Below are 56,964 nucleotides of genomic sequence, written 5' to 3'. Positions count from 1 at the left end.
CCGGTGGCTCCGCCCCCTGGCCGCCCCCGCCGCCCCCGCCGTGGGGTCGGGCCGCCGGGGAGGCGGCCTGGTCTTCCGCGTCAGCGGTGTCGGCTTCGCCGTGGGGCGGGGCCGTCGGGGTTGGGGGTGCGTCCGAGTCGGTCTGGGTGTCGTCCTGGTCTTCCGGGTCAGCGGTGTCGGCTTCGCCGTGGGGCGGGGCCGTCGGGGTTCCGGGTGCGTCCGAGTCGGCCTGCGCCCCGGCCGGTTCCTCCGCGGCAGCGGTAGCGGTCTCGGCCTGAGGGTCCGTACTCACAGCGTGCTCCAGTCCTGATCGGGATAGCGGTGCTCCGGCGCCGACACATCGTCCAGCGCCCGGCAGATCTCCTCCGGAAGACTAAGCTCCTCCACCGACAAAGCCGCCGCGAGCTGCGCCGACGTCCGCGCCCCGACGATCGGCGCGACCACTCCCGGCCGGTCCCGGATCCAGGCCAGGGCCACCTGGAGCGGGGTCACGGCCAGCCCCTGCGCCGCCGTCACCACCGCGTCCACGATCCGGCCGGCCGCCTCGTCCAGGTACGGCTCCACCAGCGCGGCCAGGGACGGCGAGGCGCCCCGGGAGTCGGCCGGCGTGCCCTCCCGGTACTTGCCCGTCAGCACTCCGCGGCCCAGCGGAGAGGAAGGCAGCAGGCCGACCCCAAGGTCCAGCGCGGCCGGCAGCACCTCCCGCTCGACGCCGCGCTGCAGCAGGGAGTACTCCATCTGCGTCGAGGCGATCCGGGTGCGCACCCCGGGAACCGCGAGCTGCCAGGTCGCCGCCTTCGCCAACTGCCAGCCGCAGAAGCCGGCCACCCCCGCGTACCGGGCCCGGCCGCTGCTCACCGCCAGGTCCAGGGCCTGCAGGGTCTCCTCCACCGGCGTCGCCGGATCGAAGGCGTGCACCTGCCACAGGTCGACGTAGTCGGTGCCCAGCCGGTCCAGCGAGTCGTCCAGGGCGGCGAGCAGATGGCCGCGCGAGCCGTCGAAGCGCCGGTCCGGGTCGGGCACGCTGCCCGCCTTGGTCGCGATCACCAGGTCGCGGCGCGGGACGAGCCCGCCCACCAGCCGCCCCAGGAGGTACTCCGCCTCCCCGTCGCCGTACACGTCGGCGGTGTCGACGAGGGTGCCACCCGCCTCCCAGAACGCCTTCACCTGTTCGGCGGCGGCTTCCTCGCCGGTGTCGCGGCCCCAGGTGAGGGTGCCGAGGCCGATCCGGGAGACGCGCAGTCCGGTGCGGCCGAGATGCCTCTGCTCCATGAGCGCTGAGACTACTGGGGCGCTGACGTGGAGCACCCGGGCGCGCTACAGTCCCCGCACACCAACGTTACTGATCGGTACACCGGTAAGGGGACGACACATGCGGCTCGGCATCAATCTCGGTTACTGGGGCGCGGGCATGGACGCCGACAACCTCGCCGTCGCCCAGGAGGCCGACCGCCTCGGCTACGACGTCTGCTGGGCGGCGGAGGCCTACGGCTCGGATGCCCCGACCGTCCTCGCCTGGGTCGCCGCCCAGACCGAGCGCATCGACGTCGGCTCCGCGATCCTCCAGATCCCGGCCCGTCAGCCCGCCATGACCGCGATGACCGCGGCCACCCTCGACTCGCTCACCAAGGGCCGCTTCCGGCTCGGCCTCGGCGTCTCCGGCCCGCAGGTCTCCGAGGGCTGGTACGGCGTCAAGTTCGACAAGCCGCTCGCCCGCACCCGCGAGTACGTGGAGATCGTCCGCAAGGCCATGTCCCGTGAGCGGCTGAGCTACGAGGGCGAGCACTGGACCCTGCCGCTGCCCGGCGGCCCGGGCAAGCCGATCAAGCTGACCGTGCACCCGGAGCGCGAGCACATCCCGCTCTACATCGCCGCGATCGGGCCCAAGAACCTGGAGCAGACCGGCGAGATCGCCGACGGCGCCCTGCTGATCTTCCCGGCCGCCGAGCATCTCGAGGCCACCGCGCTCACCCACATCCGGGCGGGCCGCGAGAAGGCCGGGCTGACGATGGACGGGTTCGACGTCTGCCCGACCGTGCCGCTGGCCCTCGGCGAGGACGTGACCGCCCTCGCCGACATGTTCCGCCCGTACACCGCCCTGTACGTGGGCGGCATGGGCAGCCGGAAGCAGAACTTCTACAACCAGCTGGCCCAGCGCATGGGCTACGAGAAGGAAGCCGCCGAGATCCAGGACAAGTACCTTGCCGGCGACAAGGCCGGTGCGGCCGAGGCCGTCCCGCACTCGCTGATCGACTCCACGACGCTGCTCGGCCCCGTCGAGCGGATCGCCGACGGGATGCGGGCCTACGCGGAGGCCGGGGTCACCACCCTCACGCTGGCGCCGGCCGGCTTCACCCTCGACGAGCGGATCGCCGCCCTGCGCGCCGGCACCGAGGCCATGGAGCGCGCGGGCCTCGCCTGAGCCGGCCGAGCGCGACTGAGTCCTGCGGCCGTGGTGGGGGCTCGGGGGGTCTTCCCCGCCACGGCCGACACAGCCAACAACGCGTCGGGCACGCGCGGGGTTACGCGTACGGGCCCGGCCCGGGGTTCGTTCATTCGGACGAGTACTGCCACCTCTCGGTTGCCCGCCCCGCGGACCGGCGTTTGACTCGTTGCATGCTCTCTGCCCGCAGCCTGTTCCAGGAGATCGTCGACAACGACGACTCCTTCCAGCTGTTCTGCTCCATCGCCGCCAGCGGGGAAGCCCAGGGCGGCTGGGAGAACGCCCGCATCGCGGCGCTGGTGCCGGACGCCATGCGCGACCTCGCGCCCAAGATCACCCGGCACGGCGCCGACGAGGACAAGCACGGCCGGATCTTCCACGCCCTGCTCCGCAAACGCGGCCTGCAGGCCGTTCCCGTACCGCCCGAGACGGACTACACGATGCTGCTGGAGCGCCGCGGCATCGGCCTCGCCCACGACAAGCTGCGCCGCCAGCAGGCGCTGAGCGAGGAGGACATCGTCGTCTACCTCGCGCACAGCCGCGTGACCGAACAGCGCGCCGCCGACCAGATGGACATGCTGGTCAAGTACTTCGGCGATCACCCCGTGGTGGGCAAGGCCATCCACATGATCAGCAACGACGAGGCCAACCACCTCGCCTACTGCCACGAGGAACTGCTGCGCCTCGCCCGCGCCGGCCACGCCCGGACCATCCAGCGAGTGCTCCGGGAGAGCGCGCTCGCCGAGATCTCCGTCTACCGCGACGTCAGCCTCGCCGTGATGGACCACATGGGGCGGCTGCTGCACTGGTCCGCGCCGAAGGCCGCCCTGCTGGCCGCGGGCATCCGCGCGACGTACGCGTACGAGCGCTTCAGCGGCTGGCACCGGATGGTCGGCCTGCGGATGCCCCAGCGGCGCAACGCCCTCGGCGGTGCACCCGCCACCACCCCCGAGTACGCCTAGCGTCCCGCCGCGCCACGCCGTGGCCCGCCGCGGTCCACCCGGCCTAGAGCCAGCCCCGGCGCTTGAACATCCGGTGCAGGCCCACGCAGGCGCCCGCCATGAGCGCCACCACCGCCGGATAGCCCCACCACTGGTGGAGCTCCGGCATGTGGGCGAAGTTCATCCCGTAGATCCCCGCCACCATGGTCGGGACGGCCGCGATCGCCGCCCAGGCCGAGATCTTCCGCACGTCGTCGTTCTGCCGCAGACCCGTCTGCGCGAGGTGCGCGGCCAGCGCGTCCGACAGCAGCCGGTCCAGGCCCTCGATGTACTCGCTCGCCCTGGTCAGATGGTCGGCGACGTCGCGGAAGAACGGCTGGGCATGCTCGTGGACGAAGGGCACATCCCCGAAGGCGAGCCGGTCCATCGGCGCCAGCAGCGGGTTCGTCGCCCGCCGGAACTCCAGCACCTGCCGCTTGAAGCCGTAGATCCGGGCAGCGGTGTTCTTCGTGTCCGAGGCGTTCGGGGCGAAGACCTCCGCCTCCAGCTCCTCCAGATCCGACTGGAGTTCGGCCGCCACCTCGATGTAGTGGTCCACCACCGCGTCGGACACCGCGTACAGCACCGCCGTCGGGCCGTGCCGCAGCACGTCCGGCTCCTGCTCCAGCCGGTGGCGCACGGCGGCCAGCGGGGCGCCCTCGCCGTGCCGGACCGTGACGACGAAGCAATCGCCGATGAACAGCATCAGCTCACCGGCGGACACCGTGTCCGTGGCCTCGTCGTAGAGCACCGGCTTCAGCACGACGAACAGCGAGTCGTCGTACACTTCCAGCTTGGGGCGCTGGTGGGCGTTGAGCGCGTCCTCCACCGCCAGCGGGTGCAGGCCGAACTCCCGTCGGACGTGATCGAACTCCGCCTCCGTCGGCTCGTACGTGCCGATCCACAGAAAGGCGTCACCGCTCGCCCGGGCCTCGTCCAGGGCGTCCGAGAAGTCCTCCGGACCCTCGGCGCGGCGACCGTCCCGGTAAATCGCGCAGTCGACAATCACGCCGAACATTCTCCCCCGCCGCCGACGGGCCCGCACCCGTCCGGCACCGCCTACGCTGGCCCCCATGGCCACGCTGATCCTCGTACGACACGGGCGGTCCACCGCCAACACCGCAGGGCTGCTCGCCGGATGGACCCCCGGCGTGGCCCTCGACGAACGCGGCGCCGAGCAGGCTGCCGCGCTCCCCGGCCGGCTGGCGGGCGTACCGCTCGCCGCCGCCGTCACCAGCCCGCTGCAACGCTGCCGGGAGACCCTCGCACCCCTGCTGGCGGCGCGGCCCGAGCTGGAACTCCACACCGACGAGCGCATCGGCGAATGCCACTACGGTGATTGGTCCGGCCGCAAACTCGCCGAACTGTCCGAAGAACCGCTGATGAAGATCGTGCAACAGCACCCGTCGGCGGCCGCCTTCCCCGGCGGCGAGTCCATGCGGGCCATGCAGGCACGCGCCGTGGACGCCGTACGCGACTGGAACGCGCGGATCGAGGAGAGCGACGGCAGCGACGCCACCTTCCTGATGTGCTCGCACGGCGACATCATCAAGTCCCTCGTCGCCGACGCCCTCGGCATGCACCTGGACCTCTTCCAGCGCATCCACGTCGACCCCTGCTCGGTGACGGCGATCCGCTACACGCCGACGCGCCCGTTCGTGTTCCGGCTCGGCGACACCGGGGACTTCGGCTCCCTCGTGCGGCGCCCGGCCGCACCGGAGCCCGTCGCCTCCGACAAGGACGCCGAGGACTGCGGGAACGCGGTCGTGGGGGGCGGCGCGGGCGCGGCGTGATCGCGCGGCGCAGTAGGGTGGACGGGCCCGCACAAGGGCGCAGACCCGCCCCCGCCGCCGAGACTTGGAGACTGGACGTGCCCCGTCAGGTGTTCCTCTACGACCCCCCGGACCGCTTCGTGGCCGGCACGGTCGGCTTGCCGGGACGCCGTACGTTCTTCCTGCAGGCCTCCTCCGGCCCCCGCGTCACCAGCGTCTCCCTGGAGAAGACCCAGGTCGCCGCGCTGGCCGAGCGGATGGACGAGCTGCTGGACGAGGTCGTACGGCGCACCGGCGGAAACGCCCCGGTCCCGGCCGTGGCCCCCGCGGAGGCCGCCGACACCGCCCCGCTGGACGTCCCCGTCGAGGAGGAGTTCCGCGTCGGCACCATGGCCCTGGCCTGGGACGGCGAGGAGCAGCGGATGATCGTCGAGGCCCAGGCCCTGGTGGAGCTCGACGCCGAGTCCGACGAGGACCTCGCCGAGGCGGAGGAGCGGCTGCTCCAGGACGAGGAGAACGGCCCGCCGATGCTGCGGGTCCGCCTCACCGGCGCCCAGGCCCGCGCCTTCGCCAAGCGCGCCCTGGACGTGGTCAACGCCGGCCGCCCGCCGTGTCCGCTGTGCAGTCTGCCGCTGGACCCGGAGGGGCACGTGTGCCCGCGCCAGAACGGCTACCGGCGCCAGGCGTGACGGGCCAGGGGGACATGCAGGCGCCCATGGAGGAACTGCTCGCCAAGGGCGAGCTGACCGTCGTCGGCCGGATCCGCGAGGCGTCCAACGCCGTCCTGCTGTGCACCGTCACCTACGACGGCGCGAGCGCCGACTGCGTCTACAAGCCGGTCAAGGGGGAGCGGCCGCTGTGGGACTTCCCCGACGGCAGCCTCGCCCAGCGGGAGGTCGCCGCCTACCTGGTCTCCGAGGCCACCGGCTGGGGCCTGGTGCCCGCCACCGTGCTGCGCGACGGACCCTACGGCGAGGGCATGGTCCAGCAGTGGATCGAATCCCGGCAGCCGCAGGAGGACTCCCCGCAGGAAGAGCTCCTCGCACTCGTCGAGGGCGAGGAGGCCGGTGAGGGCTGGAAGCCCGTGGCCTTCGCCGAGGTCGGCGAGGGCCGCACGGCCCTGCTCGTCCACGCCGACGACCCCAGGCTGCGCCGACTGTCCGTCCTCGACGCCGTCATCAACAACGGCGACCGCAAGGGCGGGCACCTGCTGCCCGCGCCCGACGGGCGGATCTACGGCATCGACCACGGCGTGACCTTCCACACCGAGGACAAACTGCGCACCCTGCTGTGGGGCTGGGCGGGGGAGCCGCTGACGGACGAGGCCCGCGGGGCGCTCGCCGCACTGGACGCGGAACTGGCCGAGGGAGCCCCCCTCGCCACCCGCCTGGCCGAACTGATCACGGCGGCCGAGCTGGCCGCCGTGCGGGCGCGGGTGGCGCACATGCTGCGCACCGGAAAGCACCCGCAGCCGTCCGGGCAGTGGCCGGCGATCCCCTGGCCACCGGTCTGAACCGGCCATCGGCCGTACGCACAGAACCGGCCAGACCGCAAGAGTGCCGATCAAGACAACAGTGCAGGTCCAGTTCGTTTCCGGAACATGCGTCCGGTTAGGCTCGAGACATGCATGCCTGGCCCGCTTCTGAGGTCCCCGCCCTTCCCGGCAAGGGCCGCGACCTCCAGATCCACGACACCGCGACCCAGGGGACGATCACCCTCGCCCCCGGTCCCGTCGCCCGCATCTACGTCTGCGGCATCACCCCGTACGACGCGACCCACATCGGTCACGCGGCGACCTACAACGCGTTCGACCTCGTGCAGCGCGTGTGGCTCGACACCAAGCGGCAGGTCCACTACGTCCAGAACGTCACGGACGTGGACGATCCGCTCCTGGAGCGGGCGCTGCGCGACGGCCACGACTGGACCGAGCTGGCCGAGCGCGAGACCGCGCTCTTCCGCGAGGACATGACGGCCCTGCGGATGCTGCCGCCGCAGCACTACATCGGAGCCGTCGAGGCCATACCCGGCATCGTGCCGCTGGTCGAGCGGCTGCGGGACGCGGGCGCCGCGTACGAGCTCGAGGGCGACACCTACTTCTCGGTGGAGTCCGACCCGCACTTCGGCGGGGTCTCCCACCTCGACGCCGAGGCGATGCGGCTGCTCTCGGCGGAACGGGGCGGCGACCCCGACCGCGCGGGGAAGAAGAACCCGCTGGACCCGATGCTGTGGATGGCGGCGCGTCCGGGCGAGCCGAGCTGGGACGGCGGCTCGCTGGGCCGCGGCCGGCCGGGCTGGCACATCGAATGCGTCGCGATCGCCCTGGACCACCTGGGCATGGGCTTCGACATCCAGGGCGGCGGCTCCGACCTCGCCTTCCCGCACCACGAGATGGGCGCCTCGCACGCCCAGGCGCTGACGGGCGAGTTCCCCATGGCCAAGGCGTACGTCCACGCCGGCATGGTCGCCCTGCACGGCGAGAAGATGTCGAAGTCGAAGGGCAACCTCGTCTTCGTGTCGGCGCTGCGCCGCGCCGGGGTGGACCCGGCGGCGATCCGCCTGGCCCTGCTCTCGCACCACTACCGGGCGGACTGGGAGTGGACGGACGCCGTCCTCGACGAGGCCGTGGCCCGGCTGGAGCGGTGGCGCGCTGCCGTGTCCCGACCGGACGGCATCCCGGCCGACGCGGTGCTCGAAGAGGTCCGCGAGGCGCTGGCGAACGACCTGGACGCCCCTGCGGCGCTGGCGGCCGTGGACCGCTGGGTGGAGCTCCAGAACGCCACCGACGGCGACGACGAGTCGGCCCCCGGCCTGATCTCCCGGACCGTGGACGCTCTCCTGGGCGTGGCCCTGTAGCCGACCCCGGAGGAGAACGCGGGAGCGGGGGGGGGGGGGGGGGGGGGGGGGGGGGGGGGGGGGTGGGGGGGGTGGGGGGGGGGGGGAGGGAGGAGGGGGGGGGGGAAAAAACCCCCCCCCCCCCCCCCCCCCCCCCCCCCCCCCCCCCCGCTCCGCCGTTTCACGGCCTCATCGCGTCACTGCACCACGGTGACCGGCAGGTGCCGGGGATCGGCGGGGCAGCCGTAGATCTGGAGGGTGTAGCCGCGGCCCACCGTGATGTCCGTGGGGGCCGCGGACGACCCCGGCGGCTCCTCGACGGGACGCCAGCCGGAGGTCTCACCGTGCCACTCTGTGTGGTCGAGGGTGAGCAGCGGCTCGCCGACGGCCGCGCACTGCGGGCAGCGCAGCTCCTCCGGGCCGCCCGAGTCGCGGAAGGTGAACGGGGCGGCCCAGCCGCCGGCCTTCCACCCCGCCGCGACGGACAGGGCGTCCCGGTAGTCCGCGGCCACGTCCTCCTCCCAGCGGGCGATCCGGTCGGCCAGCTCGGGGTCCAGATCGTGCGGGGCCGGGTACTCGCGGACCTGCTCCGGATGCAGCACGCACGGGACCGGCACCAGTTCGTACGTGCCCACGTACGCGGGCTCCGGAGCGGCCGCCAGGACCCCCGCCTCCGCCACGTCTGCAGCCCGCCGCCAGCGCAGCTGGACGGCCTCGGAGCCCACCCGGTACTCGATGTCGATGAAGGGGCACCACAGCACCTGGAGCAGATCCGTGCCCTCGGGGAAGGGCAGGCCGGGGACGTCCCGGGCGTACAGCTGCGCCACCGGTATCAGCGGGTGCGGGCCCTCGGACAGCAGCGACGGGTCATGACCGGCGTGGATCCGGGCAACCTCGGCGTGGTCCTCATCCGTCCAGACGTCGAGGGCGCGGATCCGCCGGAGCGTGCGCACCTCCTCGGGCGTGTTCAGCCCGAAAGGGGCGTCGTGCTCCAGCGAGCACGACGCCCAGGGCTCGTCGGCCGGCCATACGGCCTCGGGGAACAGCGGTACAGCCGTTAACGCTAAGCCGATGATCAAGGGGTCGGTGCAGGTCGGGAGCGGGTCTACCTCAGCTCGGCGTTCGGGTGGGGCTGGGCCTGGAGCCGTTCGCGCAGCTCGATCTCCTCGGCGGTGAGCGGCTCTCCCGGTCGGCGCAGGCGGACGGGCTTGGGCCGCATCGGCACGCCGTCGTCTGGCGCGGTGGCCTCGGCTTCCGCGAGGGCCCGGTACAACGAGGCGACGGAGGGGTGCTTGCCCGCGTTCCTCCCTGCCTTGATGGTCAGCTTCTTGGCGATCTCGGGGACGGGGACGCCCTTGTCCTTGAGCGCGACGGCGAAGGTGAGCATGTCGTCGTCGATGACCTTCGGGCGTCCGCCGTGGTTGCCCTTGGACGCGGCGATGACCTGGCCTTCGAGGGTCTTCTCCCGGATGTAGTTGCGCTCGATCTGCCCGGCCACGGCGAGGACGGCGAAGAACATGGCGCCCATGCCCGCGGTCCGGAGGGGACCGATCCGCGGGGCTGAAGGCAGCGCGCCTCTGCGCTCCGACGCCCTGTCGGTCTCGGTCTTCTGGACCGGCAGGGCGGTTCGTTGTCGGTCAGTCCCGGCGGGCACCCTGGACGATCCGGTCGATGACGGCTGCGGCCCGCTCCGGGTCCTCCTTCAGCCACCTGCCGAGGTGGTCCTGGACGGCCTGTCCGACGCAGTCGCGTACTTCGGTGTTCTCCAGCACGCCCCTCGTGGAGCCCGAAAACTCGGGACAGTCCAGCTTCACTGACACGACCGCCGTCAGGCCCTCGCCGATCCGATCGGCACCGAATCCGGGGTCCGTAGCTGTCAGCAGCCCGTGCTCCCGCGCGTACGCGGTGATCGCGGCCGTCATCCCGTTGCGAAAGCCCACCGCGTGGGTGCCGTTGATGGTGGGCCGGGCTGTTGGCGTAGCTCCGGACCCGCTCCTCAGGACGGCTGCACCAGCGGAAGGCGACCTCCATCACCCCCGCCATCCGAGGGTCCTCGTGCTCGAAGGCGATGGTGTCCATGGGGGCGGACACCGCCGCGTGCCCGTCGAGGAAGGCGACGAAGTCTCTTGCCCCTCCCGGGAACCGGAACCGCTCCGAACGGGACTCATCTGGGCGGCGCAGGTCGGTCAGGGAGATCTCCAGGCCCTGGTTCAGGAAGGCCAGTTCCCTGAATCGCTCTTCCAGCCCGTCGAACGAGAATTCCGCGGCTCCGAAGATGTCGGTGTCGGGCCAGAAGACAATGGTGGTCCCGCTTTCCGTCGCCGTCCCCGCTGAGGTGAGTGGGGTGGCGGCCACTCCGCGCACGTACTCCTGGACCCATCGGACTCCCTCGCGTCGCACCTCGGCCGTCATCCGTTGCGACAAAGCATTGACGACGGCGGGCCCGACGCCGCAGAAGCCGAGCGTGATGTCGTGGCGGCCTGCGGCTCCCGTCCCGGTCTGCATTTGGGTGAGCAGGGCTTCGATCCCTGGACCGCCGGCGGTCCCCGTCTCGTCGATGGGAACGCCCGGTCCGTCGTCGGCGACACGCACACCGCCGTCGGGCGTGAGGGTGACGTCGACGGAGGCGGCACGGCCGTCCAGAACCTCGTTCACCGCCCGGTCCGCGACCTCGAACACCATGTGTCGCAGGCCGCGTTCACTTGTCGAGCCGATGTACATTCCGGGCCGCTTTCGAACGGCTTCCCACCCCTCCAATATCTGGATGTTGCTGGCGTCGTAACTGGTGGATTCCTCGCTCACGATGTCCCCTCCGATGGTGTCCAGCAGAACCTCCCAGGCTAGGAGAATCCCAGGAAAACACCAGGTCAGAGCAATTTCACCGATGTCACGGGCGGGCGTAAGGGCGGCTGTCCGGAGGTAGTCGGCCCAGGGGCCGCAGGTCATCGCCGGAGCGCGGCCGCGGCGCCAATGAGGGCGTGAACGGGACCCTTTCCATCGGCCCCGAGGCCTCAGTTTCAACTTCTGTAAGGTCCTCCCCTGTCCGGCGCCTTTCCCGGGCAACAGTCCGGCTCCCGGGGAGAGGCCGAGGTCCCTCTACTACTCGTCGTCCTCATCCAGCCCGAGCCCGGCCGCGTCCGGGTCGCGCAGCGGGCGCAGGGCGCCGGCGGCCGGGGTGGAGGCGGTGAAGCTGTAGCGGCCGAGCACGTTGAGGTTCGCGTGCTTGAGCGGGGAAAGGCGGGCGATGTCCTCGTCCCGGATCTCGTGGCCCTCGGCGCGGAGCTGGGCGACGGCGGCATCGATGTACTTCGTCGTCCAGAGCACGATGGCGTTGAGGACCAGGCCGAGGGCGCCGAGCTGGTCCTCCATGCCGTCGCGGTACGCCTGGTGGATGGTGCCGCGCTTGCCGTGGCACACGTCGCGGGCCAGCTTGTGGCGGGACTCCTGCACGGTGAGCTGGCGGTTCATCTGCCGGCGGTAGGTGTCATCGACCGGGTCGACCATCCGCATCAGGTGCTCGGTCTTGCCGATCCGCCCGTACTCCGCGAACGCCTGCCCCAGCGGGGTGGGGTGGCCCTCGCGGCCGAACATCCGCAGCAGGTCGTAGGCACGGACCTGGTTGGTGACCAGGGAACCCGCGACCCGGAGCATGTCCGGCCACCACGTCTCGATCTTCTTCAGGTTGACCCGGTTCCGGGCCAGCGGCTCCAGCACCCCGTACGTCCCCGTCTCGACCCCGGCATCGTGGCCCGCCAGAACCGCTGGTCGTCCAGGTCCTTGAAGCGGGGGCTGAAGTTGTAGCCCAGGATCTTGAAGATCCCGAACACGATGTCGGAGTACGAGGCATTGTCGGTGGCCACCATCTCCGGCTTCACCCCGCCGTCGAGGTTCAGCAGGGCGTCCAGGATGTGCAGGGAGTCGCGCGGGGTGCCCGGAACGACCATCTGCCCGATGCCCGCAACCTGGTCGTTGACGGCGTTGAGCCAGGTGATGCCCCGCTTGAACCCGAAGTACTTCGGCGAGGGCGCCGCGCTGATCGTGCGGACCGGGACCACGAACCGCAACCCGTCGACCGAGGCCAGCAGGCCGTCGCCCCAGTAGGCCACGATCGGCACCTCGGACTGCGCCTTGATGAGCATCGCGTTCGCCGCGGCGATCGTGTCGGCGCGCAGGTAGAACTGGTCGACGTGGACCAGGCGGGAGCGCGTGAGGGCCTCGTGGCCGGGGTTGGTGACCGGGATCATGCCGATGTTGCACGCCTCCGAGACCAGCAGCGCAACCAGCGAGGTGGGCAGGTCATTCATGCGGGTGGTGCCGTCACCCAGGTGCACGAAGGCGTCGAGGAACCCGGTCCAGGAGTGGACCTCGAAAAGCAGGTCCGGCAGGTCGATCTTCGGGAGCATCTTCTCGACCCGCTTGCGCAGCAAGGCCAGCGACTTCGGCTCGCCAAGCGCGCCGAGCTTCTCCACGTTCAGCTTCACCCGGCCGTTGGGCTGGACGTCGAGCGACACCTTCGCGTCAGTGCCCGCCGACTCCAGCCGCTCGGCCATCTGCTTCCAGCCGGCGTCCAGGGCCTGCACCAGCTCCTCCAAGTGCTCCTGCACGGGCATGTCCAGGCTCAGCCCGGCCAGCACGTCCTCGCGCACTGCCTCCCACGCCGGCCCGTCCAGGAGCCGGGCGCGGGGGTCGGACCAGCGGTGCGAGGGGGAGGCGAACACGTCCCGGCGCTGGAGGGCGCGGTGCAGCTGCTCCAGCACGCACACCACGTACGCGTCCCGGTCCACCGACCCCTGCGGCAGGTCGGAGTTGGCGTAGACCGCCTTGCGCCAGGCAGCCGGCACCAGCTTGTCGTCGACCTCGCGCGGCAGGAGCGGCTTGTCCTTGACCCGTCGGCGAGCCAGCGCGGGCAGCCGCCGCACTCCGGCCAGCACTCGCGCACCGCCGGTCGCCGCGTCGAGCGCCTTCGACTCGCCCAGCAGCGCGAGGAACGGGCGCACGGTGTTGTAGCGGGTGGTCAGGGCCGCCCGCATCGCGACGTCGGCCGAATCCGCGCCCTCGGGAACTAGCGACACCACGAGCGCGGCCGCGGTCATCACCGCCTCGCGGGGCGCGACCTCCTCGACCGCCGCCCACAGCGCCGCCGTATCCAGGTCCGCGCCGTGCTCCCCGACCAGCTCCAGCTCCTCGAACAGCACCTTCGCCGCCCGCGCGAGCGTCCGTGACGCCTTCTCCAGCTGCGGCAGCGTCGACAGGCGCTCCTTCTCCGTGGCCCGCTTCGCCGTGCTGATCAGCCGGGTCGCCATCAAGACCTGGAAGAGGTCCAGGGCCTCGTCGATGGCCTTCGCCTCCAGGTGGCGCATCACCGCGGTGAGCATCGCGGTCCGCTTGGGCTCCTCGGCCCGCTCCAGGTTCGCCGCCTTCGACCCCAGCCCGTACCGGGCCAGCGCCGCCAGCCGGTTCGGCGGGACCTGCGACAGCCGCACCCGGCCCAGCCCGAACGCCCCGATCTCATCGACCCGCTCCAGCGCCCGGGCGAACGCCGTAGCCGTCGTACGCGTCGGCGGCCGGCGCAACCGCTCCAGCTCCGAGAACCGCGCGCCCTCCGGCGTCACCAGCATGGCCACCAGGTCCCCGGGCAGCGCCGCATCCGCCCGGTGCGCGGCCCTGGCCACTGTGGTGTGCAGCCGCTTCTCCGCGACCGCCCGGACCTCCGACACCTTCCGGGCCAGCACCGACACCCCCCGGCAGCAGCACCCGGTGACGGCGCAGCCAGCCCACCGCCTGGTTGAACAGCGCCACCGGCCCCTCGGCGTGCGTCCACGCCCGCCCGTGTAAGAACGTACGGAACTTCCGCCCCCACTCCGCATCGTCGTACTCGTGGTACTCGTACGCGTCCCGGATCTCCCACGCGTGCTCGTATGCCGTCGGCTTGCGCTCGGTGTACTGCTTCACGCAACTGACGTCCTCGATGCCGAGCTGCTCTCCGAGGTACTCCACCACGGCCCACGGAACGTCCAGCGCGTCGTTAGGGAGGAACCGGCCGATGTAGCGCACAGTGCACATCTGGAGGGCGAACCCGAGCCGGTTGTGATCGCCGCGCCGCTTCGCGATCAGCTTGCGGTCCTCGTCGTCGAGGAAGAAGAACCGCTCCAGCTGCGGCCGGGTCGGCTCCTCGTTGAACTTCCCGTACGAAGCCGCCTGCTCGTCAGTCAGAAACTCCACTGGCATGGACCTGACGCTAACGACGCCCGCAGCCGCCCAACGATCTTCCACCGAACCCCGGCGCCAGACCGATCGCCTGTGCTAGCAGCCTATGATCATCGGCTTAGCGTTAACGGCTGTACCGCTGTTCCCCGAGGCCGAGGGAGTCAGGTGACCGGTGGGTGCGGCTCTGCCACGCTCGATCACCCCCAGTCTTCCGTCGCCGCGGCGCGCGGACCGTACGGGGGCGGGTTCGGCGACGGCTGCACCCCGGGTACAGCAGGCCCCGAAAGCCCCTGCGGGGCCGTCACCAGCCGGTGACGGCCCCGCTTCGCGGTGTCCTGAGGTCCCATTAACTGCGGTTCTGCGCCCACAGGACGAGGAGAGTGACGATTGCGCCTCCCACCCCGGTGGCGGCTCCTCGGACGAGGGCGAACGTCGCCGTCCGAGCCAGCCGCTTGGCGTTCCCGTTCTTGCGTTCCTGCTTCTTCACTGGGGGCTCCCGAGTGGTCGTGGCCCGCTTGGTGCGGGCCGCTTCAACCACCGTGAGCGGTACAGAAGAGGAGGTAGTCACTGTCTGACACCCTCTGACACTCTGGCACCGGTCGATCTAGGACAGGGGGATGTACACATGTCGCAGCAGCGCCGGGGGACGAGAGGCATCGACATGCCGACGGAGGACGTCCTGCCGCCGGGCGGGGAGCGGGAGCTCCTGTTGGCCCTTCACGTGCTGTACATCGACGCGGACCGCCCTGGCGTACGGGACATCGAGAGCGGCATGAAGGAGGACGACGATCTGCCGGGAACGATGAACAGACAGGCCGTCAGCGACGTCCTCGCCGGCCGCGCGTTCCCGCGCCTGAAGCAGGCCGAGGCGCTCGGCATGTTCCTCGCCAAGTGCGCCCGGGCGGACCCTGAGCCGGTCAGGGAGTGGGTGGGGCGCTTGTGGAAGGAGGCCGACCTGGAGCGCCGCGGCTCCCTCGGCCAGCAGCCGGCCGAAGGCGACGGCGGCACGGAGGGCGCCGACTCTCCACAGCCCGGCAGCCTCCTGCACGCGCTGCACCACCTTGAGGACGAACTGTTCCCGCACGAGATCGAATCCGACATCGCGCTGATGGTCACCGGGCCGAAGGACAACCGCTGGGACGACTTCGCAGGACTGTTCCGGTCCGCAGGCTCGATCCTGGTCGTCGGCCGGCTCACGCACTGGCAGCCTGGCCCCGACGAACCGGTGGCCCCGTTGATGGGCCCCGAGCTTGCGCGCTACGAGAGCGCCAAGGACCCGGCTGAGCGCCGACGTCTCCTGAGCACGCGGGTTTTGATCCGGCACACCGTTGCCGCGGCGACTGACCTTGAGCCGCACCAGGTCGTGCTGAGGAGCGGACCCGGAGGCCGCCTGTACGTGCGGGGCATGGACACGATCGACATCAGCCTCACGCTGGACGGGGACCTGGCCGTCGTGGGCCTGACCCAGGTCGGACTCATCGGCGTGGGCATCGCCACCGCCGAGAGCGTCGCAGACCGGCCCGCCGGAGAGCTGCTGGATGTCCTGGCACCCCACGAAGTCGAGTTCCTGCGCTCGATCCCGCCCGAAGAGCGGATGTCGCGCCTGATGAACCTCTGGGTCCTGAAAGACGCCTACACCAAGTGCATCGGCCAGGGCCGCCAGCTCCGGTACACGGCCTTCGGGTTCACCACCGACGAGCCGACTACCCCCGCGTTTTTGTCGCCCGACATCTCCTCTCCCCACGATGACGCCTGGTCGTTCGCCATCTACTCCACCGGCCGGGGACACCGCATCGGCGCAGCCGTGCACGACGCCGGCTTCTCCGACACGCCATCCCTGCTTGGCAGAGACCTGAAAGCCAAGCTGCGCCACTTCCTGACCGGCTGACGCTGGCCGAGATTTCGGCCCCGCGGCTGTGAGCCATGGTGCTCACGGCTGTCGAGAACCTGGAGGAGATACGTGATAACCGCCGAGTCGACGTTCGTCTACGTGATGACTCATCCGGCGTACGACGCGGGGAAGGTCGGCCTGGGCGCTTCCGGGCGCATGGACCGGTTGCGCCGCTAACCCCTGTCTCCCGCACTGTCCTGTCTGTCCCGCCGCCGGCTGTGCAGGCAGTACGGCGGTGGCGTGCAGTGCCTCGTCTGCGGAGGGTCCGCAGACGTCTCGGGAGGGAACCTCATGTCCACCGCTACCGACCCGCAGCCCCAGACCCCGCAGCAGCAGTCCCCGCGGCCGCCGCAGCAGCCGGCCACGGATCCGCTCGTGACGCTGTGCCTGGTCATCGTTGGCGCACTGGTCCTCGCAATGGCCGGCTATGTGTGCGTCGCCCACCCGTCGCTGACCGGGCCGATCGCGACGGTGGCGACGGTGGCCGGGGCACTGGTCGCGGCGGTCGGCGTCGCGGTCGCCGTCCGCCGGCGCTGACCCACGGCCCCACACGGGGCCCCACGTGAACGACAAACGCCCCGCCCGGATCTCCGGGCGGGGCGTACGGGTATGCAGGTCAGGGCCTGTCCTCGGCGTCGAGGATGTCGAGTGCGCGCGGGACGCCGTCCCCGCTGCTCCAACTGGGGTGCGGGAAGGCGGGAGGGGCTTCTTCCGTCCACGCGCCGGGGCTGGGTACGGCTGCGGGCTCCCGGCCGCCGGCGAGCGCGTCGAGCTGCGCGGTGATGGTGTCGAGGTCGAGGAGGCCAGCGGCGTAGGCCTCGAGGAACAAGCCGACGGCGTGGGAGATCGATACCTCGTTCTGACCAGCGCGTTCCTTGCCCGCCTCCCACACGGTCCCGGCCACGTTCACCGTGCGGACCACCTTCTCGTCGGTGAGTTTCCGCTCGGTGGGCCGGCCGGTACCGGCGGGATAGACCTTGGGGACCTGGCGGGGTGCGGTGGCCATGCGGGCGTCGCCTCTCATCTCGGGCGCGGACCGTATCAGGTCCGCGCCCCCACCCTACCCGTTAACTTATATAACTTCTCGCTTTCGACGTCCTTCGGGAATTCGGGTCAAGGCCGGGCGGCCGGGGCCGGCTCCAGGGCGGCGGCACGCCTCCCTCCGTCGAGGTGCCCGGCGAGGGCGAACACGGGGCGAACGCACTTGTATAACTTCTCGGTCTTTTGGGGACCGGCCGCAGGAGCGGGGGCGTGGCCAGTGCCTCGGTCTCGGCGGCGGCATGCTCGCACGCGTCCGCCAGGACGGCGGCCCGGTGGGCGAGTTCCGCCGCGCGGCGGGCCGGAAGGGCCCCGTCGGCCTCCGCGGCGTCGCTCGCTCCCATCCGATGCGCATCCACAGCTCCTGAAAGCCTGTTTCTCATCCCCAAAAAGGCCAGGTCAGAGTCTTCCCGTCCCGGCTTCAGCTGTACGGGCGCGTTCGCTGAACGGTTGCGGTGACCTTGATCAAAGCCTCCCCTGCCGCCAGCCTCCCAGGTGGGCACAGAACACTGCGGGCCGCCACCCTGGGGGTGGCGGCCTTGGCCGTGCTCAGGCCATCCGGGAAGCAGGTGGGGCATGCGGCGTCGGGGTTGTTGTCAGAGGTAGTTCTGGGGGGTGCGGTTGGACGCACTGCCGAACATCTCGTACATCCATTCCGTCGTGCCCAGATTCGAGGTGGTGTCGTACATGCCGCCGTCACCGCCGCGGAGGTCCCAAGACCCCGCCGCCGCCGTCCGCTGTGATGCCGGCGGGCTGTACTGCCGGGGTGGCGGCGAATGCCGAGCCGGCGGTGAGGGAGAGGCCTCCGGCGGCGATGGTGCTGGCGATCAGGAGGGGAACGAGGCGTCGGGCCCTGGTGATGGCCATGAGGGAGAGTCCTTAAAGAGGGAGGTCGAGGGTGGGGGTCCGGACCCCGGCGGGCGGTTCGTCGGTGTTCCTGCCGTGTCCGTGTCTCCATTGGGCCTCAGACCCGGGGGTGTGGTCATGGCCCGGAAAGTCGGGGCTTGACAGGGCCCGCTTGAACCGGGATGCCCTGCTGGCTGCGGGACGGGGCTGGGGTGCAGGTCCCTGCGGGATAGGTCGTGCTGGACTTGCCGCCAACCGAGCTACGGGTCGGGGACCAGGTCCGCGTCGGCGGCCGCCTGGTGGCCATCGCCGATCTGCGCTACCGGTACGGCGGGACCCGCACGATGAGAACCCGCGTCATGCAGGGCGATCGAGTGAAGTCGGGATTTGCCAACCGGACGGCGACATCCCGGCTATCCCTAGCCGCTACATTCGCCCTGGTCAGGTTTCCCCGCTCCCGGGGACGACCCCTACGAATCCGCTTGGTCAGGAGTTGATCTGCGATGATCGCGCACGGGTTTAAGCGTCGGATGTCTGCTTTCGCGACAGTGCTAGGGCTTGGCGTCGCGATGCCGTTCGGAGTACTCATCACACCCGCCCACGCAGCCTCGATCTTGAGCGTCAACAAGTTTCACGAAGGTACTTTCGTGCGGGGCGGGCAAGGGATCTACACCATCCAGGTGTCCAACACCGGCGATGAAAATACTGGCTCGCTGGTCATCACAGACAACCTCCCCGCAGGTCTCACCGTCGTCTCCGTCAGTGGCGGTTTCGCAGGCCCCGAGAATTGCGAGGTCACGAACAACGGGAGGAATATCCGCTGCGCTGTCCCCTACTTCCCCCCCTCCTTGGTCTCCAACCTGAACGTCCGCGTGAACATCGCCGACAATGCACCCTGCTCCGTCGAAAACACCGTCACAATCGTCGAGACTGGCGGTCAAAACGCCACCCTCTCGGACACTGACCCGACCACCATCACCGGCGGCGACTGCAACGGGGGCGGCGGCGGGGGTGGCGGCGGGGGTGGCGGCTCCATCCTGCCGATCAACCTGAACGGCGTCCTCCCACTCTTCAACAACATCAACACCGGCAACAACATCAACAGCCCGAACGGCAGCAACAGCAACAACCAGGCCTTCGGATTGAACGCGCCCTGAGGGGGGTGGACCAACGGTGAGGTGGCTGGCCGGCCTTCGAGGTGAGGATGTTGGCGCTGGGCAGTTCAGCGACGAGCTCTTAGCGGTAAGCCCTTGATGGTCAGGTCGCGTCCGTGATGCGGGTGGCGTAGACCCGGTGGGCCTTGCGCTCGGCGGAGCTGGCGGTGTCGGTGGCGAGGGCGGCGGCCTGCTGCAGCGCGGTGCGGTGGAGTTTGAGGGGTGCGGTGATCCGGAGGGAGTGGCCCTGGCCGCGGCGGATGGTCCGGCCGGAGGCGAGCGTGGTGCGGACGGTCTCGTCGCCGCCTGCGAGCAGGCGGTCGGCGAGCAGGCCGGGCAGGTCGAGGGTGATCTCCGGGTCCGGCTCCGGCTGGGGGCCTGAGGAACATCGGTGTCAGATCGTGCGCTAAGCCTCCGTCGCCCCTGGTGGGCGGCTGACGGCGCGTCGGCGACGGGACCGGTCTGAAGTCGTTCCCCAGATAACACCCCAATATCTGCGGTAGCTTGATCCGTCACCTGCGGTGACGTTCTCCGGCCGCTACGTAAAAGCGTCACTGTTATCTGCGGTAAGGGGGAAGTGGTGCCCAGCGTCGTGCAGCTGGCGACCGGGAAGGCGTTGACCGTCCGGGCGGCGGCCGACGTGTTCCTCGACTCGCTCGGCAACCCGAACACGGTCCGGAACTACGGGATCGGTGTCGGCAAGACCGCCGAACGGATCGGCGTTGGTCGGCCGCTGGCGTCGGTCGCGGACGACGAGATCGGCGAGGCCCTCGAACTGCTCTGGGGCGCCGCGGCGGTCAACACGTGGAACTCCCGCCGGGCCGGGGTGCTGTCCTGGCTCGGCTGGTGCCGCGAGCGCGGCCACGAGGGTCCGGCGGTCCCGGCCTGGGTGAAGCGGCTGGCGGTGCCGGACTCCGAGACCCCGGCCCGCTCGAAGATGGCGATCGACCGGCTGATCGCCCGGCGCGAAGTCCACCTTCGGGAGAAGACGATGTGGCGGATGCTCTACGAGACCTCCGGGCGGGCGGAGGAGATCCTCGGCGTGAACATCGAGGACCTGGACCTCGCCGGGCGCCGCTGCCGGGTGAAGGCGAAGGGCGCCCGGACCAAGGCACGCCGTCGCGGCCGGGCCCGCGAGGACTACGTGCTGGAGACCGTGTACTGGGACGCCGGCACCGCCCGGCTCCTGCCCCGCCTGCTGAAGGGCCGCACCCGCGGACCGGTGTTCGTCACCCACTGCAAGCCCGGCCCCGGCAAGGTCGTCAGCGCGCGCGACGTGTGCCCGGATACCGGATTCGCCCGGCTCTCATACGGGCAGGCCCGCGCCCTGCTGGACGAGCGCACCGCCGTACGCGGACCCGGGACGGGCTGGGACCTGCACGAGTACCGTCACTCCTCCCTGACCCACCTCGGCGAGCAGGACGCCTCCTTGCTGATGCTGATGGCGAAGTCCCGGCACAAGAAGCCGGAGAACGTCCGGCGCTACTTCAAGCCGTCCCCGGACGCGATTGCCGAACTCACCAGCTTGCTCGCCCCGGGCGACAGCCGTCGCTGAGCGATGCAGGAACGGGGACCGCAGTGCCCGCTTTCGACCATCATTGCCCCGGGCACTCTCCGCGACTCAGAGACGCCGCTGCGAAGGGAAGGTTGCGGATGGTCTCCCCCGGCATAACCAGCTGCTGCTGGCCCTCGAAGCCCGGCGATGAGAAGACGCACCAGAAGTAGCGGGTCTGGTTCTGCACGGTGCGGAACCACGGGTCAGCCAGCGGATTGTCCCCGCGGTAGAGCCTGAGCTCGCCATAGCCCTCGGGCTCGGAGTACGTACACACGCCCGTGACATACGGGCACTCCACCGGGTCATCGGCCGGCGCGGCGGACGCGGTCGGCAGCACCGCGGTTCCCAGGAGCGCGACGGTGGCCCCGAGCACTGCCATGGCGTGGCGACGGAAACGCTTCATGTGATCTCTCTTCTCTTGTCGGCTGCGCAGAGCGGATACCTTGTGTGGTCAAGATCAGAGTTCCCGGTACACATGGTGTGCAGCGCGGTGGGCCAGGCCGGTTCACCCCTGCAGCCGAGCGCACTGGAAGCACCGTCCCCGCGCACCGCGTGCCCGAGCGCCCCGTCGCGCAGGGGGCGCAGGCCGCCGGGGAGGTCGGGGAGCTGGAAGGAGTACCGGCCGAGCATGTTGACGTGGTGCCGGACGAACGGGGAAAGCCGGGCGATGTCCTCGTCCCGGACGTCGAAGCCGTCGGCGCGAAGCTGGGTGACGGCCGCGTCCATGTACGGGGTGTTGCGAAGTCCCCGGACCCCGCCCGCTCTCCCTGACCGAGCGTCATTCTGATTACAGAGAGCTACCTGTCACTTCGCCGTAGCTTCGGGAGAACAGGGCCGTGAAGCCCACGGAGCCGATCACAGCGGGGCCCGGCACGTGCACGGTATCTCCGACGAGGACGTAGCGGACGCCAGGCCCTTCGAGAAGGTCCTGCCGCGTCTGCGGAAGGTCACCAAGGACCGGATCATCTGCGCCTACACCAGCCCCGGTGTGGACGACCTTGACCTATTGATGAAAGAGCCGGGCGACCGGCTGCGCTCTCAACAACGGCGCCTTGGCGGCCGGGAACACCCACCACGGCACTGGCAGGGTGGGCGGAAACATCATGGGTCTCCCTACCGGCAGCGCACTGAATCAATGCGGCGGGGCGGACCTCCCTACGCTGGAGGATGTCGTCTCCAAGCTAGGGAAGCGCTCAACCCGGTGATGGCTTCCGCGAAGGCCGACCGGCTGTTTGGGGCAAACCCCGGTGGTGCCCTGTACCTGGTCCGACTGCGGCCGCGACAACCCGTCGGTTTCGGGAAGGTGAGGTCCTGGAAAGAGGGTGCCCACCGCTGTACGCCGTTCAGACGACTCCGAGTTCCGTGAGCACCGCAACGCGGTCCGCGGGGGAGCGTCGCGCGGGTTGGACAGCCATACGCCGAGCTTCACCGCGTGCTCCTGGCCGTGGTGTTCAACGCGTTCGACGTGAGCCCTTGAAACGCCTGTGAGGGTGCCCTCACGGGCCAGGTAAGCACGCGCAGCCGCTACGCCCCGCTCCCACGCGTCCGCCCGGCCTGCCGCACTCGGCTCCGGCCGGTCCGGGTGCCCGGAGTTCCGGGACACCCTCTAGTACTCCAGCCGTAGATCGTGATCATGGATGCGGAGATCGCCCGCCGGTAGCCTTCCTACGTGGCTGAGACCTGGGACGAACAGCGGCTGATCGCGGACGGCTTCGAGCGTGTGTACGTCGAGCTGGAGTGGTACGACGGACCTCGCGTCGGCCTCGCTGACATCGTTGGGGAGCCCCACTACTTCGACGGCTATGGCCAGTACGTCGGAGACGAGGCCGATGAGTACCGTGTCTGGCCTGCGAGTTCGGCTGTGGTGGAGTTGGAGCGCGAGCAGTGGGCGATCTACGTCAGCTGGAACGAGTGTCATGAGGCTGGGAAGGTCGGGCTGGAGAGCCATCCGGGTCACGGTGGGATCGACGCCCGCTACGACGAACTGGACGCGCTGCTTGCACCCCACCGTCAGGTGCCGGACGACGCGCGTCGGCTGGTGGGTGAGATGCGGTTCGACGCCGGCGGTCGCTACCGGGTCGAAGGGATGGACTACTGGTTCCGGTGGGGCGTCCGAGCAGATGAGGCCGCGGTTGATCATTAGGTGTTGTGTGGATAACCAATGATCAAGCGGCGGCCTCGGACGCCAATATGGTGCCTGCCCACTGGCAGGATGCCTTCGAGGGTCTGATGAGCCGGATTGCCAACCGGTTCTCCCGGGTTGAACCCCGCCGCCGGGTGCGGCGGTTGGTCTCCGGGCTGCTGTCGGATCTGCCGCGCAAGAACTGCTGGACCCTGGCCGAGCACGCGGGCGACGCCACCCCGGACGGCATGCAGCACCTGCTGCACCGCGCGAAGTGGGACGCCGAGGCGCTCCGTGACGACGTACGCGCTTACGTGGTCGAGCACCTGCACGACACTGATGCGGTGCTCGTGGTCGACGAGACAGGCGACCTGAAGAAGGGCACGGCGACAGTCGGCGTGCAGCGCCAGTACACCGGAACGGCCGGCCGCATCGAGAACGCCCAGGTCGCCGTCTACCTCGTGTACTCCGCCGCACGCGGGCATGCCGCCATCGACCGGGCCCTGTACGTGCCGCGCTCGTGGACCGACGACCCGGACCGCTGCCGACACGCCGGAATCCCCGCCGACCTGGCCTTCGCCACCAAGCCCCAACTCGCCGCCAGCATGGTCATCCGGGCCCTGGACGCGGGAACACCCGCTCGCTGGGTCGCGGGAGACGAGGTCTACGGCGACAACCCGCACCTGCGGACCGCCCTCGAACACCGCCGGACCGGCTACGTCCTGGCCATCTCCAGCACCCACCCCGTCGTCACCCACGCCGGGAAGTTCCAGGCGAAGGTCCTGGCGCTGCGGATCCCCAAGCGGGCCTGGCAGCGGCGCTCGGCCGGCCCGGGCGCAAAGGGCGAGCGCTACTACGACTGGGCTCAGGTCGACATCGACGGCCCAGCCGGTCGCACCGGCCATTGGTGGCTGCTGGTCCGCCGCAACCGCCGAGCTGGTGAACTCGCCTTCTACCGATGCTTCTCGCCCCAGCCGGTGCCGCTGTCCGATCTGGTGCGGGTGGCCGGACAGCGCTGGACGGTGGAAGAGACGTTCCAGGCGAGCAAGGGCCTGACTGCCTGGACAAGCACCAGGTCCGCCGCTGGACCTCCTGGCACCGATGGGTCACCCTCGCCATGCTCGCCCACGCCTTCCTCGCCGTCACGGCAGCGACCGAACGCCGCGACCGCCCCGCTCCCGACGGTCTGATTCCCTTGACCGGCAACGAGATCCAGCACCTGTTCGCAACGCTGATCGGCCCGGTCCACGGCCTCGCGCACCGACTGCGCTGGTCACACTGGCGACGACGGCACCAGGCCCGCGCCCGCGACTGCCACTACCGGCGGCAAGTGGCCACCCAGCCATGAAGATTACGATCTACGGCTGGAGTACTAGCCCATCATCTAGTCCTCCGCCTCGTCGCACACGCTCTGGGCCTGCTCGAGGGGCTGTGTCGAAAAAACTGGAACGTTCACGTCGGCGTTAATAGCGCACGAATTGATCAGATTAAGCAGATCACCATCATCATCGGCCTGTGCTTGTGCTGCGGGAGCCATGAATCCTGCCAAGAGCAAGCTGACAGCAGCGATTTGGGCCCTACGAGCTTTCATTCTCATCCTCCGACTCTGCGGTCCGGATAATCAGGCATCCTGCGCAACGCGGGAAGGGCGTCGCAGGCACGCCTGCCGAGACGCCAGAACCCATATGGGGCACCTCGATACCGTCATCGAGTGTGCGGCCACACGCGAAACTGTCGCAGAGACGTGAGTTACCGGGTGGCGTGGATCCAGGAGGACGGCGCCGAACAGGTGTCGGCGGTGACCTACGACTGGCCGAGTGCCGAGCACCGCAAGGCGCGGTGGTGCGGCCGCGGCCTGCCGCCTCACACAGGGCTGCACCGGCTGTTCCCCGAGGCCCCGTGCGCCGGCCGGGCGGAACGTTCACCCGGTGAATTCCGCGACCCACGCGAGTGATGCCCCCTCCTCGATCGACCCGGTGTGCGCGTCCATCGGCACGCGGCGGACGGTATCCGCTAAGGGCTGTCCCGTAAATGATCTCCAAGTCGTCCCGGGCATCGTTGGTTGCGGTGTGGTCCCCTGGTCTATCCGGCGAGGGCGAGGTTGTGCATCCGGGCGATGCCGAGCATGGCGTGGTGGACGCCGTCGCCTCTGAGGCGGCAGTCGCGGAGGATCTTCCAGGCCTTCATGCGGGCGAAGACGTGCTCGACGCGGGCCCGGACCTGCTTGTGGGACCTGTTGTGGTCCTCTTTCCAGTCCGGGAGTTCGGTCTGACCGCGCTGTCGGCGGTGCGGGATGACGAGTCCAGTGCCCGGATAGCCGCCGTCGGCGATCGTGAGGGTCTTGCCGACGGCGGCCTTGGCGCCGGATTCCTCCCAGGCCTTGCAGTCGTTGCGGTTCCCGGCGAGCGGCCGGCCGACTACGACGACGAGCCGGGTGTCGGCGTCGATGACGACCTGGTGGTTCGTGGAGTATCGGTAGTTCTTCGACCGCTCGGCGATGGTGTGGTCGCGGGTGGGGACCAGGGTGCCGTCGACGATGAGCACGGTGTCCTTGGCGAACCGTTTGCGGGGTTGGAGCGCGAGCAGCGGCCCAAGGTGGTCGATGATGCGGTCCGCTGCCGACTTGGACACCCCGAACAGCGGAGCGAGCTGTCGCATGGTCAGGTTCGTGCGCCAGTACGCCGCGACCAGCAGTGCGCGGTCCTCCAGCGGAAGGCTCCACGGCCGGCCTTTCCGAATGGCGTCCGCACCCTGGCGCCGCAGAACGGTTACCAGCTTCCCGAAGGTGCGAGGACTCAGCCCGGAGAACGGGGCTATCCAGGAAGATTCCGACGCCGTGATCACACCAGCCATACCAAGATCTTCCATGGTGTGATCAGCGGTTTTGGTCCACCTCTCAGCTGCCGCTCAACGGAGACGCCCACGCAGGGTCATGTCGGGATCTCCTCGTAAGGTGCGCCAGCAGGTGCTCCGCCGTGAGGGAGGCTGTGTCTTGCGGCGTGCCGACTGCGGTCAGGGCCGCGATAAGCCTTGCCGATGCTGTTTCCGGCACGTCCGGGTCGGTGAGGAGGGGAAGCAGCAGCAGGAAGCGGGTGGCCGTGTCCTGGACGCCTTCGTCCGCAAGGAACGGGCTGTCAGCGATCCGGATCAGTTCGTGCCACGTCAGCCCAGTGCCCGAGAAATCTCCGTCCCAGCTGGCGAGCTGCTCGGCGTAGCTTCTGTCCGGATGGGTGAGTAGGTAGTCGGTGCCGTAGTCACCGTCCAGGTTGCGGTAGATCACCACGGCTCCGGGTCCGTCGTCAGTCGGCACCCTGAACACGGGCCAGTGCTCAGGATCGAAGAGGACCTCGGACAGGGCATCGACATCGGCGCCGTCCTCACCGAACCACTCTGGAACCGGCCGCTCTGCACACCCCCCGTCGCTGCACATCGCCAAGAGGTAGTTCGACCAGAAGCCCGAGTGGAGCAGCAGTGACTCGCCCGGTACCAACGGGCCGACGTCATATCCCTTGATCAGCACCCTTCGATCCTGTCACCAGCCACTGACACGGTCCGATCCGGGTCGGGAAGGGGACGCCGTCCAGTTACGGGACAGCTCTTAGCCGATCACTTCATACGATCTTCGGTCGAAGCCGAGCGGACCGGGCGATCACTGTGCTAGCGAGCAAGATCGTTCCTTACCGCTATTGACTTCGGCTCGTCGGGGTGAATCTTGGTGAAGTGCCTGCTGGGCTTGGAGCTGTGGCTGTATCCCGTGGTGTGTGAGGTATGCGGATGGGGGCGGGCTGACCCCTGCAGGGCGTCAGCGCCGTGAATCGGTACGGATACAGGCGGTCGGGCTGTTCGAGCAGAAGGCCAAGCCGTCGGAGGTCGCCCGGCGCCTGCGGGTAAGCCTGAAGTCGGCCTACCAATGGCACCGACTGTGGCGCGACGGCGGGGCTGCGGCACTGGTCTCGTGTGGACCGAGTGGTTCGCGGTGCCGGCTGTCGCCGTACTGCCTCGAGAAGCTGACAAGGTTCCTGGAGGAAGGTCCGGCGGCGCACGGCTGGGTGGAGGACCAGGTGTGGACCGCGTCGAGGGTGGCCACGCTGATCGGCCGGAAGTTCCACGTCTCCTACAGCGTCTCGGGTGCCACCCGGTTGATGCACCGGCTCGGCTTCAGCCCGCAGGTTCCCGCGCGGCGTGTCGCCGAGCGTGACGAGCAGGCCGTCATCGCATGGAAGGAGGCGACCTGGGCGGAGGTAAAAGGGCCCGGGCGGCCTGCGGGGGCTACGTCTGCTTCGAGGACGAAGCGGGCTTCACCCGTCGGCCGCCCCGGGGACGGACCTGGGGCAGGCGAGGCCGCACCCCGGTCGTGACGGTGAGCGGGCGCCGCTCGGGACGGCTGTCGGTGGCCGGCCTGATCGCCATGCGGCCCGGCTCCCGGACCCGGCTGTGCCACCGGGTGCGGACCCACCCCGCAGGCAAGGGCCGCCGATCGTGCTGATCTGGGACCGGCTGAACACCCATGTCTCGCGCAAGATGCGGGACCTCGTCGCCGAGCGGACGTGGCTGACAGTGTTCCTGCTGCCCGCCTACGCGCCCGACCTGAACCCAGTCGAAGGCGTCTGGGCGCACGTCAAGCGCAGCCTGGCCAACCTCGCCGTCATGGCCCTCGACCGACTCGAAACCCTCGTCCGCAACCGTCTTAAACGGCTTCAATACCGGCCCGACATCCTCGACGGCTTCATAGCAGGCACCGGCCTGACCCTCGACGCCCCGGCATCACCTTGACGAGTCGAAGTCAGTAGCACGGTGATCGGCATGTGGGGCGGGCACGTCATCCAACGGCGCTGGACGCCGCGCGCCGCCGCCGTGCTCGGGCCACCGTCTTCACGACCGGCAGAAGCAGGAACAACACGGCGCCCGCGCCGGTCGAGGCGGCTAGCAAGGTCGCCCCACCGCCCTCCACGTCGGCCGCGGCGGCGACTGCCTGCGGATCGTCCGCCCGGTACCGGACGGTGAGGTGTGCGCCCACGGGGTACATGCTGCCACTACTGCCCGATGGCAAGGCCGCCACGACGGTGCGGCCCTGCGCCTCGAAGGCGACCTTGCACTGTCCCAGCGCGCACGTCCCGCGGGTATGCATGGTGGCGTCGGCGCGCACACCGTCGCGGAGCGAGCGCTGATGCTGGGCCTGGGGAATCAGTACCAGGGCCGACAGTGCACCCAGGAGTAGCGCGAGACCGAGCCACACGAAGACTTCCGTACGGTGCCTGGCGCCTGCACGTACCGTCTCGTCCACCACGTTCCCTACCCCCGTATGCCCTGCTCACGTACGAGGCAACAGTATGTGGGGCTCCGCGGTGGGGTCACCGGCTGCTGGCGGCACCCATGAGCCGGTCCGGTTGCCGGACATCGGCAGGACGGGTGGCCCGAGCGACCCCGTTGCCACGGTCGTTCATACAGCCAGCACCTCAAGCCCATCAGGCACTTCGCCAAGGTTCACCCTGACAAGCCGAAGTCAGTAGGGAGGAACCGGCCGATGTAGCGCACAGTGCACATCTGGAGGGCGAACCCGAGCCGGTTGTGATCGCCGCGCCGCTTCGCGATCAGCTTGCGGTCCTCGTCGTCGAGGAAGAAGAACCGCTCCAGCTGCGGCCGGGTCGGCTCCTCGTTGAACTTCCCGTACGAAGCCGCCTGCTCGTCAGTCAGAAACTCCACTGGCATGGACCTGACGCTAACGACGCCCGCAGCCGCCCAACGATCTTCCACCGAACCCCGGCGCCAGACCGATCGCCTGTGCTAGCAGCCCATGATCATCGGCTTAGCGTTAACGGCTGTACCGCTGTTCCCCGAGGCCGCCATAGCAGCGGTCCGCCCACCGAGCTGTCGTGCACGGTGGGCGCGCCGGGCCGGGGGTGCAGCCGGGTGGCGGTCCTGGACATCCCCGCGAGCTCCGGGAACACCGAAGCCACGTCGAGCGGGCGGGGCGGAGTCGTACGGGTCATGCTTCCCTCTCTCGGAACGGCAACCCGTATCCAAGCAGGGCGTACTGACACCCGGACAGCCCGGTCGTGCTAAGGGGTCTCCCCGTCCCCGTCCCCGTCGCCGTCGCCCGCCCCGTCGCCCTCGGCCGGGGCGTCCGGGTCCGGCGGGCCGTCCTGGTCCGGTGCTTCCTCCTGCTTCGGCCTGGGCTGGGGGCGGCCGCCCGACAGGTCCCGGAAGTACGAGCCGTCGCCCGGCTCCGCCGCCGGGCCCGCCGCCGGATCCCGCCGCCGCAGGTACCGCTCGAACTCCCGCGCGATCGCGTCGCCCGAGGCCTCCGGCAGGTCCGCGGTGTCCCGCGCCTCCTCCAGCGTCTGGACGTACTCCGCCACCTCGCTGTCCTCGGCGGCCAGTTGGTCGACACCCAGCTGCCACGCGCGGGCGTCCTCGGGCAGTTCGCCCAGCGGGATCCTGATGTCGATCAGGTCCTCCAGCCGGTTGAGGAGGGCCAGTGTCGCCTTCGGGTTCGGCGGCTGCGACACGTAGTGCGGCACGGCCGCCCACAGCGACACGGCCGGCACCCCGGCGTGCGTACAGGCCTCCTGGAGGATGCCCACGATGCCCGTGGGGCCCTCGTACTTGGTCTCCTCCAGGTCCATGGTCCGCGCCAGGTCCGCGTCCGAGGTGACCCCGCTCACCGGCACCGGCCGGGTGTGAGGCGTGTCCCCGAGGAGCGCCCCGAGGATGACCACCATCTCGACGCCCAGCTCGTGCGCGAAGCCGAGGATCTCGTTGCAGAACGACCGCCACCGCATGGACGGTTCGATGCCGCGTACCAGCACCAGGTCGCGCGGCTTGGCGCCGCCGATCCGGACCACCGAGAGCCGGGTCGTCGGCCACGTGATCTTCCGTACCCCGTTGTCCAGCCACACCGTGGGCCGGTTGACCTGGAAGTCGTAGTAGTCCTCGGCGTCCAGAGCCGCGAAGACCTCGCCCTTCCACTCCCGGTCCAGGTGTGCGACCGCACCGGAGGCCGCGTCACCCGCGTCGTTCCAGCCCTCGAACGCGGCCACCATGACCGGGTCGATCAGCTCGGGCACGCCCTCAAGCTCGATCACCCAGGTCTCCTTCCGAAGTTCCTTGCGTACGTGGGTCAGCCTAAGCCTTGAGGGGACACCGGCCACAGCCCACGACAGAGGGGCGGTTCCCCTCGGAACCGCCCCTCTTCCCCACCTGCGTGAGAGCTATGCCTTGCGGGCCAGCATCTCCTCGACCCGGGCCTTCACGGAGTCGTCGTCCAGGCCGCGGATCGTCACCGTCGTGCGGCGGCGCAGCACGTCGTCGACCGTCTCGGCCCACTCGTTGTCCCGGGCGTAGGCGACCTGCGCCCAGATCTCCGGACCGTCCGGGTGGATGCGCTCGGCCAGCGCCGGGTCCTCGTTCGCGAGGCGTGCGATGTCGAAGGCCAGGGAGCCGTAGTGCGAGGCCAGGTGGCGCGCGGTCAGCGGGTCCATGCGGGTGCCGGGCTCACGGTCCACCAGCAGACGGTGCGCGACCGCGTTCGGGTTGGCGACACCCGGCAGCGCGATCCGGCGCACCAGCGACTTCACCGGCTCCATGTCCTCGGTCAGCGGGCTGCCCGGGAGCTTGGCCAGCTTGTCCATGACGACACGGCCGATGTGGCGGTAGGTGGTCCACTTGCCGCCGGCGACCGAGAGCATGCCGCCCGCGCCCTCGGAGACCACGGTCTCGCGCTTGGCCTTCTCCACGCCGCCGGGGCCGCCGGGCAGTACGCGCAGGCCGGCGAAGGCGTACGTCATCAGCGAGCGGTCGAGGTCGGCGTCCTTCACCGAGAAGGCCGCCTCGTCCAGGATCTGCTGGATGTCGGACTCGGTGGCGCGCACGTCCGCCGGGTCGCCCTCGTACACCTCGTCGGTGGTGCCGAGCAGCAGCTGGTCCTCCCACGGGAGGGCGAAGGTGATGCGGTACTTGTCGATCGGGGTGGCCATGGCGGCCTTCCACGGCGACTTGCGCTTCATGACGATGTGCGCGCCCTTGGAGAGGCGGATCGACGGCATCGAGTGCTTGTCCTCCATGCGCCGCAGGTGGTCCACCCACGGGCCGGTGGCGTTGAGCACGACGCGGGCGTCGATTCCGAACTCGGTGCCGTCCAGGCGGTCCTTGAGCTCGGCGCCGGTGACCCGGCCGTGGGTCTTGCGCAGGCCGGTGACCTCGGCGTGGTTGAGGACGACCGCGCCCGACTCGACGGCAGCGCGGACCGTCATGACGGCGACGCGGGAGTCGTTCATCTGGTGGTCGTAGTAGACCGCGACGGCCTTGAGGTTGTCGGTCTTCAGGCCGGGGTTGTCGGCGACGGCACGGGCCGGGGATATGACCTTGCCCATGCCGTCGCCGAAGGCCGAGAGGGCGGAGTAGGCGAAGACGCCCGCGCCCAGCTTGGCCGCACCCACCGGACCGCCCTTGTAGACCGGCAGGTAGAAGGTGAGCGGGTTGACCAGGTGCGGGGCCACGTCCTTGGCCAGCACCCGACGCTCGTGGTGGTTCTCCGCGACCAGCTTGACCGCGCCGGTCTGCAGGTAGCGCAGGCCGCCGTGGACGAGCTTGGAGGAGGCCGAGGAGGTGGCGCCGGCGAAGTCGCCGGCGTCCACCATGGCAACCCGCAGACCCGACTGCGCGGCGTGCCAGGCCACCGAGGTGCCCAGGATTCCACCGCCGATGACCAGCAGGTCGTACGTGGCCTTCGCCAGCTGCTCGCGGGTCTCGGCACGGCTCGCGTTCGCGCCGGCGGTCGGGTGCGTACCCAGGGCGGGGACGCTCTGCAGGGTGCTCATATCTCTTTCAGCTCCTCGTCGATTGACTCAGCTGGTGCGGATCAGCTGGCGTCTTCGTCGTCGACCCAGCCCATGGACCGCTCGACGGCCTTGAGCCAGCTCTTGTACTCGCGCTCCCGCTGCTCGGCGGGCATCCGCGGGGTCCACTCCGCCGCGCGGCGCCAGTTGGCGCGCAGGGCGTCGGTGTCGGGCCAGAAGCCGACGGCCAGGCCGGCGGCGTAGGCGGCGCCGAGGCAGGTGGTCTCGGCGACCATCGGGCGCACCACGGGAGCGTCCAGGAAGTCCGAGAGCGTCTGCATCAGCAGGTTGTTGGAGGTCATGCCGCCGTCGACCTTCAGGGCGGCGAGTTCGACGCCCGAGTCCTTGGTCATGGCGTCGGTGATCTCACGGGTCTGCCAGGCGGTGGCCTCCAGAACGGCACGGGCGATGTGCGCCTTGGTGACGTACCGGGTGAGGCCGGCGATCACACCGCGGGCGTCGGAGCGCCAGTACGGGGCGAACAGGCCGGAGAAGGCCGGCACGAAGTAGGCGCCGCCGTTGTCCTCCACGGAGGAGGCCAGGGTCTCGATCTCGGCCGCGGACTTGATCAGGCCCATCTGGTCGCGCATCCACTGGACGAGCGAGCCGGTGACGGCGATGGAGCCCTCGAGGGCGTAGACCGGCTTCTGGTCGCCGATCTGGTAGCCGACCGTGGTCAGCAGGCCGCTGTAGGAGTTGATGATCTTGTCGCCGGTGTTCATGAGCATGAACGTTCCGGTGCCGTACGTGGACTTGGCCTCGCCCTCGGCGAAACAGGTCTGGCCGAACAGCGCGGCCTGCTGGTCGCCGAGCGCCGAGGCGACCGGGACACCGGCGAGGACGCCGTCCTTGACGTGGCCGTAGATTTCGGCGGAGGACTTGATCTCCGGGAGCACGTTGAGCGGGACGCCCATCGACTCCGCGATCTTCTCGTCCCACGCCAGCGTGTGCAGGTTCATCAGCATGGTGCGCGAGGCGTTGGTGACGTCCGTGACGTGCGCACCGCCCTCGGCGCCACCGGTGAGGTTCCAGATGACCCAGGAGTCCATGGTGCCGAAGAGGATGTCGCCGGCCTCGGCGCGCTCGCGCAGGCCCTCGACGTTGTCGAGCAGCCAGCGGACCTTCGGGCCCGCGAAGTAGCTCGCCAGCGGCAGGCCGGTCTCGCGGCGGAAGCGGTCCTGGCCGACGTTGCGGCCGAGCTCCTTGCACAGGGCGTCGGTACGGGTGTCCTGCCACACGAGCGCGTTGTGGACGGGCTCGCCGGTGTGGCGGTCCCACAGCAGGGTGGTCTCGCGCTGGTTGGTGATGCCGATCGCCTTGACGTCGGCGGCGGTGATCTCGGCCTTGGCGATCGCCCCGGCGACGACCTCCTGGACGTTGGTCCAGATCTCGGTGGCGTCGTGCTCCACCCAGCCCGGCTTCGGGAAGATCTGCTCGTGCTCCTTCTGGTCGACGGCGACGATGCGGCCGTCGCGGTCGAAGACGATGCAGCGGGAGGAGGTGGTGCCCTGGTCGATCGCGGCGATGAAGGGGCCGGTGCTGCTGGTCATGATGGCTGCTCCTGGCAGGTCTGGTGAGTAGGCGGAATCAGGAGTGCGATGCGGATCTTACGAGCGCGGCAGATGCTGATCAGGCGAACGCGATGTTGTAGAGACCGCCGGCGAGCGCGGCACCGACGAGCGGGCCGACCACCGGGATCCAGGAGTATCCCCAGTCGGAGCCGCCCTTGTTGGGGAGCGGCAGCAGGGCGTGGACTATTCGGGGGCCGAGGTCGCGCACCGGGTTGATGGCGTAGCCGGTCGGGCCGCCCAGCGAGAGGCCGATGCCGACGACCACGAAGGACGTGATCAGGACACCGATGACACCGAGGCCCTTGCCGCCGTCCTGCAGGCCCTGGGTCAGGATCGCCAGGACCAGGACGGCGGTGCCGATGATCTCGGTCGCGAGGTTCTGCACGACGTTGCGGATCTCGGGACCCGTGGAGAAGATGCCGAGCACCGGGCCGGCCACGTCGTGCGGGTGCGGGTCCTCCGGGCCGAGCTTGGCGTCGCGGATGTGCTCGGGATCGGAGAGGTGGGCCCGGAACTGGCCGTAGTAGGTCACCCACATCACCACCGCGCCGAGCATGGCGCCCAGCAGCTGGCCGGCGAAGTAGACGGGCGCGTCGCCCCACTCGCCGGTCTTGACGGCGAGGCCGACGGTGACCGCCGGGTTGAGGTGCGCACCGGAGAGCGGCGCGGACACGTAGGCCGCGATCAGTACGGCGAAGCCCCAGCCGAAGGTGATCGCGAGCCAGCCCGCGTTGCGGGCCTTGGAGCTCTTGAGTGTCACGGCGGCGCAGACGCCACCGCCGAGCAGGGTGAGCAGGGCGGTACCGATGGTCTCGCCGATGAAGATGTCGGAGCTGGACACCCGCGACTCCTTACGTACGTCCAGGGGTGGGCGGAAACCGGGTCCCTCCGGTGGTTCCGCGCACTCGGTGAGTGCTGCACCGGTCCTTGGCCTTGCCGCATCCTAGCGCGTATTGCCGTTAGGTGTTCGACAATGTCGACCGGTGAACGGCAGTTTTCCGCCCAGGTGAAGAATGCGTCAAGGGTCGGCCTGGCCAATGTGTCGGATCGTTACCGGCACGTGCGATCCGCCAAATCCGGCCATCTGAAGGTCGAGATATGGCGAAAAATGGGCAGAAGGGGGCCAGGTGATGGCCGAGGCCTGTTAAAGAGAGGTCAGAACCGGCCTGCGCCGAGATCGCGTGAAACGGAGCGCGCACAGTCGCGCACCGAGGCCACGAGGGCCGCGCGGGGCTCGCCACCCTCGCCGCAGACCCGTTCCACGGCGCCCGCCACCGCCACCGCGCCCACCGGCATCCGGCGCCGGTCGTGGATCGGGGCCGCCACCGAGGCGACGCCCTCCCACGTCTCCTCGACGTCCGCGGCCCACCCGCGCGCCCGGGTCAGGCCCAGGACCTCTTCGAAGCCGATCGCGTCGGTGACCGTACGGGGGGTGAAGGCATCGCGCTCCACCTCCAGCGCCTGGGTGTGCGCGACCGGGTCGTACGCCGACAGCACCTTGCCCAGCGCGGTCGAGTGCAGCGGCTGCATGGCCCCGACCTCCAGCACCTGGCGGCTGTCGTCGGGCCGGAACACGTGGTGCATGATCAGCACCCCGCTCTGGTGCAACACGCCCACGTACACGCTCTCGCCGCTCGCCCGGGCCAGGTCGTCGGTCCACACCAGGGCGCGGGCGCGCAGCTCGTGGACGTCGAGATAGCTGTTGCCCAGCCGCAGCAGCTCCGCGCCCAGCTGGTAGCGGCCGGAGGCCGGGTCCTGCTCCACGAAGCCCTCTGCCTGCAGGGTGCGCAGGATGCCGTGGGCCGTGCCCTTGGCCAGACCCAGCGACGAGGCCACGTCGGAGAGCCCCAGCCGGCGCTCTCCGCCCGCCAGGAGTCGCAGCATCGCAGCGGCTCGTTCGAGCGACTGGATGTTCCGTGCCATCGCGCAGCCTCCTGCTGACCTTCGTTACTACTGACCATCTTGACGCGGTTCGACAATGCTGAACAGTATCGGTCGATGTCGACCTCGCGCACCGTCGGAGATCTGTTCGCCGTACGGTCACCGGGACACCCCTGACAAGTTCCCGCCACAGAATGCAGTCCGCCACGTGGGACACCCACACCGGGGCCGGTGCCTCGCGGTTACCCTGGCCGCGTGCACCCCTGACACAGCGGGGGTGCAAAGCCGACAGCCGTCGCATCCCAGGGAGCACTCCATGGCCTCGTTGCCGAACCCGCCCGCCGATACCCAGACCCGGGCCGACGCCCTCCGGGAGGCGCTCGCGACCCGCGTGGTCGTCGCCGACGGAGCCATGGGAACGATGCTCCAGGCGCAGGACCCCACCCTCGACGACTTCCAGCAGCTCGAGGGCTGCAACGAGGTCCTCAACATCACCCGCCCCGACATCGTCCGCACGGTGCACGAGGCGTACTTCTCGGTGGGCGTGGACTGCGTCGAGACCAACACCTTCGGCGCGAACCACGCGGCCCTCGCCGAGTACGACATCGCCGAACGCAACTTCGAGCTCTCCGAGGCGGGCGCCCGCATCGCCCGCGAGGCCGCCGACTCCTTCACCGCCTCCACCGGACAGCAGCGCTGGGTCCTCGGCTCCATGGGCCCCGGCACCAAGCTGCCCACGCTCGGCCACATCACCTACGCGCAGATCCGCGACGCCTACCAGACCAACGCCGAGGGCCTGCTCGCCGGCGGCTCCGACGCGCTGCTCGTCGAGACCACCCAGGACCTCCTGCAGACCAAGTCCTCCATCATCGGCGCCCGCCGCGCCATGGAGGCGCTCGGCGTCAGCGTCCCACTGATCTGCTCCGTCACCGTCGAGACCACCGGCACCATGCTGCTGGGCTCCGAGATCGGAGCGGCCCTGACCGCGCTGGAGCCCCTCGGCATCGACATGATCGGCCTGAACTGTGCCACCGGTCCCGCCGAGATGAGCGAGCACCTGCGCTACCTCGCGCGCAACGCCCGCATCCCGCTCTCCTGCATGCCCAACGCCGGCCTGCCCGTCCTGACCAAGGGCGGCGCGCACTACCCGCTGACCGCCGCCGAGCTCGCCGACGCCCAGGAGACCTTCGTCCGCGAGTACGGCCTCTCCCTCGTCGGCGGCTGCTGCGGCACCACCCCCGAGCACCTGCGCCAGGTCGTCGAGCGGGTCCGGGGCACGGCCGTCGTCCAGCGCGACCCCCGGCCCGAGCCCGGCGCCGCCTCGCTCTACCAGACGGTCCCCTTCCGCCAGGACACCTCGTACATGGCGATCGGCGAGCGCACCAATGCCAACGGCTCCAAGAAGTTCCGCGAGGCCATGCTGGAGGGCCGCTGGGACGACTGCGTCGAGATGGCCCGTGACCAGATCCGCGAGGGCGCGCACATGCTCGACCTCTGCGTGGACTACGTCGGCCGCGACGGCGTCGCCGACATGGAGGAGCTCGCCGGCCGCTTCGCCACCGCCTCCACCCTGCCGATCGTCCTGGACTCCACCGAGGTCCCCGTCATCAAGGCGGGCCTGGAGAAGCTCGGCGGCCGCGCCGTCATCAACTCGGTGAACTACGAGGACGGCGACGGCCCCGAGTCCCGCTTCGCCAAGGTCACCCGGCTGGCCCAGGAGCACGGCGCCGCGCTCATCGCGCTGACCATCGACGAGGAGGGCCAGGCCCGCACCGTCGAGCACAAGGTCGCCATCGCCGAACGCCTCATCGAGGACCTGACGGCCAACTGGGGCATCCGCGAGTCGGACATCCTCATCGACACGCTGACCTTCACCATCTGCACCGGCCAGGAGGAGTCCCGCCGCGACGGCATCGCCACGATCGAGTCGATCCGCGAGCTCAAGCGCCGCCACCCCGACGTGCAGACCACGCTGGGCCTGTCTAACATCTCCTTCGGCCTGAACCCGGCCGCCCGCGTCCTGCTGAACTCGGTCTTCCTCGACGAGTGCGTCAAGGCCGGCCTCGACTCGGCCATCGTGCACGCCTCCAAGATCCTGCCGATCGCCCGGTTCGACGAGGAGCAGGTGTCCACCGCCCTCGACCTGATCTACGACCGGCGCACCGAGGACTACGACCCGCTGCAGAAGCTGATGGCCCTCTTCGAGGGCGTCAACACCAAGTCCCTGAAGGCCGGCCGCGCCGAGGAACTCCTCGCCCTGCCCCTGGACGAGCGCTTGCAGCGCCGCATCATCGACGGCGAGAAGAACGGCCTGGAGGCCGACCTCGACGAGGCCCTCCGGACCCGCCCCGCCCTCGACATCGTCAACGACACCCTCCTGGAGGGCATGAAGGTCGTCGGCGAGCTCTTCGGCTCCGGCCAGATGCAGCTGCCCTTCGTCCTGCAGTCCGCCGAGGTCATGAAGTCGGCCGTGGCCTACCTCGAACCGCACATGGAGAAGACGGACGACGAGGGCAAGGGCACCATCGTCCTGGCCACCGTCCGCGGCGACGTCCACGACATCGGCAAGAACCTCGTCGACATCATCCTCACCAACAACGGCTACAACGTCGTCAACATCGGCATCAAGCAGCCCGTCTCCGCGATCCTCGAAGCCGCCCAGGAGCACAAGGCCGACGTCATCGGCATGTCCGGCCTGCTCGTGAAGTCGACCGTGATCATGAAGGAGAACCTGGAGGAGCTGAACCAGCGCAAGCTGGCCGCCGACTACCCGGTGATCCTCGGCGGCGCCGCCCTCACCCGCGCCTACGTCGAACAGGACCTCCACGAGATCTACGAGGGCGAGGTCCGCTACGCCCGGGACGCCTTCGAGGGCCTGCGCCTCATGGACGCCCTCATCGCCGTCAAGCGCGGCGTGCCGGGCGCCACCCTGCCCGAGCTCAAGCAGCGCCGCGTCGCCAAGCGCGCTGCGACACCGGGGAGCCCCGCCCTGGTGGAGGAGCCGGAGGAGCCGGGCGGCCGCTCCGACGTGTCCGTCGACAACCCGGTCCCCACCCCGCCGTTCTGGGGCACCCGGGTGGTCAAGGGCATCCCGCTCAAGGACTACGCCTCCTGGCTGGACGAGGGCGCCCTCTTCAAGGGCCAGTGGGGTCTCAAGCAGGCCCGCGCCGGCGGTGCCACGTACGAGGAGCTCGTCGAGAGCGAGGGCCGCCCACGCCTGCGCGGCCTGCTGGAGAAGCTGCACACCGAGAACCTGCTCGAGGCGGCTGTCGTCTACGGCTACTTCCCCTGCGTCTCCAAGGGCGAGGACCTGATCATCCTCGACGACGCCGGCAACGAGCGGACCCGCTTCACCTTCCCGCGCCAGCGCCGCGGCCGCCGCCTGTGCCTCGCGGACTTCTTCCGCCCGGAGGAGTCCGGTGAGACCGATGTCGTCGGCCTGCAGGTCGTCACCGTCGGCTCGAAGATCGGCGAGGCGACGGCCAAGCTGTTCGAGTCCGACGCCTACCGCGAGTACCTGGAACTGCACGGCCTGTCGGTCCAGCTCGCCGAGGCCATGGCCGAGTACTGGCACGCCCGCGTCCGCGCCGAGCTCGGATTCGGCGGTGAGGACCCGGCGAAGGTCGAGGACATGTTCGACCTCAAGTACCGCGGTGCGCGCTTCTCCCTCGGCTACGGCGCCTGCCCCGACCTGGAGGACCGCGCGAAGATCGCCGACCTCCTCCAGCCGGAGCGGATCGGCGTCCACCTCTCGGAGGAGTTCCAGCTCCATCCGGAGCAGTCGACCGACGCGATCGTGATCCACCACCCCGAAGCGAAGTATTTCAACGCACGCTGAGCTCCGCCGACGTACACTTGTCGGTCCCATACAGGCCGGTCGCCTGTTCCGAGGGGTGGTATGCCCCGAGGAAGAGGTGACCGGCCTTCTCGTCCTTCGGAGAGGCATGCGCATGACGAGCACCGTTCCCGCCCCGGTCACCCGTACGGCCGACGGCTCGGCCCTGCAGGCGGTGCTGCTCGACATGGACGGCACCCTGGTGGACACCGAGGGCTTCTGGTGGGAGATCGAGGCGGAGATCTTCCGCGAACTCGGGCACCGGCTCGAGGACGCCTGGCGCCACGAGGTCGTCGGGGGTCCCATGACCCGCAGCGCCGGCTTCCTGATCGAGGCCACCGGGGCAGCCATCACCATCGCCGAGCTGAGCGTCCTGCTCAACGAGCGCTTCGAGGCCCGCATCGCCGACCAGGTGCCCCTGATGCCCGGCGCCGAGCGGCTGCTCAGCGAGCTGGCCCGGCACAACGTGCCCACCGCACTCGTCTCCGCCTCCCACCGCCGCGTCATCGACCAGGTCCTGCTCACCCTCGGCCGCGACCGCTTCACGCTGACGGTCGCCGGCGACGAGGTCGCCCGTACGAAGCCGCACCCCGACCCGTACCTGCTCGCCGCGCGGACCCTGGGCGCGCATCCCTCGCGGTGCGCGGTCATCGAGGACACCCGCACCGGTGTGGCGGCCGCGGAGGCCGCCGGGTGCCGGGTGGTGGCCGTCCCCTCGGTCGGCGTGATCGAACCGGCCCCGGGGCGTACGGTCGTCCGCTCGCTGGAGGACGTCGACCTCGCGTTCCTGCGCTCGCTCATCGCCCCCATGAACTGAGAGTGACGGCCGGCCCGGGCCGATGCCCGGTCCGCCCCGTTCCGGCGGCGCGCCCCACCCAACTGGACACATCGCCATGCAGTGCCCTACATCGGTATGCATCGCCACTCACCGGAACCCCTTGAATACGCTCCGTACCGAACGGAACCCGGTCTAGCGGCGTCCTGACGGAAGGATCTTCCGTCGCAGGCCCTGGAGGCTGAAATTCCATCCCCTCGGAGGTCGTCGCACAGGGTGACCTTGGTCACGCGTCACGCCTCCGACGGGCCTGTCGGGAAGCCCCTGCGGGTTCCAATGTGTCCCCATTGATCAGCCCCTGACCGAATCTGCGCAGCCCTGCCTGTGAACAGGCAGTTCGCTCCGATCACGGTGCGATTACGCACCAAGTCCGGCCAGTTCCAGCCATCCCGCCACGGACCACTAGTGTCGAGCCGGGCACTGCGCCGCACCCAGCCGCGTCCCGGACACACACCCCTGTGCCGGACCGCGTGGACCGATCGTCACACCACCGGCCCGATCGTTCCGCCCTGACCGGGCGACCGCCGCGAAGTGCCCTTCACACCGCTTTGAGCAAGTGCCGGTTACAGGGAGTACTTCCAGCATGAACCGCAAGACCATGGTGCTGACGGCCGCGGCCGGACTGCTCACCCCCGCGCTGGCCGCATGCGGCACCGCGAGTGGCGGAGGAGCAGGATCCGCGGCGATCGTCGTCGGGACCACCGACCGGTTCGAGGCCGCAGACTTCGCTCCCGCCCCCTTCGACCCCGCCTACGCCTACGACGCCGGCGCCTGGAACATCCTGCGCCAGACCGTCCAGACGCTGATGCACACCCCGCGCGGCGGCGGCCAGCCCGTCCCCGAGGCGGCCTCCGCGTGCCGCTTCACCGACTCCGGCAACGAAAGCTACCGCTGCACCCTGCGCCCCGGCCTGAAGTTCGCCAACGGCGACCCGCTCACCGCCAAGGACGTCAAGTTCTCCATCGACCGGGTCCGCGCCATCAAGGACGAGAACGGACCCTCCTCGCTGCTCTCCACCCTCGACAACGTCGAGGTCAAGGGCGAGGACACGGTCGTCTTCCACCTGAAGACACCCGACGCGACCTTCCCCTTCAAGCTCTCCACCCCTGCCGCCGGCATCGTCAGCGAGAAGAACTACGACGCCAGGAAGCTCCGCGAGGGCTTCGAGGTGGACGGCTCCGGGCCCTACACCATGAAGGCCGAGGTCAAGGAGAACCGCCTCGTCCGCGCCGTCTTCAGCAAGAACCCCCACTACAAGGGCGACATCAAGCTGCAGAACGACAAGGTCGAGCTGCGCACCTACGCCGACTCCACCGCCATGGGCAAGGCCCTCACCGACGGGAAGATCCACATGGTCTCCCGCACGCTGTCGCCCGCCCAGATCACCGAGCTCAGCGCCAACCCGCCCAAGGGCGTCAAGCTGGTCCCGATGCCGGGCCTGGAGATCCGCTACATCGGCTTCAACACCGACGCGCCCGTCGTCAAGGACAAGGCGGTGCGCCAGGCGCTCGCCGCCGCCGTCGACCGCGGCGCGCTGATCTCCAAGGTCTACGGCAAGTCCGCCCAGCCGCTCCACTCGCTGGTCCCCACCGGCGTGACCGGCCACGTCAACTCCTTCTACAACAAGTACGGCGACGGCAACACGCCCAAGGCCGCCGCGCTGCTGAAGGAGGCCGGGATCAAGACCCCGGTCAAGCTGACGCTGCACTACACCAACGACCACTACGGCGACGGCACGGCGGCCGAGTTCGAGGCCCTCAAGGCCCAGCTCAATGCCACCCAGCTGTTCGACATCACCGTCCAGGGCAGCGAATGGGCGGACTTCCGCCCCGCGCAGAAGAAGGGCGACCACGCCGCCTACGGGCTCGGCTGGTTCCCCGACTACCCGGACGCCGACAACTTCCTCGCCCCGTTCCTGGAGCAGGACAACTTCCTGGGCACGCCGTACGCCAACAACGCGGTGCGCACCAGGCTCCTCCCCGAATCCCGGCGGGCGGTCGACCGCAACGTCGCCGCCCCCGCGATCACGGAGATGCAGGACATCGTCGCCGAGGACGTACCCGTCCTGCCCCTGTGGCAGGGCAAGCAGTACGTCGCCGCACGCGACGGGATCACCGGAGTGGAGTGGTCGGTCAACGCCATCTCCGACCTCCAGTTGTGGGAGCTCGGCCGCGGCGTAAGCGGCTGAGCAAGGCAAAGACCGGCAGCGGATGTCGCGGGCCGGAGCAACGAAACAGTTCGACTGTGAAGGACGTTCGCGTGAATCGACGTAACCAGTGGCTGGCGGCCCCGCTCGGCGCAGCCACCGCCGCCGCGCTGCTCAGCGGTTGCGGTTCGACCGATGGCTCCAATGCCGGCAGCGGCAAGGGCGTGGTCATGGGCATATCCGACAAGGTGAAGTCCACCGACCCGGCCTCCGGCTACGACCCGGGCTCCTGGCTGCTCTTCAACAACGTCTTCCAGTCGCTGCTGAGCTTCCCCAAGGGCGGAACCACCCCCGAGCCCGACGCGGCCCAGAGCTGCGGCTTCGAAGGCGGCGACAGCAAGCTCTTCAAGTGCACGCTCAAGCCCGACCTGAAGTTCAGCAACGGCCACGAACTCACCTCCAAGGACGTCAAGTACTCCTTCGAGCGCACGCTGAAGATCAACGACGAGAACGGCCCCGCCGTCATGCTCGCCTCGATCGCCGGCATCGACGCCCCCGACGAGAAGACCGTCGTCTTCCGCCTGAAGAACTCCGACGCCACCTTCCCGAGCAAGATCGCCTCGGGTGCGGGCTCCATCGTCGACCACCGCGAGTACCCGGCCGACAAGCTCCGCACCGACAACAAGGCCGTCGGCTCCGGCGTCTACAAGCTCGACTCCTTCAGCGAGAAGAGCGCCAGCTTCTCGGTCAACGAGTCCTACACCGGCAAGGCCAAGGCCAAGAACACCGGTGTCACCCTGAAGTTCTTCAACGGCGACCAGGCCGGCCTCAAGACCGTCCTGGAGAGCGGAGACGTCGACTTCGCCTTCCGCGGCCTCGCCGCCAAGGACATCGCCGCCCTCGCCTCCAGCAAGACCGGCGACGAGAAGGTCGACGTCGTCCAGGGCACGGGTGCCGAGGTCGAGCACATGGTCTTCAACATGAACGACCCGGTCGTCGGCAAGCTCCCCGTCCGCAAGGCCATCGCCTACCTCGTGGACCGCGAAGCCCTCGTCAAGGACGTGTACGCCGGCACCGCCACCGCGCTCTACTCCATCGTCCCGACCGGCATCGCCGGCCACACAACGCCCTTCTTCGACCGCTACGGCGGCACCCCGCAGCCCGAGAAGGCCAAGGCCGTCCTCAAGGCCGCGAACATCACCGGCAAGGTCAAGGTCACCCTCTACTCGACCCCGTCCCGCTACGGCCCCTCCACCGACCAGCAGTTCGAGGTCATCGCCAAGCAGCTCAACGACAGCGGCCTCTTCGAGGCCGACGTCAAGTCCGTCGAGTTCGAGCAGTACGAGCAGGACATCCAGGCCGGCAAGTACGGCATCTACGTCAAGGGCTGGGTCCCCGACTACCCGGACGCCGACAACTTCACCCAGCCGTTCTTCGGCCCGGGCAACGTCCTGAACAACAACTACGACAACAAGGAGATCACCGGGACGATCATCCCGTCGACCTCCGCGAAGTCCGACCGCACCGCGGCCAACACCGACTACAACCGGCTCCAGGACATCGTCGCCGACGAGATCCCGCTCCTCCCGCTCTGGCAGGGCAAGCAGTACGCCGTCACCCGCCAGAACGTGAACGGCCTGCAGTGGTCCCTGGACGCCTCCACGGTCTTCCGCTTCTGGGAGATCAGCAAGGGCTGATCCGGGCCGCCCCCGGACACACTCGGGGCCGTACGCGCGAGCCTTGCCCGCGCGTACGGCCCGTGCCCGTTCCCGGAACAGCTCCGGCCAAGCCGGCCGCCGCTACTGCGCCCCCGGACGCACCAGACCGCTCTCGTACGCGTACACCGCCGCCTGCACCCGGTCCCGCAGCCCCAGCTTCGTCAGGACGTGCCCCACGTGCGTCTTGACCGTCGTCTCGCTCACGAACAGGTCCGCCGCGATCTCCGCGTTCGACAGGCCCCGTGCCACCAGCTTCAACACCTCCACCTCGCGCTCGGTCAACGTCCCCAGCGTGTCCGGGACGCGCTCCTCACCCGACGGCAGGTGCCCCGCGTACTTGTCCAGCAGCCGCCGCGTGATGCTCGGCGCCAGCATCGCCTCGCCCGCCGCCACCACCCTGATCGCCTGCACCAGCTCGCCCGCCGGCGCGTCCTTCAACAGGAACCCGCTCGCACCGGCCCGCAGCGCCTCCACCACGTACTCGTCCAGATCGAACGTCGTCAGCACCAGCACCTTCGCCGGACCGTCCCGGCCCGGACCGGTGATCCGGCGCGTCGCCTCGACACCGTCCATCCGCGGCATCCGGATGTCCATCAGCACCACGTCCGGCTGCAGCGCCCGCACCTGGTCCAACGCCTGCAGGCCGTCCCCGGCCTCGCCGACCACCGCCAGATCCTGCTCCGCCTCCAGGATCATCCGGAAGCCGGTGCGCAACAGTGGCTGGTCATCGACCAGAAGAACGCGGATGGCCACGGGCGATACCTCGTATTCGTCGGACGGCTTCGGCGGACACGCCCATTCTGCCCTGACCCGACGATCAAGAAATCTCCGGACTCCCGGCCGGCCTCGGCACGACCGGCAGCGGGTACACCGGGGGAGTACCGCCGAACTCCGGACACGACGCCTGGTGGTCGCACCAGCCGCACAGCTTGGTCGGCCGAGGCCGCCACTCACCCGTCGCCGTCGCCTCCCGGATGGCCTCCCACAGCGCCAGCAGCTTGCGCTCCACCCGCTCCAGATCCGCCACCACCGGGTCGTACGTCAGCACATCCCCGCTGCCCAGGTACACCAGCTGCAGCCGCCGCGGCACGACCTCCTTCAGCCGCCACACCACCAGCGCGTAGAACTTCATCTGGAACAGCGCGCCCTCGGCGTACTCCGGCCGCGGCGCCTTCCCCGTCTTGTAGTCGACGATCCGCACCTCACCCGTCGGCGCCACGTCCACCCGGTCGATGATCCCGCGCAGCCGCAGCCCCGACTCCAGCTCCGTCTCCACGAAGAACTCCCGCTCCACCGGCTCCAGCCGCGTCGGGTCCTCCAACGTGAACCAGCGCTCCACCAGCGCCTCCGCCTCCGTCAGCCACCGCGCCAGCGCCGCCCCCTCGTCACCCTCCGGGAACAGCCCCGCCAGCTCCGGCCGAGACTCCAGCAACCGGTCCCACTGCCCAGGGACCAGCCCCTTCGCCCGCGGCGCCGTCCGCTCCTGCGCGGGATGATCGAAGAGCCGCTCGAGCACCGCGTGCACCAGCGTCCCCCGCGTGGCCGCCGCACTCGGCTTCTCCGGCAGCCTGTCGATCACCCGGAACCGGTACAGCAGCGGGCACTGCATGAAATCGCTCGCCCGGGAAGGAGAGAGCGAAGAGGGTGCCACAGCACTCGGGCTTGCGGCTTCGGCCGCGCCAGGCACGGCACCGGGGCTCGTCGTCATGCACAAAACCCTACGACCCGCCACGGACAGCACGCGCATACCATCGACGCAAAGCCCCCTCGCACTGCATGATCGGAGCATCACCAGGCGCTCACACACCGCGCCGGACACGACCGGAACCACCCGTGAACCCCAGCACCGAACGAAGGACAGACGTGGCAGACACCGACCAGACCGGCGAGCGCGATAACCGGCGCTCGGGACCGGGCGGCGGACTCCTCATGGGCCGCCCCTTCGGCGTGCCCGTCTACGTCTCACCCAGCTGGTTCCTCGTCGCCGCCCTCATCACCTGGGTCTTCGGAGACCAGCTCGACCGCGTCCTGCCCGACCTCGGACCCGTCCGCTACCTCGTCTCCCTCTTCTTCGCCGTCGCCTTCTACGCCTCCGTCCTCGTCCACGAACTCGCCCACACCGTCGCCGCCCTCCGCTTCAAACTCCCCGTCCGCCGCATCCAGCTCCAGTTCTTCGGCGGAGTCTCCGAGATCGAGAAGGAATCCGAGACACCCGGCCGCGAGTTCGTCCTCGCCTTCGTCGGCCCGCTGCTCTCCCTCCTCCTCGCAGGCGGCTTCTACCTCGGCATGAAGGCCGTCGACCCGGCGACCGTCCCCGGCGTCCTCCTCGCCGGCCTGATGATCTCCAACCTGCTCGTCGCCGCCTTCAACCTGCTCCCCGGCCTCCCCCTCGACGGCGGCCGCATGCTCCGCGCCGTCATCTGGGGCATCACCGGCAAACCCATGGCCGGCACCGTCGCCGCCGCCTGGGTCGGCCGCGCCCTCGCCGTCGCCGTCCTCCTCGGCCTCCCCCTGCTCACCCACACCGGACTCCTCGGCAACCGCACCGAGGAGATCGGCGGCATGGACACCGTCATGGACGCCCTCCTCGCCGCCATCCTGGCCGCCATCATCTGGACCGGAGCCGGCAACAGCCTGCGCATGGCCCGACTGCGCGAACACCTCCCCGAACTGCGCGCCCGCAGCCTCACCCGCCGCGCCATCCCCGTCGAGAACCCCACCCCCCTCAGCGAAGCCCTCCGCCGCGCCAACGAAGCCGGAGCCCGCGCCCTCGTCGTCGTCGACGGCCACGGAGACCCCACCGCCATCGTCCGCGAGAGCGCCATCGCCTCCGTCCCCGAACACCGCCGCCCCTGGGTCGCCGTCAGCACCCTCGCCCAGGACCTCACCGACGGCATGAAGGTTTCCGCGGAACTCACCGGCGAAGAACTCCTCGACCACCTCCGCGCCAACCCCGCCACCGAATACCTCGTCCTCGAATCGGACGGCGCCATCTACGGCGTCCTGTCCACGCTCGACGTCGAGAAGGCCTTCGTGAAGGCCATGGCACGGCCCCAGTCCTGAAGCCAATACACTGGTCACATGTCCGAACCGACCGGTGCCGCCCGCCGACGCGGGCCCTTCAAGGTCGGGGACCAGGTTCAGCTCACCGACCCCAAGGGCCGCCACTACACGTTCACGCTCGAAGCCGGGAAGAATTTCCACACCCACAAGGGTTCCTTCCCCCACGACGAGCTGATCGGTGCTCCCGAAGGCAGTGTTGTCCGTACCACGGGGAACGTCGCGTACCTCGCGCTGCGCCCCCTGCTCCCCGACTACGTCCTGTCCATGCCCCGCGGCGCCGCCGTGGTCTACCCCAAGGACGCGGGCCAGATCCTGGCCTTCGCCGACATCTTCCCCGGCGCCCGCGTCGTGGAAGCGGGAGTGGGCTCCGGCTCCCTGAGCAGCTTCCTGCTGCGCGCCATCGGCGACCAGGGCATGCTCCACAGCTACGAGCGCCGCGCGGACTTCGCCGAGATCGCCACCGCCAACGTGGAACGCTACTTCGGCGGCCCCCACCCGGCCTGGCAGCTCACCGTCGGCGACCTCCAGGACAACCTCTCCGACACCGACGTCGACCGCGTCATCCTGGACATGCTCGCCCCCTGGGAATGCCTCGAGGCCGTCTCCAAGGCCCTCGTCCCCGGCGGCATCCTCTGCTGCTACGTGGCCACCACCACCCAGCTGTCCAAGACCGTCGAGTCCATCCGCGAGATCGGCTGCTTCGCCGAGCCGCAGCCGTGGGAGTCGATGATCCGCAACTGGCACGTCGAAGGCCTGGCCGTCCGCCCCGACCACCGCATGATCGGCCACACCGGCTTCCTCGTCACCGCCCGCCGCCTCGCGGACGGCGTCGAGCCGCCCATGCGCCGCCGCCGCCCCGCCAAGGGCGCCTACGGCGAGGACTACGAGGGCCCCGGCAGCGACCGCTCCGCGTAACGGCCGCCCACCCCTGCGCAGACCCAACACGACGGCGTTGCGGCGCAGTTCCCCCCACCCCGGGGGAACTGCGTCGCAGCGCCTTTTCGTTGTCCGCGCACCGACCTCGGACCCTGCCGTTCCACCCCGGTGTGAGGTGTGGCACGATGCTGGCTCCCCGTCACCCTTCGCACAGGAGACACCCCGCGTGCTGCACACCCCCGCCACGCTGGCAACCCCGGACACCCTGGCCCACACCCGGACCAGGCCCCTCCACTGGCTCGCCACGGCCACCGCCATGGCCGCCGTCATAGCCGCAGCGGGACTCGTGCAGCCGGCCACCGGCAGCCCGGCGGCCGCCGGGGAGCCCACCGCGAAGGGCCCGCAGGCCGCCGCCCCCGACGCGGCCGCCGTCACCTTCCCCCTCGACTGCAAGGGCGCGCCCCGGGTCGTCACCGCCACCGCCCAGGGCGACCTCGACGGCGACGGCCGCCCCGAGACCGTGGCGGCCGTCCGCTGCGACGCGGGCTCCGGCACCCCGCCCCACGCCGTCTACGTGCTCACACAGGACCCCGCCGAGGGCTCCCGCCCCCGCGTCGTGGCCACCCTCCTGGACACCCCGCAGCGCCAGACCGCCACGGAACTGACCGTGGGCGACCGCACGGTCACGGCGAGCCTCCTCGGCTACTCCGGCCCCGATGTCCCGCGCTGCTGCCCCGACAAGAAGCAGCGCGCCAAGTGGCGCTGGACCGACGGAAAATTCCGCCAGGAGCTGACGGACTCAGCCGCCAGGAGTGTTTGAAACGTCACTCCGCGTCCGGACCGAAGACCTCCACACCGTCCGAAACGCGCCTTACGTGGATGCAGTCACCGGGGCATTCCTTCGCCGAGTCCACCACGTCCTGGAGCAGCGGCAGCGGCACCGGAGCGGTCGCCCCCACCTCCTGCAGAAGCTCGTCGTCCGCGCTCTTCACGTACGCCAGACCATCGATGTCCAGCTCGAACACCTCGGGCGCGTACTGCGCGCAGATGCCGTCCCCGGTGCACAGGTCCTGGTCGATCCAGACCTCGAGCGGCTCGGCGGCCCCACCGGCGCCGCCCGTCGGAGCGTCCTGCTGCACGGTCATATCTCCTGCCGTTCCCTGCGGTGAGTGATCCATCCCGATCAGAACCCGCAGCAAGTCGCACGGGCCCTGACGGGTGTTGAACACATCGACCTTACAACCGGCGGCTTCCCGAGTTTGATGGGTGGGTATTTCCTTGGCGTGAGGGAGTACGCAAGGGTGAAGATCGGACACACCTCTATCGTCTTTGTGATCTAGGGGTTTCAATCACCACCAGCCCAGGTAGGGTCAGGAAGCGTCCAGCTCCCCTTGGAGGAGGTGAGGACCGTGGCAGCCCACGACGACGACATCAACCGCGGCATCCGGCCCGCGCGAGGGTCCGAGGACCCCGCCGGCCAGGTTGCCTATCTCGAGCAGGAAATCGCCGTCCTGCGACGTAAGCTCGCCGACTCTCCGCGACACACGAGGATTCTCGAAGAGCGGATCGTCGAGCTCCAGACGAATCTGGCCGGCGTCTCCGCACAGAACGAACGACTCGCGAATACCCTCCGTGAGGCCCGCGACCAGATCGTGGCCCTCAAGGAAGAAGTCGACCGGCTCGCACAGCCGCCGGCAGGCTTCGGTGTCTTCCTCCAGGCGAACGAGGACGGCACCGTCGACATCTTCACCGGAGGCCGAAAGCTCCGCGTGAACGTCAGCCCCAGCGTCGACCCGGAAGACCTCCGGCGAGGCCAGGAGGTCATGCTCAACGAGGCCCTCAACGTGGTCGAGGCCATGGAATTCGAGCGGGCCGGGGACATCGTCACCCTCAAGGAGATCCTCGAGGACGGCGAGCGCGCCCTGGTCGTCGGGCACACCGACGAGGAACGGGTGGTGAGGCTCGCCGAGCCGCTCCTGGACATCACCATCCGCCCCGGCGACGCCCTCCTGCTCGAGCCCCGCTCCGGCTACGTCTACGAGGTCGTGCCCAAGAGCGAGGTCGAGGACCTGGTCCTCGAAGAGGTCCCCGACATCGACTACGACAAGATCGGCGGCCTGGGCGACCAGATCGAGCTGATCCGCGACGCGGTCGAGCTCCCGTACCTCTACCCCGACCTGTTCAAGGAACACGAACTGCGGCCCCCGAAGGGCATCCTGCTCTACGGCCCGCCCGGCTGCGGCAAGACGCTCATCGCCAAGGCCGTCGCCAACTCCCTTGCCAAAAAGGTCGCCGAGGTGACCGGACAGGCCCAGGGGAAGTCGTACTTCCTGAACATCAAGGGACCCGAACTCCTCAACAAGTACGTCGGCGAGACCGAGCGGCACATCCGCCTCGTCTTCCAGCGGGCCCGCGAGAAGGCCAGCGAGGGAACCCCCGTCATCGTCTTCTTCGACGAGATGGAGTCCCTCTTCCGCACCCGCGGATCCGGCGTCAGCTCGGATGTCGAGAACACCATCGTCCCGCAGCTCCTCGCCGAGATCGACGGCGTGGAGGGCCTGGAGAACGTCATCGTCATCGGCGCCTCCAACCGCGAGGACATGATCGACCCGGCCATCCTGCGCCCCGGCCGCCTCGACGTGAAGATCAAGATCGAGCGTCCGGACGCCGAGGCCGCGAAGGACATCTTCGCCAAGTACCTCAAGGCCTCGCTGCCCCTGCACACGGACGACCTGTCCGAGCACCAGGGCTCCACGGCCGGCACCGTCCACAGCATGATCCAGACCGTCGTCGAGCAGATGTACGCCGAAACCGAGGAGAACCGCTTCCTCGAGGTCACGTACGCCAACGGCGACAAGGAAGTCCTCTACTTCAAGGACTTCAACTCGGGCGCGATGATCCAGAACATCGTCGACCGTGCCAAGAAGATGGCCATCAAGGCCTTCCTCGAGCACAACCAGAAGGGCCTCCGGGTCTCCCACCTCCTCCAGGCCTGCGTGGACGAGTTCAAGGAGAACGAGGACCTGCCCAACACCACCAACCCGGACGACTGGGCCCGAATCTCCGGAAAGAAGGGCGAGCGGATCGTATTCATCCGCACCCTGGTCACCGGAAAGCAAGGCGCGGACACCGGACGCTCCATCGACACGGTGGCGAACACCGGTCAGTACCTCTGAAGCGGAGCGGCTGCGGATGCCCTCCCCGGGCATCCGCAGCCGACTGCTTTACCCGACCGCTTAACCGGCCGTATTCCAGCCGGTGACAGGGCAGATTCAATGACGGAAATGATCTCCCCACGAGCGCGCAGTGGTTCTAGGCTCTTCCGTACCGCCGGTCGCGCAGTGCGGGGACGGGCACCGCACAGTCACACGCACCGGAGCACCAGCGGTACTTGAGCGCCGCCCCCGGAGGGGGGCGCCGCCGGGCAAGGAGGGCCGCATGACCGTACGGCGAGTAATGGGGATCGAGACGGAGTACGGGATCTCCGTCCCCGGTCACCCGAACGCCAATGCCATGCTCACCTCGTCCCAGATCGTCAACGCCTACGCGGCGGCGATGCACCGGGCGCGACGCGCCCGCTGGGACTTCGAGGAGGAGAACCCGCTGCGGGACGCCCGCGGCTTCGACCTCGCCCGCGAGGCCGCCGACAGCAGCCAGCTGACCGACGAGGACATCGGCCTCGCCAACGTCATCCTGACGAACGGGGCACGGCTCTACGTCGACCACGCACACCCCGAGTACAGCTCCCCGGAGATCACCAACCCGCTGGACGCCGTGCTCTGGGACAAGGCCGGCGAACGGATCATGGCCGAGGCCGCCGTACGGGCCGCCCAGCTGCCCGGGGCCCAGCCGATCCACCTCTACAAGAACAACACCGACAACAAGGGTGCCTCCTACGGCACGCACGAGAACTACCTGATGAAGCGGGAAACCCCCTTCTCGGAGATCGTGCGCCACCTGACCCCCTTCTTCGTCTCCCGGCAGGTCGTGACCGGCGCGGGACGTGTGGGCATCGGCCAGGACGGGCGCGAGCACGGCTTCCAGATCAGCCAGCGCGCCGACTACTTCGAGGTCGAGGTCGGCCTGGAGACCACCCTGAAGCGGCCCATCATCAACACCAGGGACGAGCCGCACTCCGACGCCGAGAAGTACCGCCGGCTCCACGTGATCATCGGCGACGCGAACCTCTCGGAGATCTCCACCTACCTCAAGCTCGGCACCACGGCCCTCGTGCTGTCCATGATCGAGGACGGTTTCATCGGCGTCGACCTGGCCGTCGACCAGCCCGTACGCACTCTCCACCACGTCTCCCACGACCCCTCGCTGAAGTACCTGATCACGCTGCGCAGCGGCCGGACACTGACCGCGGTACAGCTCCAGATGGAGTACTTCGAACTGGCCAGGAAGTACGTGGACGAGCGTTTCGGCTCGGACGCGGACGAGCAGACCAAGGACGTGCTGTCCCGCTGGGAGGACGTCCTGGGCCGGCTGGAGAGCGACCCCATGAGCCTGTCGGGGGAGCTGGACTGGATCGCGAAGCGGGAGATCCTGGAGGGCTACCGGCGCCGGGACGGTCTCGACTGGGACGCGGCGCGGCTGCACCTGGTGGACCTCCAGTACGCGGACGTACGGCCCGAGAAGGGCCTCTACAACCGTCTGGTGGCCCGCGGCAAGATGAAGCGGCTGGTGGAGGAGTCCGCGGTGGAGCGGGCTCAGAGCAAGCCCCCGGAGGACACCAGGGCGTACTTCCGCGGGCGCTGCCTGGAGCAGTACGCGGACGACGTGGCCGCGGCCTCGTGGGACTCGGTGATCTTCGACCTCCCTGGCCGCGACTCGCTCCAGCGGGTCCCGACCCTGGAGCCCCTGCGGGGGACCCGCAACCACGTCAAGGAGCTCCTGGACCGCTGCCGCACGGCGGAGGACCTGGTCCGGGTGCTTTCGGGGCAGTGAGCGGGCCTGAAATGCGATCGGTCCGGGAATCATGAGAAGAACCGGACTGTGAAAGTACGGGGACGAATGTCGGACCCTCCCTATAGGGTCCGACGTAGGGTCTGATCTTGAGAGATCCCGAATCCCGGGGTCTCTCGACATGAGCGTGCGAACCGAGCGGGGTGAGGTAGACATGGCGACCAAGGACACCGGCGGCGGACAGCAGAAGGCGACGCGCTCGACCGAGGAGGTCGAGGAGGCTGCGGTCGAGGAATCGACCGACCTCAAGGAGCGCCAGGAAAAGCTCTCCGACGACGTCGACTCCGTACTCGATGAAATCGATGATGTGCTCGAAGAGAACGCTGAGGATTTTGTTCGAAGCTTCGTTCAAAAGGGTGGAGAGTAAGGCCATTCTGCCTTCGAAATGAAGGTGGCCCTGATGCGCCAGGGCCATGTCGATCGAATCGAAGCTGTGTCGCGGCTGCGGCCAGCAGCAACCGCTCAGTGCGTTCGCCGCGAACCGCTCCACCAAGGACGGCCTGCAGGCCCGGTGCCGCTCATGCGTCGCCACCTACGGGGCAGAGCACTGCCGGCGCCGGCAGGCCGCCAAGGGCAAGACGGTGTGGGTCCGGGCGGACGTGCCTCCGGGTTGGAAGCAAGGCCGCTCCTGCGGGGAGGTCAAGAACCCCACAGTGAGTGGCACAAGAACGCAACCGCACCTGATGGGCTCGCCACTTGCTGCAAGCCGTGCAAGGCGGCGCGCGGCAGGGCAGGCCATCTCAAGCGCGCCTACGGCATGACCGAGGAGCAGCGCGACGAGATGATCGCCGCTCAGAACGGTGTCTGCGTGATCTGCCAAGAAGGTCTGGCCGAGCACGTGGATCACGATCATCAGACGGGTAAGGTCCGAGGCGTACTGTGCTTCAGCTGCAACGCAGCCTTGGGGCAGTTCAAGGATCGGCCGGACGTCATACGGCGTGCAGCCGCTTACGTGGAAGGAAACCTGTGGAACCCAACACTCGTAGCACAGGGCGTCTACCGGCAGCCTTCCTGACGCCGGGGTCGTCGTCCTTCATGGACTTCCTGGGTGCGCACTCGCCCGAGATGCTGCCCGGGAACCGCAAGCTGCCGGAAGGCGTCGTGGAGGCGCCGCACGGGACGACCATCGTGGCCGCCACCTTCCCCGGCGGGGTCGTGCTCGCCGGTGACCGGCGGGCGACCATGGGGAACATGATCGCGCAGCGGGACATCGAGAAGGTGTTTCCGGCCGACGAGTACTCCGCGGTCGGCATCGCCGGTACGGCCGGCCTGGCCGTGGAGATGGTCAAGCTGTTCCAGTTGGAGCTGGAGCACTTCGAGAAGGTGGAGGGGGCGACCCTCTCCCTGGAGGGCAAGGCCAACCGGCTCTCCACCATGATCCGGAGCAACCTCGGCATGGCGATGCAGGGCCTGGCCGTGGTGCCGCTCTTCGCCGGCTACGACGAGGGCAAGGAGAAGGGCCGGATCTTCTCCTACGACGTCACCGGCGGCCGCTCCGAGGAGCACGGCTACGCGGCGACCGGTTCCGGTTCGATCTTCGCGCGGGGCTCCATGAAGAAGCTCTACCGCCCGGATCTGACCGAGCAGCAGGCCACCACGCTGGTGGTGCAGGCGCTGTACGACGCCGCCGACGACGACTCGGCGACCGGCGGGCCGGACCTGTACCGCCACATCTACCCGATCGTCACCGTCATCACGGACGAGGGGTTCCGCAGGCTGACCGACGAGGAGTCGCAGGAACTCGCCCGTTCGGTCACCAATCGCAGGCTGGAGCAGCCCGACGGCCCGCGCGCCGCCCTGCTCTGACCATCCGTCGCTTCGTAGGAGCCCAGAAGAAAGGGACGGAAAGCCGGTGTCGACTCCGTTCTATGTGTCACCCCAGCAGGCCATGGCCGACCGGGCGGAATACGCCCGGAAGGGCATCGCCCGCGGTCGCAGCCTTGTCGTGCTGCAGTACGCCGACGGCATCGTGTTCGTCGGCGAGAACCCGTCCCGCGCGCTGCACAAGTTCAGCGAGATCTACGACCGCATCGGCTTCGCGGCCGCCGGCAAGTACAACGAGTACGAGAACCTGCGGATCGGCGGAGTGCGGTACGCCGATCTGCGCGGATACACCTACGACCGTGACGATGTGACGGCCCGTGGGCTGGCCAACGTGTACGCGCAGACCCTCGGCACCATCTTCTCGAGTGCCGGTGAGAAGCCGTACGAGGTGGAGCTGGTCGTGGCCGAGGTCGGTGCGACGGCCGCCGGCGACCAGATCTACCGGCTGCCGCACGACGGTTCGATCGTCGACGAGCACGGCTCGGTCGCGGTCGGCGGCAACGCCGAGCAGATCAGCACCTACCTCGACCAGCGCCACCAGGACGGGATGACCCTGTCGGAGGCGCTGAAGCTGGCGGTGGCGGCGCTGTCCAGCCAGGCCAACGGTGCCGACAAGGCGATCCCTGCCGAGCGGCTGGAGGTGGCGGTGCTGGACCGGACCCGGTCGCAGCAGCGCAAGTTCAAGCGGATCCGGGGCCGGCAGCTGTCTCGGCTGCTGGAGGCGGACGTGCCGGCCGCCGCACAGGCGGACGCCGTGTCGAACGACGAGACTCCGGAGGACGACGCGGAGTAGCGAGCACCAGGATCCGGGTCCGTGGCCCCGGTCGCCCCTCACGGGGTGGCCGGGGCTTCGTCGTGTCCGGGTCGCTACGGGGTGGGGGCCGGTCCCGTGGAGTCGCGGACGACGAGGGTGACGGGGATGTCGGGGGCGGTCCAGGGGGTGCCTTCCAGGACGGCGAGGAGGGCGGTCATGCCCTGTTCGCCGACGCGTTCGGCGGGGAGGTGGACCGTGGTGAGCTCGGGTTCGACGGCGGTGGCGAGGGCGAGGTCGTCGAAGCCGGTGACGGAGAGGTCCTCGGGGACGCGCAGGCCGAGTCGGCGGGCGGCCTTGCAGGCGCCCGCGGCGAGGATGTCGTCGTCGCAGACGATGGCGGTGGGCCTGCCCTCCGGGACGGCGAGGGCGGCCTCCATGGCCGTACGGGCGTCGTCGGCGGTGAGGGGGGACCGTACGGTGCGCAGCTCGGTGCCGGGGCCCAGGAGGGTGCCGAGGGCTTCGGCGCGGGTGTCGAAGGTCCAGGAGTCGACGGCGGAGGCGAGGTGGAGGAAGCGCCGGTGGCCGAGGGCGAGGAGGTGCTCGGTGACCTGGCGCATGCCATCGGCCATGGCGAGGTTGACGTGGGCGGCGGAGCCTTGGGCGCGGGGGTCGCTGTCGAGCATGACGAGGGGGAGGGTGTCGCCGCCGATGGCCTGGAGGGCGTGGGCGGCCATGGAGGAGGCGATGACTCCGTCGAGGGCGGCGCGGGCGGAGGCGAAGGGGTCGCGGGCGGGGCCGGTGCCGTCGGGGGAGGGGTAGAGGACGACGCCGAAGCCGTGTTCGGCGGCGACGCGGGCGGCGCCGGTGTAGACGCGGGCGAAGAACTCGTTGGTGAGGGCGGGGACGACGAGGAGGGCGGTGCGGGTGGAGCCGAGGCGGAGGTTGCGGGCGGCGAGGTTGGGGCGGTAGCCGAGGCGGGTGGCGGTCTCGCGGACGAGGGCGGCGGTGCGTTCGGAGACGCGGCCGGGCCACTTGTCGCCGAGGACGAGGGAGACGGTGGCCTGGGAGACCCCGGCGGCGGTGGCCACGTCCCGGCTGGTGGGTCTCGTCACACGGGGCTCCTGCAGTGCGAGGTCAGGGGTGGTGGTGCGGTCCGTGGGGTGGACCCGTGGACTGTGGCCATGGTACGTATGACTCGTCACGTTATACGTATTACCCCGGCTGGATCCGGGCAGAAGGGGGCCGACATGGCCGCGGGATACGCGGAGCTGCTGCGGACCCGGCACGCCGCGAGGCTGCTGGTGGGCACGCTCGTCGGCAGGCTGCCGAACGCCACCGCGCCGATCGCGATCGTGCTGTTCACGCGCGCGGAGGGCGGCAGCTACAGCCTGGCGGGGGCGCTGGCCGCGGTGTACGGGCTGGCGAACGCGGTGGGCCAGCCGCTGCTCGGGCGGGCCGTGGACCTGTTCGGCCAGCCGCGGGTGCAGCTGCCGGCGGCGCTGCTGTCCGCGCTGGGCATGGTGTGGCTGGCGTTCGCGGGGACCGGCTCGGTGGTCGCGGCGTACGCCGCGGTGGTGGTCGGCGGGCTCTTCACGCCGCCGCTGGAGGGCGGGCTGCGCGCCCTGTGGCCGGGCGTGCTGGGGGGCCGCGAGGAGAAGGTGCACGCGGCGTACGCGATGGACGCGGTGGCCCAGGAGGTCATGTTCACCGTAGGTCCGCTGCTGGTGACGCTGTTCGTGGCGGTGTGGTCGCCGGCAGGGGCGCTGCTGGCGCTGAACGCGATCGGGGTGCTGGGCGCGCTGTCGGTGGTGGTCAG

General features: G+C 69.7%; 49 protein-coding genes and 6 pseudogenes (2 of these 55 only partly in view). 29 read left to right on the top strand and 26 right to left on the bottom strand.

Going from position 1 to position 56,964, the window contains the following annotated elements; genetic code table 11:
• Together ACZ6JS_RS14700 and ACZ6JS_RS14695 are read right to left on the bottom strand one after the other, a co-directional pair.
• A protein-coding gene (locus ACZ6JS_RS14700; RefSeq protein WP_469297952.1) for an ATP-binding domain-containing protein crosses the window boundary here: on the bottom strand, positions 1-292 show its 5' portion. The gene continues 2,144 nt to the left of window position 1, outside the view; only the first 292 of its 2,436 coding nucleotides appear in the window; it begins with the start codon at positions 290-292; the stop codon falls past the left edge of the window.
• Positions 289-1,272 carry an aldo/keto reductase gene (locus ACZ6JS_RS14695; protein ID WP_469297951.1) on the bottom strand — a complete coding sequence of 328 codons (984 nt, stop codon included), beginning with the start codon at positions 1,270-1,272 and terminating at the stop codon, positions 289-291. The genes ACZ6JS_RS14700 and ACZ6JS_RS14695 overlap by 4 nt, the downstream gene beginning before the upstream one ends.
• A gap of 100 nt (positions 1,273-1,372) precedes the next feature.
• Here ACZ6JS_RS14695 and ACZ6JS_RS14690 point away from each other — a divergent pair, with 100 nt between their 5' ends.
• Both ACZ6JS_RS14690 and ACZ6JS_RS14685 read left to right on the top strand, forming a co-directional pair.
• Positions 1,373-2,422, top strand: a complete 1,050-nt coding sequence (locus ACZ6JS_RS14690) for an LLM class F420-dependent oxidoreductase (protein WP_031153904.1) — start codon at positions 1,373-1,375, stop codon at positions 2,420-2,422.
• 194 nt (positions 2,423-2,616) lie between these two features.
• Positions 2,617-3,405, top strand: a complete 789-nt coding sequence (locus ACZ6JS_RS14685) for a ferritin-like domain-containing protein (RefSeq protein WP_469297950.1) — start codon at positions 2,617-2,619, stop codon at positions 3,403-3,405.
• 43 nt (positions 3,406-3,448) lie between these two features.
• Here the strand turns inward: ACZ6JS_RS14685 and ACZ6JS_RS14680 are convergent, their stop codons facing one another.
• A complete protein-coding gene (locus ACZ6JS_RS14680; protein ID WP_469297949.1) occupies positions 3,449-4,441 on the bottom strand; it encodes a magnesium and cobalt transport protein CorA in 993 nt (330 codons plus the stop codon).
• Between the two features lie 55 nt (positions 4,442-4,496).
• On the opposite strand from ACZ6JS_RS14680, the gene ACZ6JS_RS14675 reads away from it, so the two are divergent.
• The 4 genes from ACZ6JS_RS14675 to mshC all read left to right on the top strand — a co-directional run bounded on the left by ACZ6JS_RS14675 (position 4,497) and on the right by mshC (position 8,048).
• Complete coding sequence (locus ACZ6JS_RS14675; RefSeq protein WP_469297948.1) at positions 4,497-5,216, top strand: histidine phosphatase family protein; 720 nt, start codon at positions 4,497-4,499, stop codon at positions 5,214-5,216.
• 77 nt (positions 5,217-5,293) lie between these two features.
• Positions 5,294-5,884 carry a DUF3090 domain-containing protein gene (locus tag ACZ6JS_RS14670; protein ID WP_030853103.1) on the top strand — a complete coding sequence of 197 codons (591 nt, stop codon included), beginning with the start codon at positions 5,294-5,296 and terminating at the stop codon, positions 5,882-5,884.
• Positions 5,848-6,708, top strand: a complete 861-nt coding sequence (locus tag ACZ6JS_RS14665; protein WP_469297947.1) for an SCO1664 family protein — start codon at positions 5,848-5,850, stop codon at positions 6,706-6,708. The genes ACZ6JS_RS14670 and ACZ6JS_RS14665 overlap by 37 nt, the downstream gene beginning before the upstream one ends.
• A gap of 110 nt (positions 6,709-6,818) precedes the next feature.
• On the top strand, positions 6,819-8,048 hold the full coding sequence (gene mshC, locus ACZ6JS_RS14660) for a cysteine--1-D-myo-inosityl 2-amino-2-deoxy-alpha-D-glucopyranoside ligase (protein WP_469297946.1): 1,230 nt from the start codon (positions 6,819-6,821) through the stop codon (positions 8,046-8,048).
• Positions 8,049-8,224: 176 nt separating this feature from the next.
• Here mshC and ACZ6JS_RS14655 read toward each other — a convergent pair whose 3' ends face one another.
• The 6 genes and pseudogenes from ACZ6JS_RS14655 to ACZ6JS_RS14630 form a co-directional block, all read right to left on the bottom strand.
• Positions 8,225-9,106, bottom strand: a complete 882-nt coding sequence (locus ACZ6JS_RS14655) for a hypothetical protein (RefSeq protein WP_469297945.1) — start codon at positions 9,104-9,106, stop codon at positions 8,225-8,227.
• Between the two features lie 26 nt (positions 9,107-9,132).
• Positions 9,133-9,555, bottom strand: coding sequence for a hypothetical protein (locus ACZ6JS_RS14650; protein ID WP_469297944.1), 423 nt, complete (start codon positions 9,553-9,555; stop codon positions 9,133-9,135).
• Between the two features lie 109 nt (positions 9,556-9,664).
• Positions 9,665-9,967 carry a hypothetical protein gene (locus ACZ6JS_RS14645; protein WP_469297943.1) on the bottom strand — a complete coding sequence of 101 codons (303 nt, stop codon included), beginning with the start codon at positions 9,965-9,967 and terminating at the stop codon, positions 9,665-9,667.
• Positions 9,968-10,367: 400 nt separating this feature from the next.
• Positions 10,368-10,709 (bottom strand): annotated as a pseudogene (locus ACZ6JS_RS14640) (DNA gyrase subunit B); the annotation flags it as partial.
• 417 nt (positions 10,710-11,126) lie between these two features.
• Positions 11,127-14,255 (bottom strand): annotated as a pseudogene (locus tag ACZ6JS_RS14635) (Tn3 family transposase).
• A gap of 325 nt (positions 14,256-14,580) precedes the next feature.
• Positions 14,581-14,721 carry a hypothetical protein gene (locus ACZ6JS_RS14630; RefSeq protein WP_469297942.1) on the bottom strand — a complete coding sequence of 47 codons (141 nt, stop codon included), beginning with the start codon at positions 14,719-14,721 and terminating at the stop codon, positions 14,581-14,583.
• A gap of 285 nt (positions 14,722-15,006) precedes the next feature.
• Here ACZ6JS_RS14630 and ACZ6JS_RS14625 point away from each other — a divergent pair, with 285 nt between their 5' ends.
• Both ACZ6JS_RS14625 and ACZ6JS_RS14620 read left to right on the top strand, forming a co-directional pair.
• The gene (locus ACZ6JS_RS14625) at positions 15,007-16,122 is read left to right on the top strand and encodes a 4'-phosphopantetheinyl transferase family protein (protein ID WP_469297941.1); all 1,116 of its coding nucleotides are present in this window, start codon (positions 15,007-15,009) and stop codon (positions 16,120-16,122) included.
• A gap of 294 nt (positions 16,123-16,416) precedes the next feature.
• Positions 16,417-16,662, top strand: coding sequence for a hypothetical protein (locus tag ACZ6JS_RS14620; protein WP_469297940.1), 246 nt, complete (start codon positions 16,417-16,419; stop codon positions 16,660-16,662).
• 79 nt (positions 16,663-16,741) lie between these two features.
• Here the strand turns inward: ACZ6JS_RS14620 and ACZ6JS_RS14615 are convergent, their stop codons facing one another.
• Complete coding sequence (locus ACZ6JS_RS14615) at positions 16,742-17,131, bottom strand: hypothetical protein (protein WP_469297939.1); 390 nt, start codon at positions 17,129-17,131, stop codon at positions 16,742-16,744.
• Positions 17,132-17,859: 728 nt separating this feature from the next.
• Positions 17,860-18,030: a hypothetical protein gene (locus ACZ6JS_RS14610; RefSeq protein ID WP_469297938.1), complete on the bottom strand. Its 171-nt coding sequence runs from the start codon at positions 18,028-18,030 to the stop codon at positions 17,860-17,862.
• A gap of 482 nt (positions 18,031-18,512) precedes the next feature.
• On the opposite strand from ACZ6JS_RS14610, the gene ACZ6JS_RS14605 reads away from it, so the two are divergent.
• The 3 genes from ACZ6JS_RS14605 (at position 18,513) to ACZ6JS_RS14595 (ending at position 20,718) form a co-directional block, all read left to right on the top strand.
• Positions 18,513-19,166: a hypothetical protein gene (locus ACZ6JS_RS14605; RefSeq protein WP_469297937.1), complete on the top strand. Its 654-nt coding sequence runs from the start codon at positions 18,513-18,515 to the stop codon at positions 19,164-19,166.
• 136 nt (positions 19,167-19,302) lie between these two features.
• On the top strand, positions 19,303-19,545 hold the full coding sequence (locus ACZ6JS_RS14600) for a hypothetical protein (protein WP_469297936.1): 243 nt from the start codon (positions 19,303-19,305) through the stop codon (positions 19,543-19,545).
• Positions 19,546-19,743: 198 nt separating this feature from the next.
• On the top strand, positions 19,744-20,718 hold the full coding sequence (locus ACZ6JS_RS14595) for a tyrosine-type recombinase/integrase (RefSeq protein WP_469297935.1): 975 nt from the start codon (positions 19,744-19,746) through the stop codon (positions 20,716-20,718).
• Between the two features lie 40 nt (positions 20,719-20,758).
• On the opposite strand, the gene ACZ6JS_RS14590 is transcribed toward ACZ6JS_RS14595, so the two are convergent.
• Together ACZ6JS_RS14590 and ACZ6JS_RS14585 are read right to left on the bottom strand one after the other, a co-directional pair.
• Positions 20,759-21,121, bottom strand: coding sequence for a peptidase inhibitor family I36 protein (locus tag ACZ6JS_RS14590; protein ID WP_469297934.1), 363 nt, complete (start codon positions 21,119-21,121; stop codon positions 20,759-20,761).
• A 170-nt stretch (positions 21,122-21,291) separates the two neighbouring features.
• Positions 21,292-21,462: pseudogene (locus ACZ6JS_RS14585) on the bottom strand (Tn3 family transposase); the annotation flags it as partial.
• Positions 21,463-22,387: 925 nt separating this feature from the next.
• Here ACZ6JS_RS14585 and ACZ6JS_RS14580 point away from each other — a divergent pair.
• The 3 genes and pseudogenes from ACZ6JS_RS14580 (at position 22,388) to ACZ6JS_RS14570 (ending at position 24,794) form a co-directional block, all read left to right on the top strand.
• Positions 22,388-22,861, top strand: coding sequence for a hypothetical protein (locus ACZ6JS_RS14580; RefSeq protein ID WP_469297933.1), 474 nt, complete (start codon positions 22,388-22,390; stop codon positions 22,859-22,861).
• A gap of 86 nt (positions 22,862-22,947) precedes the next feature.
• Positions 22,948-24,188, top strand: a pseudogene (locus tag ACZ6JS_RS14575) (IS701 family transposase).
• A 396-nt stretch (positions 24,189-24,584) separates the two neighbouring features.
• The gene (locus tag ACZ6JS_RS14570) at positions 24,585-24,794 is read left to right on the top strand and encodes a hypothetical protein (protein WP_469297932.1); all 210 of its coding nucleotides are present in this window, start codon (positions 24,585-24,587) and stop codon (positions 24,792-24,794) included.
• 128 nt (positions 24,795-24,922) lie between these two features.
• Here ACZ6JS_RS14570 and ACZ6JS_RS14565 read toward each other — a convergent pair whose 3' ends face one another.
• Together ACZ6JS_RS14565 and ACZ6JS_RS14560 are read right to left on the bottom strand one after the other, a co-directional pair.
• Positions 24,923-25,693, bottom strand: coding sequence for a transposase (locus tag ACZ6JS_RS14565; RefSeq protein WP_469297931.1), 771 nt, complete (start codon positions 25,691-25,693; stop codon positions 24,923-24,925).
• Positions 25,694-25,736: 43 nt separating this feature from the next.
• Positions 25,737-26,360: a hypothetical protein gene (locus ACZ6JS_RS14560; protein ID WP_469297930.1), complete on the bottom strand. Its 624-nt coding sequence runs from the start codon at positions 26,358-26,360 to the stop codon at positions 25,737-25,739.
• Positions 26,361-26,601: 241 nt separating this feature from the next.
• Between ACZ6JS_RS14560 and ACZ6JS_RS14555 the strand changes: the two are divergent.
• Positions 26,602-27,613 (top strand): annotated as a pseudogene (locus ACZ6JS_RS14555) (IS630 family transposase).
• 46 nt (positions 27,614-27,659) lie between these two features.
• Here the strand turns inward: ACZ6JS_RS14555 and ACZ6JS_RS14550 are convergent.
• The 7 genes and pseudogenes from ACZ6JS_RS14550 to ACZ6JS_RS14520 form a co-directional block, all read right to left on the bottom strand.
• A complete protein-coding gene (locus ACZ6JS_RS14550) occupies positions 27,660-28,127 on the bottom strand; it encodes a hypothetical protein (RefSeq protein WP_469297929.1) in 468 nt (155 codons plus the stop codon).
• A 224-nt stretch (positions 28,128-28,351) separates the two neighbouring features.
• A pseudogene (locus ACZ6JS_RS14545) lies at positions 28,352-28,549 on the bottom strand (DUF4158 domain-containing protein); the annotation flags it as partial.
• Positions 28,550-28,899: 350 nt separating this feature from the next.
• Positions 28,900-29,925 (bottom strand): PAC2 family protein, encoded by a 1,026-nt coding sequence (locus ACZ6JS_RS14540; RefSeq protein ID WP_469297928.1) that lies wholly within the window; start codon positions 29,923-29,925, stop codon positions 28,900-28,902.
• A gap of 126 nt (positions 29,926-30,051) precedes the next feature.
• On the bottom strand, positions 30,052-31,659 hold the full coding sequence (locus ACZ6JS_RS14535; RefSeq protein WP_469297927.1) for a glycerol-3-phosphate dehydrogenase/oxidase: 1,608 nt from the start codon (positions 31,657-31,659) through the stop codon (positions 30,052-30,054).
• Positions 31,660-31,700: 41 nt separating this feature from the next.
• Complete coding sequence (gene glpK / locus ACZ6JS_RS14530; RefSeq protein WP_469297926.1) at positions 31,701-33,227, bottom strand: glycerol kinase GlpK; 1,527 nt, start codon at positions 33,225-33,227, stop codon at positions 31,701-31,703.
• Positions 33,228-33,306: 79 nt separating this feature from the next.
• Entirely contained in the window at positions 33,307-34,089 is a 783-nt protein-coding gene (locus ACZ6JS_RS14525; protein WP_469297925.1) for an MIP/aquaporin family protein, read from the bottom strand.
• Positions 34,090-34,403: 314 nt separating this feature from the next.
• Positions 34,404-35,171 (bottom strand): IclR family transcriptional regulator, encoded by a 768-nt coding sequence (locus ACZ6JS_RS14520; protein WP_469297924.1) that lies wholly within the window; start codon positions 35,169-35,171, stop codon positions 34,404-34,406.
• A gap of 274 nt (positions 35,172-35,445) precedes the next feature.
• On the opposite strand from ACZ6JS_RS14520, the gene metH reads away from it, so the two are divergent.
• From metH to ACZ6JS_RS14500, 4 genes are all read left to right on the top strand, one after another.
• Positions 35,446-38,967 carry a methionine synthase gene (gene metH, locus ACZ6JS_RS14515; RefSeq protein ID WP_469297923.1) on the top strand — a complete coding sequence of 1,174 codons (3,522 nt, stop codon included), beginning with the start codon at positions 35,446-35,448 and terminating at the stop codon, positions 38,965-38,967.
• Positions 38,968-39,079: 112 nt separating this feature from the next.
• Positions 39,080-39,781 carry an HAD family hydrolase gene (locus ACZ6JS_RS14510; protein ID WP_469297922.1) on the top strand — a complete coding sequence of 234 codons (702 nt, stop codon included), beginning with the start codon at positions 39,080-39,082 and terminating at the stop codon, positions 39,779-39,781.
• Positions 39,782-40,382: 601 nt separating this feature from the next.
• On the top strand, positions 40,383-41,987 hold the full coding sequence (locus ACZ6JS_RS14505) for an ABC transporter substrate-binding protein (protein ID WP_469297921.1): 1,605 nt from the start codon (positions 40,383-40,385) through the stop codon (positions 41,985-41,987).
• A gap of 71 nt (positions 41,988-42,058) precedes the next feature.
• Positions 42,059-43,642: an ABC transporter substrate-binding protein gene (locus ACZ6JS_RS14500; protein ID WP_469297920.1), complete on the top strand. Its 1,584-nt coding sequence runs from the start codon at positions 42,059-42,061 to the stop codon at positions 43,640-43,642.
• A gap of 102 nt (positions 43,643-43,744) precedes the next feature.
• On the opposite strand, the gene ACZ6JS_RS14495 is transcribed toward ACZ6JS_RS14500, so the two are convergent.
• Both ACZ6JS_RS14495 and ACZ6JS_RS14490 read right to left on the bottom strand, forming a co-directional pair.
• Positions 43,745-44,416 carry a response regulator gene (locus tag ACZ6JS_RS14495; protein ID WP_469297919.1) on the bottom strand — a complete coding sequence of 224 codons (672 nt, stop codon included), beginning with the start codon at positions 44,414-44,416 and terminating at the stop codon, positions 43,745-43,747.
• 64 nt (positions 44,417-44,480) lie between these two features.
• Positions 44,481-45,371 (bottom strand): RecB family exonuclease, encoded by an 891-nt coding sequence (locus ACZ6JS_RS14490; RefSeq protein ID WP_469297918.1) that lies wholly within the window; start codon positions 45,369-45,371, stop codon positions 44,481-44,483.
• Between the two features lie 68 nt (positions 45,372-45,439).
• Between ACZ6JS_RS14490 and ACZ6JS_RS14485 the strand changes: the two genes are divergently transcribed.
• From ACZ6JS_RS14485 to ACZ6JS_RS14475, 3 genes are all read left to right on the top strand, one after another.
• Complete coding sequence (locus ACZ6JS_RS14485) at positions 45,440-46,726, top strand: site-2 protease family protein (RefSeq protein WP_469297917.1); 1,287 nt, start codon at positions 45,440-45,442, stop codon at positions 46,724-46,726.
• Positions 46,727-46,744: 18 nt separating this feature from the next.
• Positions 46,745-47,641 carry a tRNA (adenine-N1)-methyltransferase gene (locus ACZ6JS_RS14480; protein WP_030833375.1) on the top strand — a complete coding sequence of 299 codons (897 nt, stop codon included), beginning with the start codon at positions 46,745-46,747 and terminating at the stop codon, positions 47,639-47,641.
• A gap of 187 nt (positions 47,642-47,828) precedes the next feature.
• Complete coding sequence (locus ACZ6JS_RS14475) at positions 47,829-48,422, top strand: hypothetical protein (protein ID WP_469297916.1); 594 nt, start codon at positions 47,829-47,831, stop codon at positions 48,420-48,422.
• A 4-nt stretch (positions 48,423-48,426) separates the two neighbouring features.
• On the opposite strand, the gene ACZ6JS_RS14470 is transcribed toward ACZ6JS_RS14475, so the two are convergent.
• On the bottom strand, positions 48,427-48,747 hold the full coding sequence (locus ACZ6JS_RS14470) for a ferredoxin (RefSeq protein WP_469297915.1): 321 nt from the start codon (positions 48,745-48,747) through the stop codon (positions 48,427-48,429).
• 264 nt (positions 48,748-49,011) lie between these two features.
• Here ACZ6JS_RS14470 and arc point away from each other — a divergent pair, with 264 nt between their 5' ends.
• The 6 genes from arc (at position 49,012) to prcA (ending at position 55,187) form a co-directional block, all read left to right on the top strand.
• On the top strand, positions 49,012-50,778 hold the full coding sequence (gene arc / locus ACZ6JS_RS14465; protein ID WP_030655926.1) for a proteasome ATPase: 1,767 nt from the start codon (positions 49,012-49,014) through the stop codon (positions 50,776-50,778).
• A 262-nt stretch (positions 50,779-51,040) separates the two neighbouring features.
• A complete protein-coding gene (gene dop / locus ACZ6JS_RS14460; RefSeq protein WP_469297914.1) occupies positions 51,041-52,552 on the top strand; it encodes a depupylase/deamidase Dop in 1,512 nt (503 codons plus the stop codon).
• 172 nt (positions 52,553-52,724) lie between these two features.
• Complete coding sequence (locus tag ACZ6JS_RS14455; RefSeq protein WP_030233608.1) at positions 52,725-52,937, top strand: ubiquitin-like protein Pup; 213 nt, start codon at positions 52,725-52,727, stop codon at positions 52,935-52,937.
• A gap of 390 nt (positions 52,938-53,327) precedes the next feature.
• A complete protein-coding gene (locus tag ACZ6JS_RS14450) occupies positions 53,328-53,585 on the top strand; it encodes an endonuclease VII domain-containing protein (RefSeq protein ID WP_469297913.1) in 258 nt (85 codons plus the stop codon).
• Positions 53,537-54,376 (top strand): proteasome subunit beta, encoded by an 840-nt coding sequence (prcB, locus tag ACZ6JS_RS14445; RefSeq protein WP_469297912.1) that lies wholly within the window; start codon positions 53,537-53,539, stop codon positions 54,374-54,376. Before ACZ6JS_RS14450 ends, prcB begins: the two co-directional genes overlap by 49 nt.
• 46 nt (positions 54,377-54,422) lie before the next feature.
• Complete coding sequence (gene prcA / locus ACZ6JS_RS14440) at positions 54,423-55,187, top strand: proteasome subunit alpha (protein WP_469297911.1); 765 nt, start codon at positions 54,423-54,425, stop codon at positions 55,185-55,187.
• A gap of 74 nt (positions 55,188-55,261) precedes the next feature.
• Here the strand turns inward: prcA and ACZ6JS_RS14435 are convergent, their stop codons facing one another.
• Positions 55,262-56,260, bottom strand: a complete 999-nt coding sequence (locus tag ACZ6JS_RS14435) for a LacI family DNA-binding transcriptional regulator (RefSeq protein ID WP_469297910.1) — start codon at positions 56,258-56,260, stop codon at positions 55,262-55,264.
• A gap of 135 nt (positions 56,261-56,395) precedes the next feature.
• On the opposite strand from ACZ6JS_RS14435, the gene ACZ6JS_RS14430 reads away from it, so the two are divergent.
• A protein-coding gene (locus ACZ6JS_RS14430) for an MFS transporter (RefSeq protein ID WP_469297909.1) crosses the window boundary here: on the top strand, positions 56,396-56,964 show its start. 694 nt of this gene lie beyond the right edge of the window; 569 of the gene's 1,263 nt are visible here — the first part of the coding sequence; the start codon lies at positions 56,396-56,398; its stop codon lies off the right edge, out of view.

This window comes from Streptomyces sp. NPDC046349 (genome assembly GCF_055587885.1).
Note: the sequence above shows the minus strand (reverse complement) of the source record. Positions and strands in the feature narration are given on the sequence as shown.

Excerpts from the sequence above, each read along its gene's own strand:
- ACZ6JS_RS14685 (WP_469297950.1), top strand. The coding sequence starts at position 2,617 with ATGCTCTCTGCCCGCAGCCTGTTCCAGGAGATCGTCGACAACGACGAC.
- ACZ6JS_RS14625 (WP_469297941.1), top strand. The coding sequence starts at position 15,007 with ATGAAGGAGGACGACGATCTGCCGGGAACGATGAACAGACAGGCCGTC.
- ACZ6JS_RS14485 (WP_469297917.1), top strand. The coding sequence starts at position 45,440 with ATGATCGGAGCATCACCAGGCGCTCACACACCGCGCCGGACACGACCG.
- mshC (WP_469297946.1), top strand. The coding sequence starts at position 6,819 with ATGCATGCCTGGCCCGCTTCTGAGGTCCCCGCCCTTCCCGGCAAGGGC.
- ACZ6JS_RS14605 (WP_469297937.1), top strand. The coding sequence starts at position 18,513 with ATGATCGCGCACGGGTTTAAGCGTCGGATGTCTGCTTTCGCGACAGTG.
- ACZ6JS_RS14505 (WP_469297921.1), top strand. The coding sequence starts at position 40,383 with ATGAACCGCAAGACCATGGTGCTGACGGCCGCGGCCGGACTGCTCACC.
- ACZ6JS_RS14520 (WP_469297924.1), bottom strand. The coding sequence starts at position 35,171 with ATGGCACGGAACATCCAGTCGCTCGAACGAGCCGCTGCGATGCTGCGA.
- ACZ6JS_RS14680 (WP_469297949.1), bottom strand. The coding sequence starts at position 4,441 with ATGTTCGGCGTGATTGTCGACTGCGCGATTTACCGGGACGGTCGCCGC.
- ACZ6JS_RS14590 (WP_469297934.1), bottom strand. The coding sequence starts at position 21,121 with ATGAAGCGTTTCCGTCGCCACGCCATGGCAGTGCTCGGGGCCACCGTC.
- glpK (WP_469297926.1), bottom strand. The coding sequence starts at position 33,227 with ATGACCAGCAGCACCGGCCCCTTCATCGCCGCGATCGACCAGGGCACC.
- ACZ6JS_RS14565 (WP_469297931.1), bottom strand. The coding sequence starts at position 25,693 with ATGGCTGGTGTGATCACGGCGTCGGAATCTTCCTGGATAGCCCCGTTC.
- ACZ6JS_RS14675 (WP_469297948.1), top strand. The coding sequence starts at position 4,497 with ATGGCCACGCTGATCCTCGTACGACACGGGCGGTCCACCGCCAACACC.
- ACZ6JS_RS14535 (WP_469297927.1), bottom strand. The coding sequence starts at position 31,659 with ATGAGCACCCTGCAGAGCGTCCCCGCCCTGGGTACGCACCCGACCGCC.
- ACZ6JS_RS14455 (WP_030233608.1), top strand. The coding sequence starts at position 52,725 with ATGGCGACCAAGGACACCGGCGGCGGACAGCAGAAGGCGACGCGCTCG.
- ACZ6JS_RS14470 (WP_469297915.1), bottom strand. The coding sequence starts at position 48,747 with ATGACCGTGCAGCAGGACGCTCCGACGGGCGGCGCCGGTGGGGCCGCC.
- ACZ6JS_RS14490 (WP_469297918.1), bottom strand. The coding sequence starts at position 45,371 with ATGACGACGAGCCCCGGTGCCGTGCCTGGCGCGGCCGAAGCCGCAAGC.
- ACZ6JS_RS14450 (WP_469297913.1), top strand. The coding sequence starts at position 53,328 with ATGACCGAGGAGCAGCGCGACGAGATGATCGCCGCTCAGAACGGTGTC.
- ACZ6JS_RS14510 (WP_469297922.1), top strand. The coding sequence starts at position 39,080 with ATGACGAGCACCGTTCCCGCCCCGGTCACCCGTACGGCCGACGGCTCG.
- metH (WP_469297923.1), top strand. The coding sequence starts at position 35,446 with ATGGCCTCGTTGCCGAACCCGCCCGCCGATACCCAGACCCGGGCCGAC.
- ACZ6JS_RS14610 (WP_469297938.1), bottom strand. The coding sequence starts at position 18,030 with ATGGCCATCACCAGGGCCCGACGCCTCGTTCCCCTCCTGATCGCCAGC.
- ACZ6JS_RS14650 (WP_469297944.1), bottom strand. The coding sequence starts at position 9,555 with ATGGGCGCCATGTTCTTCGCCGTCCTCGCCGTGGCCGGGCAGATCGAG.
- ACZ6JS_RS14480 (WP_030833375.1), top strand. The coding sequence starts at position 46,745 with ATGTCCGAACCGACCGGTGCCGCCCGCCGACGCGGGCCCTTCAAGGTC.
- ACZ6JS_RS14690 (WP_031153904.1), top strand. The coding sequence starts at position 1,373 with ATGCGGCTCGGCATCAATCTCGGTTACTGGGGCGCGGGCATGGACGCC.
- ACZ6JS_RS14615 (WP_469297939.1), bottom strand. The coding sequence starts at position 17,131 with ATGGCCACCGCACCCCGCCAGGTCCCCAAGGTCTATCCCGCCGGTACC.
- ACZ6JS_RS14620 (WP_469297940.1), top strand. The coding sequence starts at position 16,417 with ATGTCCACCGCTACCGACCCGCAGCCCCAGACCCCGCAGCAGCAGTCC.
- ACZ6JS_RS14695 (WP_469297951.1), bottom strand. The coding sequence starts at position 1,272 with ATGGAGCAGAGGCATCTCGGCCGCACCGGACTGCGCGTCTCCCGGATC.
- dop (WP_469297914.1), top strand. The coding sequence starts at position 51,041 with ATGACCGTACGGCGAGTAATGGGGATCGAGACGGAGTACGGGATCTCC.